Genomic DNA, 55,584 nt, shown 5'->3' with positions numbered 1-55,584 from the left:
GACAGGGTCGTGTCGGCGGCGTCGACCTTCTCGACGACGGAGGCGGGCACCGGCTGTACGGTCGGGTCGGTCGGACCCTTGATGAAGGGCGCGGTCATACTCGGCTCCGGGTGATGGTGACGGTCACGTCGTCGAAGGGGACGGTGATCGGGGCGTCCGGCTTGTGGACGCAGACCTCGACCTCCTGCACTCCCTCGTGCTTCAGACAGGCCCGGGCGATGCGCTCGGCGAGCGTCTCGATGAGGTCGACGGGCTCGCCCTCGACGACGGCCACGACCTCCTCCGCCACGATGCCGTAGTGCACGGTCTTCGCCAGGTCGTCGTCGGCCGCGGCCGGTCGGGTGTCCAGGCCGAGGACGAGGTCCACGATGAAGGTCTGGCCCTCTGCGCGTTCCTCGGGGAACACACCGTGGTGCCCGCGGGCCTTCAGGCCGCGCAGCGCGACACGATCCACGCGAATCACTCCTGCAATCGTCGGTCAGGGCCGGTGGGTGCCATGTGCGGTCGGCACACCGGCCTCGGTCGAATCTACCTGCGCGCACGGGCGGGCCCGGGCCACGGGGTGGGGGGCTGCGGCCGGGCCCGGCAGGATTCATCCGGCGTTTCCCCTGGGGAACCCGTCGGTGCGCAGGTCGGTAGCCGCCCCTACCCGGACGTAGGTGATTCCAACCACTTCCTGGCGCGTACCCACTCAGGCGGGGGTGTCGTCCTGCTCGTCCTCGTCTGTTTCCGCCAGGACGGGGGAAGCGTGGTGCGACCAGATCTTCCACCCCTGGGGCGTGCGCCGGAACACGTTGGTGGCGACCACGAGCTGTCCGACGAGCGGGCCGAGCTCCTCGCCGGCGCCCTCGGGCGCGGGGCCGCCGCTGAGGATGTTCTCGGTGCAGTTGACCAGGGCGGTGTCGCCGGTGACGGAGACGTGCACGTCGGTGAGGAAGAACTGGATGTAGTCGGTGTTCGCCATGATCAGCGCGTACGACCTGAGGACCTCGCCGCGGCCGGTGAGCACGGGCCAGCCGGGGTGCACGCAGGAGACCACGCCGGTGTCGGCCGGGTCGTGGTACGTCTCGTCGACGCCCAGGTCGGAAGGGGTCAGCCAGAGCGACGCCAGTTCCTCGAAGTCGCCCTGCTCCAGTGCCTCGTAGAAGGCGGTGTTGGCGGCCTCGACCTGTTCGACGTCGGTGTGCGGGGCGCTCACCGGGCTCCTTCTGCGCCGGTGCGTGCTCCTTCGATGGCGCGGGCGACCCGTACGGCGTCCGCGGTGGCGCGCACCTCGTGGACGCGGACCGCCCATGCGCCGGCGTGCGCCGCGAGCGCGGAGACGGCCGCGGTGGCCGCGTCGCGTTCGCGTGCGGGCGGCGGGGGGCCGTCGGGGCCGGCGAGGACCCGGCCGAGGAAGCGTTTGCGGGAGGCGGCGACGAGCAGCGGGTGGCCGAGGGCCAGGACCCGGTCGAGGCCCGCGAGGAGGGCGAGGTCGTGCTCGGCGTCCTTGGAGAAGCCGAGGCCGGGGTCGACGATGACGCGGTCGGGGGCGATGCCGCCGGCCAGGACGGCCTCCACGCGCGCGTGCAGTTCGTCGACGACCTCGGTGACGACGTCGGCGTACTCGCCCCGGACGTTGCCGCCCTGGAGGAAGCCGCGCCAGTGCATGACGACGAAGGGGGCTCCGGCGTCGGCTACGGCCGGGATCATGCGGGGGTCGGCGAGGCCGCCGCTGACGTCGTTGACGAGGGCGGCACCGGACGCGAGGGCCCGTTCGGCGACGGAGGCGCGCATGGTGTCGACGGAGACCGTGACGCCCTCGGAGGCCAGGCCGCGGACGACGGGGATGACACGCCGCAGTTCCTCGTCCTCGTCGACCCGGGTGGCGCCGGGGCGGGTGGACTCGCCGCCGACGTCGACCAGGTCCGCGCCCTCGGTGACCAGGTCGAGGCCGCGTTTGACGGCGGCCGTGGTGTCGAAGAAGCGGCCGCCGTCGGAGAAGGAGTCGGGGGTGACGTTCACGACTCCCATGACCGCGCAGCGGTCCCGTTCCGGTAGGCCCGCCACGCGCCCGCGTCCGCTCTGGTTGCTCATATGTTCAGCGTAGGCCCCGGCGGGGGCCGTCCGGCGCTGCGGCCCGGGCGACGGTCCCGGGCGGGGCGGCCTCACGCCGCACGGACGTCCCGTTCCGTCGGGGTGCCGTGGGCGCACGGGCGGGGGGTGGCCAGGCGCCGGCGGCGCAGGAAGCGCGGCAGGGGCAGGGCGAGGTTGACGAAGCCCTCGGCCTGCATGGCGGCGAACCCGATCCGGGGCAGGTCGGCGGAGGCCCGGTAGACGACGAAGCGCGGTTCCCAGCGCGGCTGGAACTTGGCGTTGAACTTGTACAGGGACTCGATCTGGAACCAGCGGGAGAGGAAGACCAGCAGTCCGCGCCAGGCGCGCAGCACCGGGCCGGCGCCGATCTTCTCGCCGCGTGCGAGGGCCGCGCGGAACATGGCGAAGTTGAGGGACACGCGCGCGACGCCCAGCTTGGGGGCGGCCTGGAGGGCGGCCACGATGAGCAGTTCGTTCATGCCGGGGTCGGCGGAGCGGTCGCGGCGCATGAGGTCCAGGGAGACGCCGTCGAGGCCCCACGGCACGAAGTGCAGGATCGCCTTCAGATCGCCGTAGGGGCCCGGGTGGTCGTCCTGCTTGTGGGCGGTGGCGATGAGGCAGTCGCCGTCGGCGGGGTCGCCGACCCGGCCCAGCGCCATGGAGAAGCCGCGTTCGGTGTCGGTGCCGCGCCAGTCGTCGGCGGCGCGGCGGATGCGCTCCAGTTCGGCCTCGCCGAGGTCACGGACACGTCGTACCCGGGTTTCGTAACCGGCGCGCTCGATGCGCTTGACCATCTGGCGCACGTTGCGCATCGCGCGGCCGGCGAGAGAGAAATCCGCGACGTCCACCACCGCCTCGTCGCCCAGTTCGAGGGCGTCGAGCCCGGTCTCGCGGGTCCACACCTCGCCGCCGGTCTCGGAGCAGCCCATGACGGCGGGGGTCCAGGAGTGGGCCCTGGCCTCGTCCATGAACCGTTCGATGGCGCCGGGCCAGGCCTCGACGTCGCCGATCGGGTCGCCGCTGGCGAGCATCACGCCGGAGACGACGCGGTAGGTGACCGCCGCCTTGCCGCTCGGGGAGAAGACGACGGCCTTGTCGCGGCGCAGCGCGAAGTGGCCCAGGGAGTCGCGGCGCCCGTGCTTGTCCAGCAGGGCGCGCAGCAGGGCCTCGTCCTCCTCGGTGAGCCGTGCGGCCGGGTGCTCGGGGCGGAAGGCCAGGTAGATGGTGGTGACGGCGGTGAGCAGGCCGAGGGCGCCGAGTGAGAAGGCGACGGTCCAGGAGGTGTCGCCCCGGTAGTCGACCGGGCCTTCGAAGCCGAACAGGCCGTAGATGACGTGGGTGATGCGGTCGGCGAGGCTGGGGTCGCCGACGATGCGCCCGCTGTGGACGCTGACGACGAGCAGTCCGAGCGCGAGCGAACCGGCGCTCATGAGCACGAAGTTGGCGAGGGCCTTCCAGCGGCTGCGCGGGTCGGGCAGGGCGTTGAACTGGTCGCGGTGGCGCAGCAGGGGCGCCAGCAGTACCAGGGAGATCAGCACGCCCACGAGCGAGTGCCGGTAGGTGAACTGGGCGACGGCACCGGCGGGCAGGAGCGCCACCGCGGCCCGCCAGGCCCGGCGCTTGCCGCGCTTGAGGCCGTGGGCGAGCAGCAGCAACAGCACGCCGGTGCTGAGGGACAGGGCGGCCGCGAACGGGCCGAGCGCGCCGGGCAGGACCTCGGCGATGGCGTGCATCCTGCTGTGCCGGAAGCGGGGGAAGACGCCCGCGGCGATGTCCAGGACGCCCACCAGGGCGCAGGCTCTGCCGACGAGGACGGGGACGGCCTCGGGGCGTGGCCCGCTCAGTATCCGGCTCAGCCGGCCCGGACGGGCCGCACCGCTGCTGCGACGCGGAACCTCGCCCGACATTTCCTCATCTGTCCTGACAGACATCGCATCCCGTAGTTCTGCGAGAGACCTTGGATCCGGTGCCGATTCGGGCATCCGGCGACATTGCGCCCTCTAGGACGGTGTCTCGGGGGGAGAGGTTCACTCCCCACGTCAAAGCCGTTTCAAAGGCCGAGGAAAGTCCGGGACAAGCCCTTGCGAAGGTGTGAGGGGGACGGGTCCGGACGGAGAGCGCGGACAGGTGACCGACCCATGGGTCTGACGAGCGACGAAGTGCTGGGGCTGGCCGTGCTGTCCGCCGTGCTGCTGTTCACCGGCACGGTCTGGCTGTGGCCACGGCTGGCCCGGCGCAGCCTGCGTGCCGTGAGCGGGCGGGTCGCCCTGCTGCTGGGCACCCAGGTGGCGCTGTTCGCCGCGGTGGGACTGGCCGCCAACCAGTCCTTCGGGTTCTACGCGAGCTGGGCGGACCTGTTCGGGCAGGAGAAGGACCAGGGCGTGGTCGTCGACCACCCGTCCGGCGGGGGCCCGTTGGAGGTGGTCGGCTCGCGCCGGGTGCCGGGGGCGGGCGGTGCGCTGCCGCAGTCCGGCGGCCGGGTCCAGCGGGTCGACATCGTGGGCCGTACGACGCACATCGCCACGCCCGCGTACGTCTATCTGCCGCCGGAGTACTTCCAGCCGCGGTACCGCACCCACAGGTTTCCCACCGCCGTCGTGCTGACGGGTTATCCCGGCACCGCGTCGGCGCTGGTGGAGAAGCTGCACTATCCGCGTACGGCTCTGGAACTGGCCCGGGCGGGCCGGGCGAGGCCGATGATCCTCGTGATGCTGCGGCCCACGGTGGCGCCGCCCCGGGACACGGAGTGCGTCGACATCCCGGGCGGTCCGCAGACCGAGTCGTTCTTCGCGAAGGATCTCCCCGACGCGTTGCGCACGCACTACAGGGTGGCCGAAAAGCCGGGCGGTCTGGGCATCATCGGCAACTCCACGGGGGGTTACTGCGCGTTGAAGATCGCCCTGCACCATCCCGGTGTGTACGCCGCCGGGGCCGGCCTGTCGGCTTACTACAAGGCGCCGATCGATGCCACGACAGGTGATCTCTTCCAGGGTGACAAGGCACTGCGCAATCGCGCGGACCTGCAGTGGTACCTCGCGCACGAGCCCGCTCCCGATACGTCGCTGCTGGTCAGCAGCAGCAAACAGGGAGAGACCAACTACAAGGACACGCTGAGGTTCATCGAGCGGGTGGAGGGCACCGGGCGGACGCGGATCTCCTCGATCATCCTCGAAAGCGGCGGGCACAACTTCAACACCTGGCGGCGGGAGATTCCGGCGGCGCTGGAGTGGATGAGCGAGCGGCTGATCGGGCCCTGAGAATGATCTTGGGAATTGGGTGAGCGATCGATTCCGGTTGTTCCCGAGTTCTGAAGTGGTGTGAACGTTTCGGTGTGGCTTTGTTTTTGCGGGGTGGGTCACCATGATTCGCCTACGCGCGGTAAGTTTCTGGCCATGCCACGTGGACGTCACCGCCATTCCCCGCCCCTGCACAGGATGCTGCCCCCGTCGGCGATCGCAGGCGTCTCCCTCGTCTGCGCCCTGGGGCCCTGGGTGTTCACGGAGCCGATGGTGCTCCGCGGTCTGGCCGCGGCCGCCGCGGCGACGGCGGTCATCGGCGCGGTCGTGCTGCGCCGTTGGGACACCCAGGCGGGCAAGCGCGTCGCCGACCTCACGCGCGCGCGTGCGAGCGACGAGTGGCGCTTCGAGGAACGCGTGGCCGAACTGGAGGCCGACCTCGAGGAGTCGCGCGAGCTGCGCGGGAAGCTGGAGCAGCGGCTGCGCGCCAAGCGCACGGAACTGGCCGGACTGCGCAACGAGCACGCCGCGCTGCTGCGCCGGTACGCCACGGCGGAGGCCGAACGCGCGAGCGTCCTGGAGGATCGCCGGGTCCTCGAGATAGAGGCGACGGCTCCGGTCCGGGCCGCGCTGCCGGCGGGGGCGTCGGACGCGGAGGAGACTTCGCCGGAGCCGGACGAGGTGCCTGCGGCTCTCGCCGCCGAGGAGCAGCCCGCGGTTCCCGCCGTGTTCTCGCCGGAGGGCTCCCGGCTGTTCCTGCGGGCCGCGGCCGCCCTCGCCCGGTTCGACGGTGAGACGGTTCCGGACCCGGACGGCGGCGGCGACGGCGACGGTGACGGCGTGCCGAAGGACGAGGACGAGGACAAGGACAAGGACGAGGACACGGAGGCCGCGCAGGAGCAGGCGGAGCAGCGGGAGCAGGCGCAGGAGGACGAGGCGCAGGAGCGGCCCGAGGCGGCCGACGGCCACGAGCGCGCGGCGGCCGAACCGGTCGTTCCGGCGGCTGGAACCTCCGTTCCGGTGGCCGGCGAGACCGAGACGGGGCAACTCCCGGAGTCCGCACGGCCCGAGCAGTCGGTCCCGGCCGAACCGCCCGTCAGCCCCGAGCGGTCCGCCCGGGCCGAGCAGCCCGCGGGCCGGCTCTCCGGGCACTACACCGTGCCGACCGCCGTGGCCGTGCCGCCGCAGTCGCCGGTGCGGCGTCCGCCGGCCGGGGGCGGGTTCGACTTCTTCGGTACGAAGGCCGGTACGTCCAGGGCGGCCCTGGAGGCCGTGCAGAACGAGGACCTCGCCGATGTCGTCGGCCAGGAGGCGCTCGCCCTGCACAAGGCCGAGAGCGAGGCCCGCTACAAGCCGGCCGACGAGGAGTCGCGCGGCATCGGCCAGGTCATCGACCTGACGGCACACGACGAGACGGAGCAGATCGACGTACAGGGACTGCGCAGCGCGGTGTCCTGAGGCCTGTGATGTGACGAAGGGCCCCTCGGCTACGGCCGGGGGGCCCTCGGCTGTTCGACCGTCATGCCATCCAGCGGTCCGGCCGCGCGTCCCTGCGCCCCGTACGGGACCGCTCCGCCTGTGCCGCCAGCAGCTCGCGCGCCTCACCGGCCTCCCGCAGCCGGGCCCGCACCGTCTTGTTCGCGCCTGTGTCCACACAGACGTCCGCGACGCCCCGGGCCCGCTCCCACGGCCCCTGTGTCATCCGCACGCTCTGCACCTTGGCGTGCGGCACCAGCGCCAGGCTCCGCCGCAGCAGCCCGGACCGGGACGCGAACACCGCGTCCGTGACGGCGAGTCCGTACCCGCGCCACCACAGCGGCACGCACCAGCGGGCGCCGCGCGGCGCCGGTGACAGGGCCGTGGGCCCCGGCACGCTCACCCCCGGCAGCACCCGCGCGACGACGTCCTCGGCGATCTCGCGCGGAGCGACCGGCACCAGCACGGAGTTGGACGAGCCCGCCACGTCCAGCTCCACGCGCACCCAGCCGCGCCGCCGCCACAGCAGTGGTTCCACGATCCGCACGGTCTGCACGCGCCCCGGCGGCACCGTCTCGTGGGCCCGGTCCAGCAGCCCGTGGTCGATGCGCAGCCCGTCGGGCGACTCGCCCACCGTCCAGTCGTACTCGGCGACGAACCGCCCCACGCTGCTCGCACCCGCCGCGCCCAGCAGCGGCAGGGCGACCGCGAGGACCGTCCACAGGCTGTGGGTGACCAGCCACAGCACCGGCGGGACGACGAGCGCCGCGGCCAGTGACATCCAGGTCGCGCCCGTCAGCACCAGCGACAGCGCGAGCACGCCCGGCGGCACCCGCAGCAGCTGCCGGGACGGGGCCTCGCCGACCTCGTGCGCGGTCTCGGGTGCGAAACCGGCCGCCCGGGCGAGCAGTTCGGCCCGCAGCGTCCGCGCCTCGTCCGCGCCGAGGAAGGCCAGCTCGTCCTTCTTGTCGGTGCCTATGACGTCGAGTTTGAGCTTGGCGACGCCCGCGACCCGGGCCAGCAGCGGCTGGGTGACGTCGATGGCCTGGATCCGCTCCAGCCGGATGTGCGCGGTGCGCCGGAAGACGAGCCCGGTGCGGATGCGCAGTTCGGTCCCGGTCACCGCGAAGTGCGTGAACCACCAGGAGCAGAAACCGTAGAGGGCGGCGGCCGGGACGAGCACGGCGAGGCCGATCAGCAGGGTGGTCGTGGTCAGCCGGGTCAGATGGCGCTGCGCCCCGTCGGGGTCGTGCACGGCCCAGCCGATGAGCACGGCGACCGGCGCCCACGCGCGGCGCAGCGGTGTCACGGGGTGCAACCGCCGCTCGGTCACCTCGGCGGCGGCTCCCGAGGCCTCGGCGGCTCCTGAGGCCTCGGCGGCCCCGGGCGCCGTCACAGTCCCGCCGACCGGGCTTCGCCCAGCTCGGTGAGCCGGTCGCGCAGCCGTTCCGCCTCGGCCGGGTCAAGGCCGGGGATGGTCGCGTCGGTGGCCGCGGCGGCCGTGTGCAGCTGCACGCTGGCCAGCCCGAAGTGCCGTTCGACGGGCCCGGACGTGACCTCGACCAGCTGCATCCGCCCGTACGGCACGACCGTCTCCTCGCGCCACAGCACGCCCCGGCTGATCAGCAGGTCGTCGGCCCGCTCGGCGTACCGCCAGGAACGCCAGTTGCGCTCGACCATCACCCAGCCCCAGGCCAGCAGCGCCAGCGGCGGCAGCGCGAAGGCGGCCCAGGCGGGCCCGGCCAGCAGCCCCGGCAGCAGCCCGGCCGCCAGGGTGATCAGCCCGAGCCACACCACCAGCAGCAGCCGGCGCATCCTCAGCAGGCCGGGCGGCAGCGCGATCCACACCGGCTCGCCCCCGGCCGCCTCGACCGTGCCCTGTGTCCCGTCCGGCCCCACCTCGTGCGGACTCCCCGTATCCATGGGGCCAGCGTACGTAGGAGAGACTGTGTTCATGACTCCTACGACGGAGACCATGGTCGGAATCGGCGGCGCCGCGGAGAGCACCGACATGGTGCTCAACATCGGGCCGCAGCACCCCTCCACCCATGGCGTGCTGCGGCTGAAGCTCGTCCTGGACGGCGAGCGCATCAGGCACGCGGAGCCGGTGATCGGCTACATGCACCGCGGCGCGGAGAAGCTGTTCGAGGCGCGCGACTACCGCCAGATCATCATGCTCGCCAACCGGCACGACTGGCTGTCGGCGTTCTCCAACGAGCTGGGCGTGGTCCTCGCCGTGGAGCGGATGCTCGGCATGGAGGTGCCCGAGCGCGCGGTGTGGCTGCGCACGCTGCTCGCCGAGCTGAACCGGGTGCTCAACCACCTGATGTTCCTCGGCTCGTACCCGCTGGAGCTCGGCGGGATCACCCCGATCTTCTACGCCTTCCGGGAGCGCGAGGAGCTCCAGCACGTCATGGAGGAGATCTCCGGCGGGCGGATGCACTACATGTTCAACCGCGTGGGCGGCCTCAAGGGGGACCTGCCGGCCGGGTGGACCACGCGCGCACGCACCGCCGTCGCCGACGTGCGCTCCCGCATGGACCGCTTCGACGACCTGGTCCTCGGCAACGAGATCTTCCGCGGCCGCACGAGGGACGTCGGCGTCCTCACCCCGGAGGCCGTGCACGCGTACGGGGTCAGCGGGCCGATCGGGCGGGCCTCGGGCGTCGACTTCGACCTGCGCCGGGACGAGCCGTACCTCGCCTACGGCGACCTCCAGGACACGCTGAAGGTGGTCACCCGGCAGGAGGGCGACTGTCTCGCCCGCTTCGAGTGCCTCCTGGAGCAGACGCACAACGCGCTGGACCTGGCCGACGCCTGCCTCGACCGGCTGGCCGAGCTGCCGCCCGGGCCGGTCAACCAGCGGCTCCCGAAGGTCCTGAAGGCACCCGAGGGGCACACGTACGCCTGGACCGAGAACCCGCTCGGCATCAACGGCTACTACCTGGTCAGCAAGGGCGAGAAGACCCCGTACCGGCTGAAGCTGCGCTCGGCGTCGTACAACAACATCCAGGTGCTGACGGAGCTGCTGCCGGGGACGCTGGTCGCGGACATGGTGGCGATCCTGGGGTCGATGTTCTTCGTGGTCGGGGACATCGACAAGTAGGGGCTCACTCGGGAAAAGCAGGGGCTCACCTGGGGAACGGGTCCGCGATCCCGGCCGGCTGCACCAGCCAGCCGAAGTCGCCGAGACCGCCCGCCGCGGTGAGCTCGGCGGCCTCTCCGGCGCTCGCCAGGGCGCGTACGTATGCGGCGGGGTCGGTGGAGGCCAGCGCGAGCCGGGGGCGTGCGCCGGTCACGTCCAGGGCGTGCAGTGCCTCGCGCTGGGGGAGCACGCGTCCGCCGGGCAGGGCGCACGCGTCCAGGGCGACATGGGCCGTGATGTCGCAGGAGCCGTCCGGGACGGGTGTGGTCTCGCGTCCTTCCCGGAACCCGGTGAGCGTGCCGAACGGCGGGCGGGTGTCCACCGTGTGCGCGTAGTCCACGGCCACGGCGAGCCCCCGCTGAAGCGTCGTGACCGCCGCCGCCCACGCCTCGTCCCGGGGCAGACCGATCTCGGCGCGCAGCCCCTCCTCGCCGGGCAGCGGCCACCACCGCTCCAGCCACCGCGCCGACGCCCCGCCCACCGGCTCCCCGAGCCGCTCGGTCCCGTCCTCCCGGACCAAGACCAGCCGCGCGACGCCCGCGGCGTCCACCTCCACGACCTCCACCGGCACGTTGTCCAGCCACTCGTTGGCGAACAGCAGCCCGGTCGTCCCCTCCGGGGGCGCGGCCAGCCACTCGATCCGGTGATCGAGCCCCGCAGGCCGCTCGGCGATCTCGACGGCGTACGCGCGCGTACGTGCCGCCACGTCGGCGGGGAGAGCGGCGAGCACCCCGCTCGTCAGCTCGCCCCGCCCGGCCGCCATGTCGACGAAGTCCAGCACCGCGGGCCGCCCCAGCGCCTCGTCGACCCGGCACAGCAGCCGGGCCACGGCCCCCGCGAACAGCGGCGACGTGTGCACGGACGTCCGGAAATGCCCGGCCGGTCCCTCCGTGCGCCGGTAGAAGCCCCCCGGCGCGTACAGAGCGTCGTGCGCCGCCGCACGCCACCCACGCCACTCATGCCACTCGTGCCGCTCGTCCCTCGTCCCTGCCGTCACCGGGCCAGGCTATGTGGACAGAACGAACGCAACTCCACCTTGCGGAGTATGCGCGCCGGGTGCGGATCGGCCCTCCGGTTGACCCCTGCACCTATCGCGCTTCCCTACGCTGGGTTACGTGCAGCGCCTCTATGACTTCCTCCGCAGGCACCCGACGTGGGTCGACGGCACCTGGGCCGTCGTTCTCCTCGGGATTTCGGTGCTGGGCGGGGCGGCGGCCGAGCGGGTCGGCCCCTGGTCCGTGGTCCTTCCGATCACGGTGGCGCTGAGCCTGGTGGTCGCGTTGCGCCGCCGGATGCCGGAGAAGATGCTGCTGCTCGCGGCGGCGGTCGGTGTGGCGCAGCTGGTCACCGACGTGGCGATCCTGCCCGCCGACTTCGCCATGCTGGTGATCGTCTACACCGTCGCGGGGGAAGGGGCCCGCTGGGCCTCCCGCTTCGCGCTGGTCGCCGGCCTGTGCGCGGCCCCTCTGGCGCAGCTGCGCTGGTCGAACGAGCAGACGGGGGTCGCGGGCGACATCGCCCTGGCGGTCCTGCAGACCGTCCCCTTCGCCCTCGCCTGGGTGCTCGGCGACTCCATCCGCACCCGCCGCGCCTACTTCGCGCAGCTGGAGGAGAGGGCCGCCCGCCTGGAGAAGGAGCGCGAGGCACAGTCCAAGGTCGCCGTCGCCGCCGAACGGGCCCGGATCGCGCGCGAGTTGCACGACGTCGTCGCGCACAACGTCTCGGTGATGGTGGTCCAGGCCGACGGTGCCGCCTACGTCCTGGACGCCGCGCCCGACCAGGCGAAGAAGGCCCTGGAGACCATCTCCTCCACCGGCCGCCAGGCCCTCGCCGAGATGCGCCGCCTGCTCGGCGTGCTGCGCACCGGGGAGCACCAGGAGGCCGGCGAGTACGTACCGCAGCCCGACGTCCAGCAGATCGAGGACCTCGTCGAGCAGTGCCGCGGACACGGACTGCCCGTCGACTTCAAGATCGAGGGCACGCCCCGCCCGCTGCCCAGCGGCGTCGAGCTCACCGCCTACCGCATCGTGCAGGAGGCGCTCACCAACACCCGCAAGCACGGCGGGCCCAACGCGGGCGCGAGTGTGCGGCTGGTCTACTTCGACGACGGCCTCGGCCTGCTCGTCGAGGACGACGGCAAGGGCGCGCCGCACGAGCTGTACGAGGAGGGCGGGTTCGACGGGCAGGGCCACGGCCTGATCGGCATGCGCGAGCGGGTCGGTATGGTCGGCGGCACCCTGGACGCGGGCCCGCGCCCGGGCGGAGGATTCCGCATCAGTGCCCTGCTGCCGCTCAAACCTGCGCACTGACGCCGCCGCACGCCCCTCGCCGACACCTGTAACGACCTGTAACGACCTGAATCGACCCCTGTGGACGACCCCGACATGGAAGAGGCCCGATGACGATCCGCGTGATGCTCGTCGACGACCAGGTGCTGCTGCGCACCGGGTTCCGGATGGTGCTCGCCGCCCAGCCGGACATGGAGGTCGTGGCGGAGGCGGGGGACGGTGTCGAGGCCCTCCAGGAACTGCGGACGACCGAGGTCGACGTGGTGCTGATGGACGTCCGCATGCCGAAGCTCGACGGGGTGGAGACGACCCGCCGGATCTGCGCGGACACCGACCCGCCGAAGGTGCTCATCCTGACCACCTTCGACCTGGACGAGTACGCCTTCTCCGGGCTGAAGGCGGGTGCCTCCGGCTTCATGCTCAAGGACGTCCCGCCGGCCGAGCTCCTGACCGCGATCAGGGCCGTGCACAGCGGGGACGCGGTCGTCGCGCCCTCCACCACCCGGCGGCTGCTGGACCGCTTCGCACCGATGCTGCCGGGCACCCAGCAGCCCCAGCACAAGGAGCTGGAGCGGCTCACCGACCGTGAGCGCGAGGTCATGGTGCTGGTCGCGCAGGGCCTGTCCAACGGCGAGATCGCGGCGCGGCTGGTGCTGTCGGAGGCGACCGTGAAGACGCACGTGGGCCGCATCCTGACCAAGCTCGGGCTCAGGGACCGGGTGCAGGTCGTGGTGCTGGCGTACGAGACGGGGCTGGTGCGGGCCGGGGGGCACGGCTGACCTGTCCGGCCGGGCCCGCTGTGCTGACCCGGACGCGCCGACGCGACTGCGCTGACCCGGACTCGCCGAGCCGTCGGCGTGGGCCGGCGTGGGTGGCTGGCCCTTGGCCGCTGACCCGTCGGCGCGGGCCGGTTACCTGAGAATCCCTTCCAGGAACTCGCTGCCGAGCCGGGCCACCACCGTCACGTCCAGCTGGTGCAGCACGTAGCGGCCGCGGCGGCGCGTGGTGATCAGGCCCGCCTTCTTCAGCACGGCGAGATGCCGGGATATCTCCGGCGCCGTCATGCCGAGCACCTGCGCCAGCTCGCTGGTGGTGTGCGCGCTGCGGGCCAGATGGCGGCACATGCGCATCCGCACCTGATGGGACAGCGCGGTCATCCGCAGGGCCAGCTGTTCGAGCGCCTGCGGTGCGGCGAGCTCCGGGGAGCCCACCGGGTAGTGCAGCACCGGCTGCCAGCCGTACCGGTGCAGGACCATCAGATGCGGCCAGCCGAGACTCGTCGGGACGAGCAGCAGGCCGCCGTCGCCCGTGGAAGTACGGCCGTCGCCCAGCTTGTCGACCGTGATCCGGGTGCCCGCCGCGTCGAGCGTGATCGCCGGCGACACTGCGGCCAGCCCCTCGGCCAGGCCCTTGCGTCGCAGCAGGTCCGTCTTGTGCCGGGCGTCCGCCGCGAGCTGGTGGCGCAGCCGGGACCAGGCCTCCGCGAAGAACGCCTCCTCGCAGTCCCGCAGGAACTGCCGCAGCCAGGCCCGGATTCTGGGCGGGTCCGCCAGCAGCCGCTCACCGAAGCGCAGTTGCCGCGGTCCGCGCGCGGCGGCCAGCTCCAGTGCCCGGCGGCGCGTCTCCGGGTCGGACAGCGTCGTCGATCCGGAGTCGCCGTAGCAGGTGCCACAGGTGAACTCCAGTGCCGAGTCCACGAACTGCTCGTCGGACAGCTTGTCGAGCTGGTCCAGCTCCTCGGCGAGGGTCGCGCCCGGGAGCGTGCGCCGGTCCGGCAGGCCCGCCCAGGGCAGGAACAGGTCCGAGAACGTCGTCCGCCACAGGAAGTCCGCCTCGCACATCCGGTCGGCCAGATGCGGGTCGAGCCGTGCCGTCACCCCCGTCACCCAGCCCTGCAGGCCCGGGTGGTGCGCCGGTTCGGACAGCGCGTGCAGGGCCATGCCGAGCTCGGCCAGGGGCGACGGCACGACGGCGACCGCCTCGGGCCGCAGCCCCTCGATGTCGATGTGCACGCTCATGCCCTCATGGTGCACCCGGCCACCGACAACGCCCCCGCCGATTGACGGGCCTCGTCAATCGACGCGACGCCGTTCCCGGTTCGGACGCACGGTGGGGCCACCGGGGCATCCGCGGAGCCTTCGGACCTCCATCACCCCGTCCCGCAGAGGCGATTCACCATGAGCATCACGCAGCAGTACCTCCTCGACACCCATCGCGCCCGGTCCCTCGGCGAGCCCGCCCCGCCCGCGCCGGGCACCCACGACTGGCAGGTCGTGCGGGAATGGCGCGACGAACGGCACTTCCGGGCGGTCCTCGCGGGCCAACCGGTCCGCCGCCGGTTCCGGGACGCCCTGAGCCGGTGGCGGCGGCGCCCTACCTGACCCGCTCCGGCAGCCGGGCCACGAACTCCGCCACCGCCGCCTTCACGTCCTCGGCGCTCCACTGCAGCCCATCGGCCCGCACATGCACCTCCGTCAGGGCCAGCCCGGGACCGCCCGGGTCTCAGCCATTGCCGAACAGGGCGACCCCCGTCTCCTCGGCCATGCGGACCGCCGCCTCCCCGAGGACGTCCGGCTCGTACGGCAGCCACACCTGGAAGTCGTGGGTGTGCGGCACCTCCGGGTGCACGCGCGCCCACGGCACCCCGGTCGAAGCGAACCCCTCGCGCATCGCGGCGGCCACCACGCGCGCGTGGGCCACGTACTCCGGCAGCCGGGGCAGCTGCCGCTCCAGCCCGATCAGCACCGACAGCACCGTGGGGAACTGCTGGAAGACCATCCCGCCGTACCGGTGCCGCCAGGTCTTCGCCTCCTCGACGAGCTCCCTCGGGCCCGCGACCGCCGCGCCGCCGAAGGCCTCGAGAGACTTGTAGAACGACACGTAGACGCTGTCGGCCAGGCCCGCGATCTCCTGCAGCGGGCGGCCGAAGTGGACGGTGGACTCCCACAGGCGGGCCCCGTCGAAGTGCACCACCGCGTCCCGTTCCCGCGCGGCCTCGACGACCGCGGTGAGTTCCTCCCAGGAGGGCAGCACGAAACCGGCGTCCCTGAGGGGCAGTTCGAGCATCAGGGCCCCGAAGGGCTCCTCGAAGTCGCGCACCTCGGCGGCGGTCGGCGGCCGCGGCTCGCTCGTCAGCCGCACCGGGCGCAGCCGGCCGACCTCGCTGAACGCGTTCCGCTCGTGCACCTCGGGATGGCTGAGCGCGTGCAGGGCGACGGTCGGGTTCCCGGTGCGGCCCGCCCAGCAGCGCAGGGCGACCTGCTGGGCCATCGTGCCGGTCGGGAAGAACGCGGCGGCCTCGGTGCCGAGCAGCCCGGCGACCTTCGTCTCCAGCGCCTCGACGACACCGTCGCCGTACACGTCGGACAACTGGTCGAGGTCGTGCACGGCCGCCGCCTCCTCCAGCAGCGCCAGGCGTTCCCGGAGGGTCTGGTGGAAGCCGAAGCGCGCGAACACGCGCCGGGCCCTGTGATGGGCGGCCATCCGCCGCTCGCGCAGCCGTGCGACCCGTTCCTCGTCCGTCACCCGTTCGCCGCGTTCCGCCGTATCGGTCATGCCCCGGATCCTGCCCCGCGCGCGGGCGGCGGGGCATCCGCATTTCCTGACGCCCCGACGGGAATGCCGCACGGGCATGCACAGCCTGTGGACGGCCGAACGCCCCTCGAACCGATCGCGTTAACATGACGAGAAATCGTCCGGTACCCGGAGCGGACTGGAACGGGAAGGCCGCCGTCGAGTGAACACAACCCCACAGCCAGACCCCAGGGACCGCCCCGCGCGGCTCACCGTCGGCGTCGTCGGCGCCGGCCGTGTGGGGCCCGCGCTCGCGGCGTCCCTGCAGCTCGCCGGGCACCGCCCGGTCGCCGTCTCCGCCGTCTCGGACGCCTCCCGGCGCCGCGCCGCGCACCTGCTGCCCGACGTGCCGGTGATGCCGCCCGCCGAGGTCCTGAAGCGGGCCGACCTGGTGCTGCTGACCGTCCCCGACGACGCCCTGCCCGACCTCGTCACCGGCCTCGCGGACACCGGATCCGTCCGGCCGGGGCAGCTCCTCGTGCACACGTCCGGGCGGTACGGGGCGCGGGTCCTCGACCCGGCCCTGCGCGCGGGCGCGCTGCCGCTCGCCCTGCACCCCGCGATGACCTTCACGGGTACGCCCGTGGATGTCCAGCGGCTGGCCGGATGCTCCTTCGGCGTCACCGCCCCGGAGGAGCTGCGCCTGGCCGCCGAGGCCCTGGTCATCGAGATGGGCGGCGAGCCGGAGTGGATCGCCGAGGAGAACCGGCCGCTCTACCACGCGGCGCTCGCCCTGGGCGCCAACCACCTGGTCACGCTGGTCGCCCAGTCCATGGAGCTGCTGAGCGCGGCCGGCGTCACGGCCCCCGACCGGATGCTCGGCCCGCTGCTCGGCGCGGCCCTGGACAACGCCCTGCGCTCCGGCGACGCGGCCCTCACCGGCCCGGTCGCGCGCGGCGACGCGGGCACGGTCGCCGCGCACGTCACGGAGCTGCGCCGGCACGCCCCCCAGACCGTCGCCGGGTACCTGGCGATGGCCCGTGCGACCGCCGACCGGGCCCTGGCCCACGGCCTGCTGAAGCCGGAACTGGCCGAGGACCTCCTCGGGGTACTCGCCGACGGGACCGACGGGACCGACGGCACCGAAGGGGACGCCCGATGACCACCACCCTGCTCAGCACGGCCGGCGACCTGCACGCACGCGCGCGTGCGGGCCGCCGCGCCGTGGTGATGACCATGGGCGCGCTGCACGAGGGCCACGCGACACTGATCCGCACCGCGCGCACCATCGCCGGGCCGGACGGCGAGGTCGTGGTCACCGTCTTCGTCAACCCGCTCCAGTTCGGCCAGGGCGAGGACCTCGACCGCTACCCGCGCACCCTGGACGCCGACGTCGAGCTCGCCGGCCGGTCGGGCGCGGACGTCGTGTTCGCCCCGGCAGTGGACGAGGTCTACCCGGGCGGCGAGCCCCAGGTCCGCATCACCGCGGGCCCCATGGGCGAGCGCTTGGAGGGCTCCTCCCGCCCCGGCCACTTCGACGGCATGCTCACCGTCGTCGCCAAGCTGCTGCACCTCACCCGCCCCGACGTCGCCCTGTACGGGCAGAAGGACGCCCAGCAGCTCGCGCTGATCCGCCGCATGGTGCGGGACCTGAACTTCGGCGTGGAGATCGTCGGCGTGCCCACCGTCCGCGAGGAGGACGGCCTGGCCCTGTCCAGCCGCAACCGCTACCTGTCGGCCGCCGAGCGACGCACCGCCCTCGCTCTGTCCGGGGCCCTGTTCGCGGGCCAGGACCGGCATGCCGCACAGGAGGCGCTGCGGGCCCGGGCCCGCGAGGTGCCCGCCACGCGCGCGCGTGCCGAGGCGCTCAGCGCCATAGGGGAGTCCCGCGCCGCCGCCGACGCGCACGCCGTGGCGACGGCCGTCCCGGGCGGCCCGGCGGCCGTCCGCGCGGCCGCCCGCCAGGTACTCGACGAGGCCGCGCGCCTCGACCCGCCGCTCGCGCTGGACTACCTCGCCCTGGTCGACCCGTCCGACTTCACGGAGATCGAGGACGACTTCACCGGCGACGCGATCCTCGCCGTCGCCGCCCGGGTCGGGGCGACCCGGCTGATCGACAACGTCCCGCTCACCTTCACCAGCTTCGGAGCCGCCTCGTGACCACCACAGGCATACGACTGCACGCGCCCGCCCCCGGGTGGTCCATCACCGCGGACGTGGTCGTCGTCGGCTCCGGGGTCGCCGGACTGACCGCCGCCCTGCGCTGTGAGGCCGCGGGCCTGCGCACGGTCGTCGTCACCAAGGCCCGCCTCGACGACGGCTCCACCCGCTGGGCCCAGGGCGGCATCGCCGCGGCGCTCGGCGAGGGCGACACCCCCGAGCAGCACCTCGACGACACGCTGGTCGCGGGCGCGGGCCTCTGCGACGCGGACGCGGTCCGGCTCCTGGTCACCGAGGGCCCCGACGCCGTACGCCGCCTCATCGAGACCGGCGCCCGGTTCGACGAGTCCTTGGAGGGCGGCCTCGAACTGACCCGCGAGGGCGGCCACCACCGCCGCCGCATCGCGCACGCCGGGGGTGACGCCACCGGCGCCGAGATCTCCCGTGCCCTGGTCGAGGCCGTCCGCGCGCGGGGCATGCGCACCGTCGAGAACGCGCTCGTCCTGGACCTCCTCACGGACGCCGAGGGCCGCACCGCCGGTGTGACCCTGCACGTCATGGGGGAGGGCGCGCACGACGGCGTCGGGGCCGTCCACGCCCCCGCGGTGGTCCTGGCGACCGGCGGCATGGGCCAGGTCTTCTCCGCGACCACCAACCCGTCGGTATCGACGGGCGACGGCGTGGCGCTCGCGCTGCGGGCGGGCGCGGAGGTCAGCGACCTGGAGTTCGTCCAGTTCCACCCGACCGTGCTGTTCCTGGGCCCGGACGCGGAGGGCCAGCAGCCCCTGGTCTCCGAGGCCGTGCGGGGCGAGGGCGCCCACCTGATCGACGCCGACGGCGTGCGCTTCATGGTCGGGCAGCACGAACTCGCCGAACTCGCCCCCCGGGACATCGTCGCCAAGGGCATCACGCGCCGCATGCTGGAGCAGGACGCCGAGCACATGTACCTCGACGCCCGGCACTTCGGCGCCGAGATGTGGGAGCACCGCTTCCCGACGATCCTGGCCGCCTGCCGCGCCCACGGCATCGACCCGGTCACCGCCCCCATCCCGGTCGCCCCGGCCGCCCACTACGCCTCCGGCGGCGTCCGCACGGACTCCCACGGCCGTACGACCGTCCCGGGCCTCTACGCGTGCGGCGAGGTCGCCTGCACCGGCGTGCACGGAGCCAACCGCCTGGCGTCCAACTCCCTGCTCGAAGGCCTGGTCTACGCCGAGCGGATCGCGGCCGACATCGCGGCGAACGGCCTGCACGCGCGCGTGCCCCACCCGGTCCCGCACCCGGAGATCCCCGAGCACCCCCTGCAGACCCCTCAGGCCCGCTTCGCCATCCAGCGGATCATGACGGGCGGGGCGGGCGTGCTGCGCTCGGCCGGCTCCCTCGCCAAGGCCGCCGACCAGCTCCAGCGGCTGCACACCGACGCCCGGGAGGCACTCGCCGAGAACGGCAGGACGGCCGAGGCCGGCGTCGACACCTGGGAGGCCACCAACCTGCTGTGCGTGGCCCGCGTCCTGGTCGCCGCCGCCCTGCTGCGCGAGGAGACCCGGGGCTGCCACTGGCGCGAGGACCGCCCCGAGCGCGACGACACCGCCTGGCGGCGCCACATCGTCGTGACCCTGAATCCGGACCGCACGCTGGCCGTGCACACCACGGACACCACAGACTTCCCCCCGACCCTCCCGACCCAGGCCCCCCAGGAGCAGTGACCGACGTGAGCACCCCCGACCTTCCCCTCGCCTCCTCCGGAGGCTGCGGAGACGGCTGCGCCTGCGGCGCGGACGACGAGGCATACCTGGAGTGCGGCCTGGACCCCGCACTCGCCCAGCTCCTGGCCGACGCCGGTCTCGACCCCGTCGAGGTCGAGGACATCGCCAACGTGGCCCTCCAGGAGGACCTGGCCCACGGCGTGGACGTGACGACGGTGGCGACCATCCCCGAGGACGCGGTGGCCACGGCCGACTTCACCGCACGCGAGGCGGGCACGGTGGCCGGCCTGCGCGTCGCCGAGGCGGTCATCTCGGTGATCTGCGAGGAGGAGCTGGAGATCGAGCGCCACGCCGAGGACGGCGACCGCGTCGAAGCCGGCCAGAAGCTCCTCTCCGTCACCACCCGCACCCGCGACCTCCTCACGGCCGAGCGCAGCGCCCTGAACATCCTGTGCCGCCTGTCGGGCATCGCGACGGCCACGCGCGCGTGGGCGGACGTCCTCGACGGGACCAGGGCGAAGGTCCGCGACACCCGCAAGACGACCCCCGGCCTGCGCAGCCTCGAAAAGTACGCGGTCCGCTGCGGCGGCGGCGTCAACCACCGCATGTCCCTCTCCGACGCGGCCCTCGTCAAGGACAACCACGTGGTCGCCGCGGGCGGTGTCGCCCAGGCCTTCCAGGCGGTACGCGAACGCTTCCCCGACGTCCCCATCGAGGTCGAGGTCGACACCCTGGACCAGCTCCGCGAGGTTCTGGAGACCGGCGCCGACCTGATCCTGCTGGACAACTTCACGCCCGCCGAGTGCGCGGAGGCCGTCGCGATCGTCCGGGGCCGAGCCGCCCTGGAGGCCTCCGGCCGCCTCACGCTCCACAACGCCAAGGCGTACGCGGACACCGGCGTCGACTACCTCGCCGTCGGAGCCCTCACCCACTCCTCGCCGATCCTGGACATCGGCCTGGACCTGCGGCCGGCGGAGTAGGGGCGGTACGGGCCATGCTGCTGACGATCGACGTAGGAAACACCCACACCGTCCTCGGCCTGTTCGACGGCGACGAGATCGTCGAACACTGGCGCATCTCCACGGACGCGCGCCGCACCGCCGACGAACTGGCGGTCCTCCTCCAGGGCCTGATGGGCATGCACCCGCTCCTCGGCGACGAGCTGGGCGACGGCATCGACGGCATCGCCATCTGCGCCACCGTCCCCTCGGTCCTGCACGAGCTCCGCGAGGTGACCCGCCGCTACTACGGCGACGTGCCCGCCATCCTCGTCGAGCCGGGCGTCAAGACGGGCGTGCCGATCCTCATGGACAACCCCAAGGAGGTCGGCGCCGACCGCATCATCAACGCCGTCGCGGCGGTCGAGCTCTACGGCGGTCCCGCCATCGTCGTCGACTTCGGCACGGCGACGACGTTCGACGCCGTCAGCGCGCGCGGCGAGTACGTCGGCGGGGTCATCTCGCCCGGCATCGAGATCTCCGTCGAGGCCCTCGGCGTCCGCGGCGCCCAGCTCCGCAAGATCGAGGTGGCCCGCCCCCGCAGCGTCATCGGCAAGAACACGGTCGAGGCGATGCAGTCGGGCGTCATCTACGGCTTCGCGGGCCAGGTCGACGGCGTGGTCAACCGCATGGCCCGCGAGCTGTCGGAGGACCCCGACGACGTCACGGTCATCGCGACGGGCGGTCTCGCGCCGATGGTGCTGGGCGAGTCGTCGGTGATCGACGAGCACGAACCGTGGCTGACGCTGATCGGGCTGCGGCTGGTGTACGAGCGCAACGTGTCGCGCATGTGAGTCGCCGCTCGGCGGTGCTGCTGGGGCGGTGGGTCCGCAGCCCGGCGGAGCGGGGTGCCTCCCCCAAGCTCTCGACTCCGCTCGAGCAGGGGGGACCCCCACGCCCACCCGTGCCGCCCCAGGCGGCACGCATGCCCGCAGGCTGAGCGGGAGACGCACCCGCACCCGCCGTCGGACGCAAGGGGCCGTGTCGGGGGGTGTCCGCCCGCAGCGGTTGGCGCGTCAACGAACAGTCAGTCGGCGTGAAACCCCATCGCGCCGTTCCGAGGACGGACACCCCCCGGCGCGGCCCCGACCCACCACCGGCGTCAGGCGCAGGCGCGCACCCCGCCCGGCGCTCCGCGCACCCGCCGCTACGCGCACCCCGCCCACCCGAGTGGTCCCCCACGCCACACGCGCCCCCTATGTGAGATTTGTCTGATTAGCGCGTATCGTCGCCGCATGCCCACGCCATACGGATCCCGCGGCGGCATGGCGTTCGGCGCGGAGGAGCTGCGTGTGCTCCGCCGCGCTCTCGCCCTTGCCCTCCATCCCACCCCCGCCTCGGCCGACGACGTCCAGGACTGTCTCCGTCTCGCAGAGTCGCTCGACGAGGCGCTGCGGGAGGGGGCCAGGCTGCGTGCCTTCCTCGTGGCCGACCTGGGCCGGTACCGCGCCGCCCTCCCCGGCACCGCCGCCGGCTACCTCGCACTCCTGGGCGAGGCCCTGGATGCCGGGTACCGCCCCCTCCCCGACGACCTCGCCGCCCTGCGCGCCCTGCGCGGCAATCCCGCCGCGGCGGCCCTCCTGGACCGCTGCGCGGCCGCCCCCGTCGCCGCCCCTGCCCCAGCGGCCGCCGTTCCCGGCTGCCGCTCCCGCTCCCGCCTCCTGGCCATCCCCGGCGGCCGCCGCGCCCCCGCCGGGAACGCCGCCGAGGACGGCCCGGAGAAGCAGCCCGAGAAGAAGCCCACACGCAAGCCGGCGCCCCCCAAGCCCGCCCCGGCCCCCGCCCCCGGCACCCCGAAGCCCTCCCGCCCGATCCCCACCCCGGGCGAGGTCTTCCCACGCCGCAAGCCGGCTCCGCCACCCCCCGCGAACCCCCAGCAGCTCGCCGCGGGCTGACGTGGCTACCCTGGAGCCATGGACTACGTCTCCGCGCTGCTGCCCCCGGCCGTCATGGCCGTCTTCTTCATCGGCGTGATCCGGGTGATCGTGAAGACCCAGGGCGGCGCCAACAAGGCCAAGGAGGACGCGGCCGTGGACGCCGCCCTCGCGCGTGTGGAGGGCGCCCGCCAGTCCGGCGCGGCGCCTTCGAAGACCGACGCCTGACCCACCCCCTTCCGAGGGCGTACGACTCGGCGGACCGCACCCCGCGGCGCCCGCACTTCCGAGCCGTACGCCCTTTTTGTTCACGTTCGCCGGTGAAGTGCACGTCCGCCACGCCATTACCGGGATCTCCCACTATTGTTCTGAGCTGTGCCTCGCCCATTGGGAGAACTCGAAGACGCGGTCATGTCGCGGGTGTGGAAGTGGAACCGCCCGGTGACCGTTCGAGAAGTCCTGGAAGATCTTCAGAAGGAGCGGTCCATCGCGTACACCACCGTGATGACCGTTTTGGACAATCTCCATCAGAAGGGCTGGGTGCGCCGCGAGGCGGAAGGCCGTGCCTATCGATATGAGGCGGTCTCCACCCGCGCCGCCTACGCAGCCGCCCTGATGAACGACGCCTGGTCGCAGAGCGACAACCCCGCCGCCGCTCTCGTCGCCTTCTTCGGCATGATGAGCGAGGAACAACGGCAGTCTCTCAGTGATGCCGTACGGATCGTGCAGGGCCCGGAAACCCAGGAACCGACCGAACCGTCGGAATCCGCGGAACGTGCCGAACGGCCGGAACGCGGGGAAGGCCCCGAGGAGAACCCCGCCTCCGCTCAGGACCGCGGCGGGCGATAGCGTCCCGCCATGTCCGCGAAGAGCCCCGAAGCCACCGCAAAAGCCATCACCGTCCGGCGGGCCCGCACCAGCGATGTCCCGGCCGTGCGCGGCCTCCTTGACGCCTACGTGCGCGGCCGCATCCTGCTCGACAAAGCGACGGTGACGCTTTACGAGGACATCCAGGAGTTCTGGGTCGCGGAACGGGACGACAACGCCGAGGTCGTCGGCTGCGGCGCGCTGCACGTGATGTGGGAAGACCTCGCGGAAGTCCGCACTCTCGCGGTGAAGCCCGGCCTGAAGGGCGCGGGCGTCGGGCACCGGGTGCTGGAGAAGTTGCTGCAGACCGCCCGCTGGCTCGGTGTTCGCCGCGTTTTCTGTCTGACCTTCGAAGTCGACTTCTTCACCAAGCACGGCTTCGTGGAGATCGGCGAGACACCCGTCGACACGGATGTCTACGCGGAGCTGCTGCGTTCCTATGACGAGGGCGTCGCGGAGTTCCTGGGACTCGAACGAGTGAAACCGAACACCTTGGGCAACAGCCGGATGCTTCTGCATCTGTGATCGTCGGGCGCTAGTCGGTCGCAAGAGGGCCAGGCAGGTTCGTCAAGGCATATTCCGCGGGGCCGCCCTGCCCCGGTGCCCTATGTCCGAAACGCGCACGTTTCCGGACCGAGCCCGGGCTGCCGGTCTCTGCCGGGGGTTTGTGTTTTTCCGGCAAAAGCGGTTTGCTTTCCGAGGTACTGCAGTACTGCATATAACAGGGGACGGCGATACGGCGGACGCCGGCACACCCCGGCCCTGAAGATATCGATGAAAGGAAATCCGGTGGCACAGAAGGTTCAGGTCCTTCTTGTCGACGACCTCGACGGTGGCGAGGCGGACGAGACCGTGACGTTCGCGCTGGACGGCAAGACGTACGAGATCGATCTCACCACCTCCAATGCGGACAAGCTCCGTGGCCTTCTCGAGCCTTACGTGAAGGGCGGCCGTCGCACCGGAGGCCGTGCTTCGAGCGGGCGCGGAAAGGCGCGTGCGGCTTCGAGCGGCAGCCAGGACACCGCGGCGATCCGCGCCTGGGCGAAGGAGAACGGCTACGAGGTCAACGACCGCGGCCGTGTTCCCGCGACCATCCGCGAGGCTTACGAGAAGGCCAACGGCTGAACAGCGGCACTACCGACCCTGCGCACACACGGCCGGCGGCTGGGCGCACACGCGCCGCAGCCGGATCCGGTGGCACTGCGTGGCCACCGCGTTCACCAGCCGCACGAGATCAGGGGCGTCCCCAGCGCCCCCCAGCGCCGACAGCGTCGGCAGCGAGGCCTCGACCTCGCATCCCGGCTCGGGGGGCCGCAGCCACACGGCGGCCCCCTGGGAACCGACCCGGCCCGGCGGAAGCGGCCGGCCGACGGGAGAACCGGAACCAGAGGGCGGTGACCCGTCCCTGAACGGTGTGTCCGCGCCGCAGGCCGAGACAGCACCCGCCGGTACGGCGCCCGACTCGCACGGGAGCAGCGCCGCCCCCTCCCCGTGAAACACCGGGGGTGACGGCGCCGCCATGAGGCCGCCCGCACCGATCGCCGCCAGATCCAGCGGCAGGCGTCCCCAGTCCAGCCACTCCAGCAGCCCGGGAAGTTCCTCGGCGCTGCCCGCGGCAACCAGGATCAGCATCCGGTCGCCTCGGAGGGCGACGGGAGAGCCCGGCGCCCGGCGGCGCAGCGCCGCGTGCCCCGCCTGTGCCGGCACGTCCAGGACGTCGTAGCGCACCCCCACCACCAGTCGCAGGGGATCGCCGGGCACCGTCGGCCAGCCCAGTTCGTTCTCGTACCACCGCCGGACCTGACCGCTCGGGGGACGGCTCGGACCCGGGCCGCTCGCGGCCGGGCCGGCCGGGTCGAGTGGCCGGCGGGGTAGCGGGAGGGCCGGGGACACGGACGCGATCACGGGATGAGGGGCGCCGAACATGCCAAGTGCAACAGCCGGAAAGCCGTGCGGGTTACGCTGGGTGGCGCCACGGACGCACAGAGTGGCGAATCGGGGGCGCGAAAGGGGTGCGGGGAGGCGCAAGGTTGTTCGCCCGTAGCGGAGGGAACAGGGGCGCTCGGCATGGACTTCCGGTCGCCGCGGGTAAGACATCCCTAGTGGGAGGGGGCGACACGCAGAAAAGGGCGTCTCACGTTCGCCATCGGCGTACTGGCGAGTGGGGTATCTGCCTGGCCTGCGGGAACATCGTCTCGCACCATCGGGTTGGAGCAGATGTCGGCGTTCGGGGTCAGGAGGCCAAGGACGGTGTCGGCAGTTGGAATGAGCGGTCCCCGCTTGCGGGACTAAGCTGCGGAAGGACAGGGAGGGGAAGTTCCCCCCACTGCCTGACCGCTCTGAGGAGCGATTAACGATGTTCGAGAGGTTCACCGACCGCGCGCGGCGGGTTGTCGTCCTGGCTCAGGAAGAAGCCCGGATGCTCAACCACAACTACATCGGCACTGAGCACATCCTCCTGGGCCTGATCCACGAGGGTGAAGGTGTCGCCGCCAAGGCCCTTGAGAGCCTCGGGATTTCGCTCGAGGCGGTCCGCCAGCAGGTGGAGGAGATCATCGGCCAGGGCCAGCAGGCCCCGTCCGGCCACATCCCCTTCACCCCCCGTGCCAAGAAGGTCCTGGAGCTGTCGCTCCGCGAGGCCCTTCAGCTGGGCCACAACTACATCGGCACGGAGCACATCCTGCTCGGCCTGATCCGCGAGGGCGAGGGCGTCGCCGCCCAGGTCCTCGTCAAGCTGGGCGCAGATCTGAACCGCGTGCGGCAGCAGGTGATCCAGCTGCTCTCCGGTTACCAGGGCAAGGAGACCGCCGCCGCCGGTGGTCCTGCCGAGGGCACCCCCTCCACGTCCCTGGTCCTCGACCAGTTCGGCCGGAACCTCACCCAGGCCGCTCGTGAGTCCAAGCTCGACCCGGTCATCGGGCGCGAGAAGGAGATCGAGCGGGTCATGCAGGTGCTGTCCCGCCGTACGAAGAACAACCCGGTGCTGATCGGTGAGCCCGGCGTCGGCAAGACCGCCGTCGTCGAGGGCCTCGCCCAGGCCATCGTCAAGGGCGAGGTGCCCGAGACCCTCAAGGACAAGCACCTCTACACCCTGGACCTCGGCGCCCTGGTCGCAGGCTCCCGCTACCGCGGTGACTTCGAGGAGCGCCTGAAGAAGGTGCTCAAGGAGATCCGCACCCGCGGCGACATCATCCTGTTCATCGACGAGCTGCACACGCTGGTCGGTGCGGGTGCCGCCGAGGGCGCCATCGACGCCGCTTCCATCCTGAAGCCGATGCTGGCCCGCGGTGAGCTGCAGACCATCGGCGCCACCACGCTGGACGAGTACCGCAAGCACCTGGAGAAGGACGCGGCCCTGGAGCGCCGCTTCCAGCCCATCCAGGTCGCGGAGCCGTCCCTGCCGCACACGATCGAGATCCTCAAGGGTCTCCGTGACCGGTACGAGGCCCACCACCGCGTCTCCATCACGGACGAGGCGCTGGTCCAGGCCGCCACCCTGGCCGACCGGTACATCTCGGACCGCTTCCTGCCGGACAAGGCGATCGACCTGATCGACGAGGCCGGTTCCCGGATGCGCATCCGCCGGATGACCGCGCCGCCGGACCTGCGCGAGTTCGACGAGAAGATCGCCGGTGTCCGCCGCGACAAGGAGTCCGCGATCGACTCGCAGGACTTCGAGAAGGCCGCCTCCCTGCGCGACAAGGAGAAGCAGCTCCTGGCCGCCAAGGCCAAGCGGGAGAAGGAGTGGAAGGCCGGCGACATGGACGTCGTCGCCGAGGTCGACGGCGAGCTGATCGCCGAGGTCCTCGCGACCGCCACCGGCATCCCGGTCTTCAAGCTGACCGAGGAGGAGTCCTCGCGTCTGCTGCGCATGGAGGAGGAGCTCCACAAGCGGGTCATCGGCCAGAACGACGCCGTCAAGGCGCTGTCGAAGGCGATCCGCCGTACGCGTGCCGGTCTGAAGGACCCCAAGCGCCCCGGTGGCTCGTTCATCTTCGCTGGCCCGTCCGGTGTCGGTAAGACCGAGCTGTCCAAGGCGCTCGCCGAGTTCCTCTTCGGCGACGAGGACGCGCTGATCTCCCTCGACATGTCGGAGTTCAGCGAGAAGCACACGGTCTCGCGTCTCTTCGGTTCGCCCCCCGGCTACGTGGGCTACGAGGAGGGCGGCCAGCTGACGGAGAAGGTCCGCCGCAAGCCGTTCTCGGTCGTCCTGTTCGACGAGGTCGAGAAGGCCCACCCGGACATCTTCAACTCGCTGCTGCAGATCCTGGAGGACGGTCGCCTGACCGACTCCCAGGGCCGGGTCGTGGACTTCAAGAACACGGTCATCATCATGACGACCAACCTCGGCACCCGGGACATCTCCAAGGGCTTCAACCTGGGCTTCGCGGCTCAGGGCGACACGAAGTCCAACTACGAGCGCATGAAGAACAAGGTCTCGGACGAGCTCAAGCAGCACTTCCGGCCCGAGTTCCTCAACCGCGTCGACGACGTGGTCGTCTTCCCGCAGCTCAGCCAGGACGACATCCTCAAGATCGTCGACCTGATGATCGACAAGGTGGACGAGCGCCTGAAGGACCGGGACATGGGCATCGAGCTCTCCCAGTCCGCCAAGGAGCTGCTGTCCAAGAAGGGCTACGACCCGGTGCTGGGTGCGCGTCCGCTGCGTCGCACCATCCAGCGCGAGATCGAGGACTCGCTGTCGGAGAAGATCCTCTTCGGCGAGCTGCGCCCCGGTCACATCGTGGTCGTCGACACGGAGGGCGAGGGCGAGACCAAGACCTTCACCTTCCGCGGCGAGGAGAAGGCGGCTCTCCCGGACGTCCCGCCGATCGAGCAGGCGGCCGGTGGCACGGGTCCGAACCTGAGCAAGGACGCCTGAGCGTAACGACCCACTGAGAGGGGCCGGTGCTGAACAGCACCGGCCCCTCTCGCGTGCCTGCGGCGATCCGAACGACAGGCCCTAGGAGAGCTGCCCGTCGTAGTCCGGCAGTTTGAACGTCCTCTCGGCGTGGCCGCCCGACAGGTCGGTGGCGCTGTTGCCGATGTTCGCGATGATCGTGTAGCCCTTCTTCTCGACGTCGATGCGCTGGGCCGTCTTGTAGTCGGCGACGTTCTTGAAGAGGTCGATGAAGTTGCGGACATAGAGTCCGGAGACCTGGTAGCCGGTCTGCTTCAGGTTGTACTGGGTGAACGAGGCGATGATGTCCGGCCGGGCGGTCACGAAGAACAGGGCGACGCCGCGCTCCTGTGCGTATCTGGCGGCCTCCAGGACCGGTTTGTTGGCCGGTTGCGGATAGGCGAAGCCGAAGTCCGTCTCCAGCGTGGTGTTGTCGATGTCGAAGACGATCGCCTGCTTCTCGCCCGGCTTCGTGGCCGCGATCCGCTGCTTCAGATAGGGCAGCGCCTGGTCCATCACGGCCTGGCAGTCCTTCTGCCAGGTGCCGTAGTCGACGTCCGCGGCCGTGGCCGTGGCGGTGGTCGTGGAGGCCCGGGCGGCGGTCGTGGCGTCGGCCGGTGCGGCCATCGCCACGAGGGCCGCCGCCGAGACGGCGGTCACTGATGCGCGGCGCAACCAGGGGCGTCGGGTCTGCATGTCGTGGGGGTCCTCTCACGTCCGTGACGCTGCAACATGTCGTGTGCATGCTTGTGCTCGAGGGTGGCGTGAGGGGAACCGTAGGGTTACCGGACGGTAGGCGCCTAGAGGCCTGCGCCACATTTTCGGAATGGCCGAAGAGGGCCCCCGGTGACATGGCGCACAGGCGATATGTCCGTTACTACCTGGATTAGTGGATAACGGACCGGGAGGAAAGGGATTCTTCCCCCGCGGTGAGGGCGGAAGTGCTAGCTAGTGCCCTGATTTGTCCCTAATGACTGCAGTGTCAAGAGACGTAGAACACTGAACCAAATTACTAACTAGCGTCGTAGATCACGCTTTTGGGAGTTTGTCGGACTTCGGGTTACCAAGGGATGGCCACACGGCGAGCGGTTGTCCGCCGGGTGGTTTTCTCCGTCCCCTTCCATACGAGGTTTCGATGTCCCAGCGCGTCACGTCCCGTTCTTCCCGTACGTCCCAGCTCCGCACCCGTGCGACCGTGCTGGCCGCCGGCCTTGGTGTCTCGGTCGCACTGGGAGCCGGGGTCGCGTCCGCCGCCGACACCACGGCCGCGTCCGGGGCCGCCACTGCCGTCCAGGCTCAGGCCGCCGCCCAGGCCAAGGTCGCCAAGGCCGAGGCCGCGAAGGCTGAGAAGGCCGCCAAGGCCGCCGCCGCCAAGAAGGCGGCCGAGAAGAAGGCCGCGGCCAAGAAGGCCAAGCCGTCCTGGGTCGACCCGGTGAAGAAGTACACGCTCTCCGCGAGCTTCGCCCAGAACGGCGGCATGTGGGCGCACAAGCACAGCGGCCAGGACTTCGCCGTGCCGAGCGGTACCCAGGTCGTCGCCACCCACGGCGGAACCGTGGTCAAGGCCGGCGGCAACGGCGCCGGTGACGGCCCCGCGTACGGCAACGCCGTCGTCATCAAGCACGGCAACGGCACGTACTCCCAGTACGCCCACCTGTCGAAGGTCGAGGTGCGCGTCGGCCAGATCGTGAAGACCGGCCAGGAGATAGCCAAGTCCGGCAACACCGGCAACTCCAGCGGCCCGCACCTGCACTTCGAGATCCGTACGACCCCGAACTACGGCTCGGCGGTCGACCCGGTGAAGTTCCTGCGCGCCAAGGGCGTGACGGTCTGACCTGCCTGACGGGTGAGGGCCTAGGAGCCCCCGGCTCCCCGGTGGGCCTGGGTCACCAGGTCCGTGGCGACCTCGAGGACGGCTTTGTTCTTCTCCTCGGGGTCGTCTCCCATGTCCTGGAGCAGGAACATGCCGGCGTGCAGCGTGAAGATCGCGCTGGCGCAGCGGACCTGGTCCACCAGGTCCGCGTCCGGGTCGACGATGATGTCGCGCAGACGCTGGATGCGCGCCTTGAAGGACTCGCCGATCCGCAGGTCCCGTACCGTCGCCTGGTTCTCGTGCATGAAACGGAACAGCGGCGCCGCCTCGGCGAGCGTGTCGGCGTAGCGACGGATGATCTCCTGCTTGGTCGCCAGGGTGTGGGGCTGCTGCCGGCCCCACTCGATCAGGTCCTCGATCGGCTGGGTGAGGTCCTCGAAGATGCTGACGAGGATCTCTTCCTTCGTCTTGAAGTGGTAGTAGAGCGCCGCCTTGGTGACCTCCAGGCGCTCCGCGATCTCGCGCAGGGAGGTCTTCTCGTAGCCGTGCTCGGCGAAGAGTTCGAGGGCCACGTCCTGGATGCGCCGGCGGGTGTTCCCGCGGCGCCGCTGCCTGGTGCCGTCCATGGTGCCGCCCATCCTCCTACGCCGTCCGCTTTCCATAAAACTTACTTGACGCCCGGCTAGTTCCGCGGCTAGCTTCCGAGTGTAGTCACTAGCCGGTCGGCAAGTAAGTAGCGGTAGCTGGGGGAGTGGGAAGCGATGGCGGACAAGACGGACACACCGGCGGCAGATGCCGCCGAGGAGAAGCAGCCCAAGAGCGTACGGGTCGTGCTGCTCGCGCTGATGATCGCGATGATGCTCGCGATGCTCGACAACATGATCATCGGCACCGCGATGCCGACGATCGTCGGTGAGCTGGGCGGGCTCGAACACCTCTCCTGGGTCGTCACCGCCTACACCCTCGCGACCGCGGCCTCCACCCCGCTGTGGGGCAAGCTCGGCGACATGTACGGACGCAAGGGCACGTTCCTGTCGTCCATCGTGATCTTCCTGATCGGCTCCGCGCTCAGCGGCATGGCCCAGAACATGGGCGAGCTGATCGGCTTCCGCGCGGTGCAGGGCCTCGGCGCCGGCGGTCTGATGGTCGGCGTCATGGCGATCATCGGTGACCTGATCCCGCCCCGGGAGCGCGGCAAGTACCAGGGCATGATGGCCGGTGTCATGGCGCTCGCGATGATCGGCGGCCCGCTGGTCGGCGGCACGATCACCGACAACTGGGGCTGGCGCTGGGCCTTCTACATCAACCTGCCGCTCGGCGTGGTCGCGCTGATCGCCGTCAGTGCCGTGCTGCACCTGCCGAGGAAGCGCTCCAAGGCGCGGATCGACTATCTGGGCGCCGCGCTGCTGACCGTCGGCATCACCGCGATCGTGCTCGTGACGACGTGGGGCGGCACCGAGTACGCGTGGAGCTCCGCGCGGATCATGGAGCTGATCGGCATCGGGGTGGCCGCGCTGGTCGGGTTCGTGTTCTGGCAGACCAGGGCCGCGGAGCCGGTGGTGCCGCTGCACATCTTCCGCAGCCTGAACTTCACCCTGATGTCGGTCATCGGTTTCATCACCGGGTTCGTGATGTTCGGTGCCACGCTGTTCCTGCCGCTGTACCAGCAGTCCGTGCAGGGTGCTTCCGCGACCAACTCCGGGCTGCTGCTCCTGCCGATGCTCGGCGCGATGCTGGTGACCTCGATGGTCGCCGGGCGGGTGACCACGAACACCGGCAGGTACAAGGTCTTCCCGGTCCTCGGCAGCGCGCTGATGATCGTCGGGCTGTACCTGCTGTCCACGATGGACACCGGCACCTCCCGTCTGACGTCCGGCATCTTCATGGCCGTGGTCGGGCTCGGCATGGGCTGCCTGATGCAGATCACCATGCTGGTCGCGCAGAACAGCGTCGAGATGAAGGACATGGGCGTCGCGTCCTCCTCCACCACGCTCTTCCGCACCCTCGGCTCCTCCTTCGGCGTCGCGATCATGGGTGCGCTGTTCAACAACCGCGTCCAGGACGTCATGAGCGAGCGGGCCGGTGCGCTGGGCTCCAAGGTGACCGAGCAGTCGGCGCAGCTCGACTGGAAGAGTCTGCAGAAGCTGCCGGTGCCGGTCCGGGAGGCGTACCAGCACGCGGTGTCCGCCGGCACGCACTCGGCGTTCCTGCTCGGGGCCGTGGTGGCGGTTCTCGCCCTCGTGGCGGCCGTGTTCGTGAAGGAGGTGCCGCTGAAGGGAGCGGGCCCCAAGGAGGACGGCAAGCCGGACACTCCGGCGGCGCAGCCGCCCATGGTCGAGGCCGTCTGACCACACCGTACGAGGCCCCCGGGAGCGTCCGCCCCGGGGGCCTTCGGCATGCCCGGCCACGAGCCGGGAGCCGTTGTCGGACCCCCGTGTCACCATCGGTCGCATGGACAAGACGCGCCAGGTCCGGCTGGCCAAGGACGCGATGGACCGGGACTGGGCCGATCCCGGGCTCGACCTGGACACCGTCGCCGCCCACGCCGGGTACTCGCGCTACCACTTCATCCGCGCCTTCAAGGAGGCGTACGGCGAGACCCCCGGCCAGTACCTCACGCACCGCCGGATAGAACGCGCCGAGGACCTGCTGCGCACGGCGAACCTGTCGGTGACGGAGATCTGCCACCTGGTCGGCTTCAGCAGCGTCGGCACCTTCTCGGCGCGCTTCAAGACGTGGACGGGTCTCACCCCCAGCGAGTACCGGACCAAGCACGTGGGCCGGGGAGCCGCCCTCATACCCGGCTGCTACGCCATGCTCTGGGCCGGCGGCTTCCGCTCGGCACCCGGCGCCGGCAAGCAGCGCGATTCCGGAGAGGCGAAGCCACGCCATTCCGGAGAGGCGAAGCAGCGCAATTCCGGAGAAGCGGGCTGACACCCCCGCTGCCTACGGTGGCAGGGCAGGCACAACCGGCCGCAGCGTCAGAGCAGGAGCACGCCATGATCAAGGGTCTCGCCATCTCGACCGTCTGGGTCCTCGACCAGGACCGGGCCAAGGAGTTCTACACGGAGAAACTGGGCCTGGAGGTCCGTACGGACATGACCATGGGCGAGGGCGGCATGCGCTGGCTCACGGTCGGCTCGCCGAACCAGCCCGACGTCGAGCTGACGCTGATGGTCCCCGGCGGGCCCGCCATGGACCCCGAGTCCGCCGAGATGCTCCGCAAGCTGGTCACGAAGGGCGCGCTCGGTGCGGGCGTCCTGACCACCGACGACATCCACGGCGACTACAAGAAGCTCAAGGACAAGGGCGTGGAGTTCCTCCAGGAGCCGCAGGAGCGCCCGTACGGCACGGAGGCGCTGTTCCGCGACGACTCCGGCAACTGGTTCTCGTTCACCCAGCCCCGCGAGGGCGGCCTCGACATGGACCAGGACTGGTCCTGCTGACCCGGTCGACGCGGCCGGTCCCGAAGGCCGGAAGGCCTACGAGCCCGGCAGCATCGGATAGCTCCCGGTGTTCGTCGGCGCGTGCTCCGGCAGCCACAGCACGGCGACCGCGCCCTCGGCCGGCAGATGCTCCGGTGTCCCGGGGGTGCGGACGTTGCGGAAGGTCAGCCGGGCGCCCATCACCCGGGCCTGCCCGGCCGCGATGGTCAGACCGAGCCCGTGGCCCTTCCCGGCCCGGTCCTTGCTGCCGGTGCGGAAGCGGCTCGGCCCCTCGGCGAGCAGGTCCTCGGGAAAGCCCGGGCCGTGGTCGCGCACCCGGATGACCCGGCCCTCGACGCTGACCTCGATGGGCGGCTTGCCGTGCCGGGCCGCGTTGGCCAGGAGGTTGAACAGGACGCGCTCCAGACGGCGCGGGTCGGTGGTGACCTCCGACTCGTGCACGATGCGCACCTCGATGGCCCGGTCCTTGGCCGCCACCCGCCGGGCCACGAACTCGCCCAGCATGATGTCCTGCAGCTCCGCCCGCTCGGAGGCCCCGTCCAGCCGGGCCACCTCCAGCACGTCCTCGACCAGCGTGCGCATGGCCTTCGCCCGGTCCAGCACCAGCTCGGTGGGGCGCCCGGGCGGCAGCAGTTCCGCGGCGGTCAGCAGCCCGGTCACCGGGGTGCGCAGCTCGTGCGCGATGTCGGCGGTGACCCGCCGCTCGGCCTCGATGCGCTGCCGCAGCGCGTCCGCCATGGCGTCCACCGCACTCGCCAGGTCGTCGGTCTCGTCCCGTACGACGCCGCCCATGGCGTCCCGCACGCGCACATCGGTCCCGCCGCCCGCGAGCTGGCCCGCCGCGATGGCCGCCTTGCGCAGCCGCCGTGAGAGGTGCCCGCCGATGAGCACCCCGAGCGCGCTGCCGCCGAGGACGACCGCGATGGACCCGATGAGCAGGGCCTGGTCGAGGTCCTGGAGGATGTCCGAGCTGCGGTCGGTGAAGCCCGAGTGCAGCGACATCACCTGCCCGTTCTTCAGCGGCACGGCGGCCCATATGTCGGGCACGTCACCCGGCCGGTCCGCCACATAAGTGGCCCGCTGACCCGCCTCGACCCGCTCCCGCAGCGCCTGTGGCAGATCCGGGTCGTTGATCTTGGTGTTGGGGAAGTTCATCCGCCCGGACAGCTCGAAGTTGCGCTGGGCGATCATGATCCGCTCGTCGGCCAGGTCGCGCGCGTTGTCCAGCATCGAGACCCGGGCGGCGTTGTGCACGACTAGGCTCAGCGCGATCGCCACCAGCGCGCCCACCAGGGCGATGGCCGCGCTCAGCTTCCATCTGAGGCCCGTACGGATGCCCGCACGCTCCAAGCCCGCGGCGACCAGGCGCCGGAAGTGCCCCCTCATATCCCTGCCCCTGCTCAGGCCTTCAACTTGTAGCCGAAGCCGCGGACCGTCTCGATCCGGTCCTGGCCGATCTTCTGCCGCAGCCGCTGTACATGCACGTCGACGACGCGGGTGTCCCCGCCCCAGCCGTAGTCCCACACCCGCTCCAGCAGCTTGTCGCGGGAGAGCACCGTGCCCGGCGCGGAGGAGAACTCCAGCAGCAGCCGCATCTCGGTCGGCGTCAGCGCCACCGGCTGCCCGGCGCGGCGCACCTCCATGCCCTCGGTGTCGACCTCCAGGTCCCCGAAGGCCAGGACCCCGCCGCTCGCCGGGGCGGCCGGCTCCTCACCCCGGCCGCCGCCCGCGTGGCCGAAGCGGCGCAGCACCGCGCGGATCCGGGCGACCAGGACGGCACCGTCGAACGGCTTGGTCACGTAGTCGTCGGCGCCCGCCTCCAGGCCCAGCACGACGTCGATGGAGTCGGCCCGCGCCGACAGCATGATCACCGGCACGGTCGACTCGTCCCGGATCCGGCGGCACAGGCTGACACCGTCGAGGCCGGGGACCATGACGTCCAGCAGCGCGATGTCGGGGCGGTCCGCCCGGAACGCCTCCAGGCCCGAGAGCCCGTCGGGCATGGCGGTGACCACGAAGCCGTCCCGTTCCAGGGCGAGCTGCGTGGCCTCGCGGATGACGTCGTCGTCCTCGACGAACAGGACGTGGGTCTGGTCTGCCATCCCGGTGCTCTCTGTCCTCTGTGGTTCGTGGGGGTGCGTTCCACATTAGGGACGCGCGTTCGGTTGTTGAGGATGCGTTCTACTGCTGGGACGCATGGTCCGCGTGATGCGTTCACCGAGGGATCGTTCCGAGTGGCCCGATCGGTTCACACGGCCCTCCGCCCGCGTCAGCTCGCCGGCACCGGCGTCGCGCTGTCGCCGGCGACCTTCCCGTAGTCGTTGTGCGTGCGGTACTTCTCGGCGAAGTGGCCGGAGGTCCATCTGTACGTGATCACGTTCTCCCCGGAGGGACTCGACACCGGGTCACCCTTGTCGTACACCTGCTTGGTCACCACGAGGTCGCCGCGGTCGATCTCCGCATAGACCGGCGGCTCCTCCGACGTGAACACGTTCTCGTACGAGCCGTCCTGCTCGCGGTACACGTAACTGCCGACGCCCACCGCGTCACCGCAGGTCAGCACGTTGACGACGACGTCGTCCGCGGAGCCTCCGGTGAGATTGCCGTAGGAGACGTCGACCGGGTACTCGTTCGCCACGCACGGCTTCAGCTCGCGCTTCACCTCGGGCGCGACCTTCGGGTCGTCCTTGACGAGCTTGACCGCGTTCACGGTGTCGGGCGACTTCGACGGTGCGGTGGACGGCGTCGCGGCGGCGCCCGCCACCGAGTCGGCGTGCGCCGGGCCCTCGTCACGGGCGCCGGTGCCGCCGGCACCGCACCCGGACACCAAAAGGGCGAGGGCGGTGGGCACGGCCAGGGCCGCACTCACCGCCTGGATACTGCCCCGGGTCCGCGCAGGACCCTCGCCGGTCAGGCCGCGCACCGCTCCCGCTCCTCACGCTCCAGCGCGCGTGCGTCCAGGTCGCGGGACTCCAGCTCCTCGCGGAGCCGGGCGAGCGCCCGGTGCAGCGTGCTCTTGACCGTTCCGGCCGACATGCCGAGGGCGGCGGCCGTCTCCTCCGTGGACATCTGCTCCCAGTGTCGCAGCACCACGACACTGCGCTGCTTCGGGGCGAGGACCTTCAGGATGTCCATGAGCAGGGCGCGGTCCGCGTGCTGCTCGGTGGCGTCGTCGACCGAGGCGTCCGGCAGCTGCTCGGTCGGGACCTCCTCCAGCTTCCGCGCCCGCCACCACTCCGTGCGGGTGTTGATCATCACCCGGCGCAGGTAGGCGTCGGCCAGCCGCTTGTCCTCGATGGTCTCCCACCGGCCGTACGTCCGTACCAGCGCCGTCTGCAGCAGATCCTGCGCGTCCGTCGGGTCCGGGACCAGGCGGCGGGCACTGCGCAGCAGCGCGTCCTGCCGGGTGCGGACGTACTCCTCGAACTCGAGCACCTCGCCCTGCGCCATGGTGAACCGCCTCCCGTTTCCCCGTTTCGGGCCGGCTCCCCGCCGCCCGTGCACTGCCTGTGGTCTTCAGTCGTCCCGTGTCTTCCGGGAACGCATCTGAAGGTACGGAGGCGTTGTCACGGCGCTGTCCGAAGCAGCCTGCGGCCAGCGCTCGGCTGTCCGTCGGTTGTGTAACGGAAACCCGAACGGGGTAGGGAGGTGGGGGCGTTGAGGCGGATTAGGGGTGATTTGTCCACCCGGTCTCTGTTACGGACGCCGATCCGCGGCTGTGACCTGCCTGTACGTCAGGTCAGCGGCAGCCGGTACGAACCGCCCGCCAGCGGCTCCACCAGACCGTCGGCGACGAGACCGTCGAGGGCCCGGGCCCGCTGCACCGGCTCGTGCCACACCCGGTCCAGAGCGGCCTGCGGAACGGGCCCGTGCGCCTCCCGCAGCACGGCGAGCAGCCGCCCGCGCACCTGCCGGTCGGTGCCCGCGTAGGTCTGGCCCTTGCGCGGCGGCCCGTCGTGCTCCGGCTTGCCCGCCAGCCGCCACGCGCACTGCGCGGCGATCGGGCAGCGGTGACACGACTCGCTCTTCGCCGTGCACACCAGCGCGCCCAGCTCCATGGAGGCGGCGGCCCAGCGGGCGGCGGTCGGCTCGTCCTCGGGCAGCAGCGCGCGGGCCAGCCTGCGCTCGGCGGCGGTGGTGGCGTTCGGCGGGTACTGCACGCCGGTGACCGCGCGGGCGAGGACCCGGCGCACGTTGGTGTCCAGCACCGGGTGCCGCTGCCCGTAGGCGAAGGAGGCGACGGCGGCGGCCGTGTACTCGCCGATGCCGGGCAGCGCCAGCAGCTGCGCGTGGTCGGCCGGTACGTCACCGCCGTGCCGCTCCGTTATGGCGACGGCGGCGCCGTGCAGGCGCAGCGCGCGGCGGGGGTACCCGAGCCGTCCCCAGGCGCGGACGGCCTCGCCGGGCGCCTCCTTGGCCAGGTCGGCCGGGCGCGGCCAGCGCTGCAGCCACTGCTCGTAGACGGGCAGAACACGGCTCACCGGGGTCTGCTGCAGCATGAACTCGCTGACCATCACCCCCCACGCCCCGGCCTCGGGACGCCGCCACGGCAGGTCACGGGCGTGTTCGCCGAACCAGTCGATGACGGGGGAGTGCAGGTTCTCTCCGGTGACCGGGCCGGAGGGGGTGTCGGAGGGGGCGGAGGGGGAGGCGGCGGTGGGGTGCGGGGGTTTCGTGGGAGCAGTCATGGCCTCTCGATGGTGCCACGCAGAGGCCCCTGTTCGGGCATACCGCCACCCCTGAAGAGGACAGCCGCCTGACGATCGGCAGCAGTGCGGGCGGGCCGGGCGCTTGTAGCGTCAGGCGCATGGAACGTCCTGGCCCGGCCTCGCTCGCCCGTGGCGCCCTCCTCTGGGCCGCCTTCGCCGTCCCGGCGCTCACGGCTGACCGGGTCGGGCTGAACGAGCCGCGGCCGGGCTGGCAGCAGGCGGTCGGTGTGGTGGTGCTGGCCGCGGCCGCCGCTGCGTCCCGGCGGCTGCCTCTGGTGGCCTTCGGGCTGGTCGCAGCCCTGAGTCTCACCGCCGCCCCGGCCCTGTTCACCGTCTCCTACGGCCCCGCCCTCGGCATGTGCGCCCTGCTGCTCGGGCTGCGGGCGGGCCGGGCACGCCAGGCCCTGGTGTGCTTCGCGGCCGTCGGCTGCGCGGGCGCCGCGCGAAGCGCGCTCGTCGGGGTCGACCCGCCCCCCGAGTGCCTCGTCATGGCCGGCACGCTGCTCTTCGGCTGCGTCTTCCCCTGGCTCGGCGGGCGCTACTGGCGGCTGAGCCGTGAGCTGGCCGAGGCGGGGTGGCTGCGTGCCGCCCGGCTGGAGGACGAGGCCCGCTTCGCCGAGGAGCGCGCCCGGCTGCGCGAACGGGCCCGGATCGCCCAGGACATGCACGATTCCCTCGGCCACGAACTGAGCCTCATCGCCCTGCGCGCGGGTGCCCTCCAGGTCTCCCACGGCCTCGGCGACGAACACCGGGCCGCGGCGGCCGACCTGCGCGCGGCCGCCGCCGACGCCACCGACCGGCTGCACCGCATCATCGGCGTTCTGCGCGAGGACGACGACGAGCCGGTACCGCTGGCGCCGGCCGGCGAGACCCTGGAGCAACTCGTCGCCCGCGCCGCCGAGTCGGGCCTCCCCGTGCGCTGGGAGCACGCCGGACGGCCCGCGGACCCCGGCGACGTCGCCGAGCGGCTGCTGCACCGCGTGGCCCGGGAGGCACTGACCAACGCGGCACGGCACGCGCCGGGCGCTCCCGTGGTCGTGGCGGTCACCGGGCGCGCCGCGGGCACCGTCGTCACGATCACCAGCGGCCGGGCGACACAGGACGGTTGCCCGCCTTCCGGAGGCGGAACGGGCCTGCTCGGGCTGCGGGCCGCGGTGACCTCGGTCGGCGGGGAGTTCGAGGCGGGCCGTCACGGTGAGGGCTTCCGGGTGCGGGCGTACGTCCCGCGGCAGCGCACCGACGTCACGCCTGCGCGCCCCGCCCGTGAGCCGTTCACCCAGGTCCGCCGCCGGGTCGCCATCGGCCTCGGCACCGCGGCCGGCGTGGGCGCCGTGCTCGTCGGCGCCGCCTTCGGCTGGTACGCGTACGCCGAGACGCACTCGGTGCTCGAACCGGCCGCGTACGCCGAACTTCGCCTGGGTGCCCCCACCGCCGAGGTCGAGCGCGTGCTGCCCGATCGTGATGTGAACGACCCACCCGACGACCGGGCTCCCGTTCCGCCCCGGGGAGCCGAGTGCCGCTACTACCGCGCGAGCGGCGAACTGTTCGTCTCCGTCGACCACTTCAGACTGTGCTTCGAGGCCGGGCGGCTGATCGCCAAGGACGTGGTCCCCGGGGTCGGCCTGTCCGGCGAAGGCCGGGAAGAGTACGAGGAGTTCGCACGGTGAGCACAGGGGACACGAGCAGGGCACCGATCCGGGTGCTGCTGGCCGACGACGAGGCGATGGTCCGGGCCGGGGTGCGCGCCATCCTGGACAGTGGCGGAGGGACGGAGGTCGTCGCCGAGGCGGGCGACGGGCGCGAGGCGGTCGAGCAGGCCCGCGCGCACCGCCCGGACGTCGCCCTGCTGGACATCCGCATGCCCCGTCTGGACGGCCTCGGGGCGGCGGAGGAGATCGTGCGGTCGGTGCCCGGCACGGCCGTCGCGATGCTCACCACCTTCTCCGAGGGCGCCTACGTGACCCGCGCCCTCGGCGGTGGCGCCACCGGCTTCCTGCTGAAGTCCGGGGACCCGTACGAACTCGTCGCGGGTGTGCGGGCGGTGGCCGCGGGCGCCGCGTTCCTCTCGCCCAAGGTGGCCCGGTACGTCATCGACGAGGGTCTCGGCGGCGGGCGCCTCACCCGCGAGGCCGGGGCACGCGCGCGGGTGGCGGTCCTGAGCCCCCGTGAGCGCGAGGTGCTCGGTCTGGTCGGCGCAGGCCTGTCCAACCCGGAGATCGCCGCCCGGCTGCACCTGGTCGAGGGCACGGTGAAGGCCTACGTCAGCGCGGTCCTGGACCGGCTGGACGTGCGCAACCGGGTGCAGGCGGCGATCGTGGCGTACGAGGCGGGGCTGGTGGAGCCGTAAGCGACCGGGGGCTCGCGGTGCCCGTCGGTGAAGGACGCAAGACCGGCCGTCGGTGCGGGCGCGCACCGCTCGACGACACGCGCACGGCCGGGGCTCAGCGACGCGCGCATGGCCATGGCTCAACGGCGCGCGTGCGGGAGCGGCTGAGCAGCGCGCGTGCGTCCTGGCCCGGCTGTGCGCCGTGCGTCCCGGCTCACCGGCGCGCGGCCGTCTCGTACGACGCGACGAGCGCCGGGCCCGGTCCCAGCACCCACCGCACCGCCGGTGTCGACGAGGCGCGCAGTGCTCCGGTCAGCCGGGTCATCGGCTCGGCGCCCAGCCGTACGGCGACGAGGGCGACGAGTGTGCCGAGGCCGAGGCCCGCCATGACGTCGTGCGGATAGTGCACGCCGACGAAGACCCTGGAGAGGGCCATGAGAAGGGCGAGCGGGGCGGTCAGCCACAGCAGCGCACGCCGGACCAGTGCCAGGGTCACTGCCGACGCGCCCGCGATCGTGGCGTGGTTGGACGGGAAGGACCAGTCGCCGTGCGGGGGGCATTCGGCCAGCGACACGGCCGCATCGGCCACCGCCCGGCACGGACGTTCCTCCGTGACAAAGGACTTGAGGACCTCACTGCACACATACGCCACAGCAGTGGCCAGAGGCGCAAGGACCGCTGTCGCGAAGGCGCGGGGGCAGTCGCGGCGAGCGCGCCACCAGCCGGCGGCGAACAGCGCGACGAAGACGAGCAGTCCGGCCTCCGTCCATGTCCTGACCCCGTGTTGTACCCACGACGGGGTGGTGTGGGCGAAGTCGGTGATGTCGCGGTAGAGCGTCGTGTCCTGGAAGGCCATGGTCACGGACGGTAGGCGAAGGGGCCGTTCCGTCACACCCGGCGATCGTCATGCCGCACACATGACGAAAGACGGGGTGGGAACGTGACTTCCGGAATGATGATCCGGAAAAGTTGTCGCTCCGAGCGGCGGGTGGGACGGGCTAACGTGCCGATCTCTCGTAAGGTTTGCGCCGTGGGATCTCTGCGCAATCCGGTCGGGCCGCTTCCCTCCTCCATCTACTGGCGTCGGAGGGTCGTACTGGTGTCTGTGGTCGCCGTGTTGGCGCTGCTGACCACCTGGATCGTGATGATGGGCGGCGGCGGCAAGGACCGTGACAACGGCGCCAACGGCAAGAATCCCGCGCCTTCCATCACGCCCGGGCCGTCGAGTTCGGGTCCGGCCATCAGCCAAGCACCCGGCGGACGCGACGAATCGGGCGGCGGCGGTTCCGGCGGCTCGTCGTCCGGCTCGGGCGACGGCTCCGGTGACGGCTCCGGGAACGGGTCCGGAGACGGTTCCGGCTCCGGCGACGGTTCCGGATCCGGCGACGGTTCCGGCTCCGGCGGCTCCGAGGGGGCGGGCGGTGACGGCGGCTCGGGGAGCGGCGCCACCGCGGGCGGCGTCGGCGCGGGCGACACCCTGCCGGCCGGTTCCACCCTCCCCAACTGCACCGCGGGCGCGGTGAAGTTCAGCCTGCGCAGCCGGCACAACACCTACGACCCCGAGCAGACGCCCACCTTCCTGCTGACCGCACGGAACGTCTCCGGCAGCGACTGCAAGATCGATCTCGGGCCGAAGAACGCGGTGTTCACCATCGCCCCGGCGAGCAGCGACGACGACTACTGGTCCTCCGAGGACTGCCCCAAGGCCGCCGCGCACCAGCTGTACCGGGTCGCCGCCGGCAGCGGCATCACCTACACCGTGAAGTGGGACCGCAAGCCGAGCGCTCCCGAGTGCGCCACGCCTCCCGCGGGCTCCGCCGGGGCGGGCACGTACCTGGTGGAAGCCAAGGCTCCGGGCTTTGCGAAGGTGCAGACGTCGTTCGTGCTCTCGGCCGACTAAGCCCCGGCGCCGAAACCGGCGAAGAGGCCCGGCAGAAGAGACGGTGGCGGTACGTCCGAGGGCGGTACCCCTTGCCGGGTACCGCCCTCAGCCAGTGCGGCAGGGTGCCCTGCGCGCTAGACGTACCGCTCCAGGATCGACGACTCCGCCAGGCGCGACAGGCCCTCGCGGACGCTGCGCGCCCGGGCCTCGCCCACGCCGTCCACCGTCTGCAGGTCGTCCACGCTCGCGGCGAGCAGCTTCTGCAGCCCGCCGAAGTGCTCGACCAGGCGGTCGATGATCGCGCCGGGGAGCCGGGGCACCTTGGCCAGCAGGCGGAAGCCGCGCGGGGAGACCGCCGAGTCCAGCGTCTCGGGTGCGCCGGTGTAGCCCAACGCCCGGGCCACCGTGGACAGTTCGAGAAGCTCGGCGTGGCTGAGGGCGTCGAGTTCGGCGAGGGCCTCGTCGACCGTGCGGGAACGCTTGGCGGTGGGTTCGGGGACGTAGTCCCGCACGACCAGTTCACGCTCGGGCTCCACGCCCGCGATCAACTCGTCGAGCTGGAGGGCCAGCAGCCGGCCGTCCGTGCCCAGCTCCACCACGTACTCGGCGATCTCGGTGGCGATGCGGCGGACCATCTCCAGACGCTGGGCGACCGCCGAGACGTCCCGGACGGTCACCAGGTCCTCGATCTCCAGCGCCGACAGCGTGCCCGCGACCTCGTCGAGGCGGAGCTTGTAGCGCTCCAGGGTCGCGAGGGCCTGGTTGGCGCGGGACAGGATCGCAGCCGAGTCCTCCAGGACGCGGCGCTGGCCGTCGACGTACAGGGCGATCAGCCGCATCGACTGGGAGACGGAGACCACCGGGAAGCCGACCTGCTTGCTGACGCGGTCCGCGGTGCGGTGCCGGGTGCCCGTCTCCTCCGTCGGGATCGTCGGGTCCGGGACCAGCTGCACGCCGGCGCGCAGGATCTTCGACAGGTCCGAGGACAGCACGATGCCGCCGTCCAGCTTGCACAGCTCGCGCAGACGGGTCGCGGTGAACTCGACGTCCAGGACGAAACCGCCGCTGCACAGCGCCTCGACCGTCTTGTCGGAGCCGAGCACGATGAGCCCGCCGGTGTTGCCGCGGAGTACCCGCTCCAGGCCGTCACGCAGGGCGGTGCCGGGTGCCACGGCGCTCAGGGAGGCGCGCATCAGGCCATCGGTACCGGCACTCCCGCCGGACTTTCCGGGAGCCGATGCCCGGTCGTTGGCTGCCACTGCACTCCTCCGGTCGCAGGTTCTGGGCGCCCCCGTGTCGCGCGCTCGGTTCGCACGGACGGGCGAGACCAGGGCAAAGTCTACCGGCGACCCTCCTCGTCCTGTGGGGCCTCTCGGCGACGGGAGCGGGGAAGGACCCGCAGGGCGTCCCCTATGTCCGCGACTTCCAGGACCTTCATGCCCGGCGGGACCTTGCCCGGATCGGCCGGTACCAGGGCATGTGTGAAGCCCAGACGGTGGGCTTCCGCCAGTCTGCGCTGCACGCCAGTGACCCGTCTCACCTCGCCCGCGAGGCCCACTTCGCCGATCGCGACGAGGTTCTTCGGGAGAGGTGTGTCACTCGCGGCGCTCGCCAGGGCGAGGGCGACGGCCAGGTCGGCGGCCGGCTCCGAGAGCTTCACACCGCCCACCGTCGCGGAGTAGATGTCCCTTTTGCCCAAGGCGCTGATCTGCCCGCGCTGTTCCAGCACCGCGAGCATCATCGAGACGCGGGAGGTCTCCAGACCCGAGGTGGTGCGGCGCGGGGAGGGGATCTGCGAGTCGACCGTGAGCGCCTGGACCTCGGCGACCAGCGGGCGGCGGCCCTCCAGGGTGACCGTCAGGCAGGTGCCCGGGACCGGTTCGGCCCGGCGGGTCAGGAAGAGCCCGCTCGGGTCGGCGAGGCCCGTGATGCCCTCGTCGTGCAGCTCGAAGCAGCCGACCTCGTCGGTGGTGCCGTAGCGGTTCTTGACGCCGCGCACCAGGCGCAGGCGGGCGTGCCGGTCGCCCTCGAAGCTCAGGACGACGTCCACCAGGTGCTCCAGCAGGCGCGGGCCCGCGATCGCGCCGTCCTTGGTGACATGGCCCACCAGCAGCGTGGACATGCCGCGTTCCTTCGAGGCCCGGATGAGGGCGCCCGCGACCTCCCGCACCTGGGCCATGCCACCGGGGGCGCCGTCGATCTCGGGGGAGGCCACCGTCTGCACCGAGTCCATGATCAGCAGCGACGGCTTCACCGCGTCCAAATGGCCCAGCACGGCCGCCAGATCCGTCTCGGCCGCCAGGTACAGGTGGTCGTCGATGGCGCCGATGCGGTCGGCCCGCAGCCGGACCTGGCTCGCCGACTCCTCGCCCGTGACGTACAGCGTGCGGTGCTCGTCGCTCGCGGACTTGGCCGCCACGTCGAGCAGCAGCGTGGACTTGCCGACCCCCGGCTCGCCCGCGACCAGCACCACCGCGCCGGGCACCAGCCCGCCGCCGAGCACGCGGTCCAGCTCGGGCACGCCGGTGGGGCGGGCGGTCGCCTGCCGTCCGTCCACCTGGCCGATGGGCAGGGCGGAGGTGGTGACCCGGCCCGGTGCCGTCGTACGCACCGCGGGCGCGCCGTACTCCTCGACCGTCCCCCAGGCCTGGCACTCGGGGCAGCGGCCGAGCCACTTCGCCGTCTGCCAGCCGCACTCCGTGCAGCGGTAGGACGGGCGGTCCTTGGTGGTCTTCGTACGGGCAGCCATGGACGGAACCGTAGCCGCAGGCACTGACATCGCGGGGGCCGGCCGACGGCGGCCACCTGCGCGCCAGGGGTTCGCCACCCCGCGCCAGCGGCGGAACAACCGGTTCATGTCCCCGATTGAGGGATCGTTTCACCCGTACGGATTAAATGTGCTCAAGCCGCCGGAAGGTGCCACTCCCGGCCCCCTACGGTCGCCGAATGATGAGCAGTACTCCGGAGATCTCGACCCGCTCGACCCGCACGGCCGGCGCACATCGGGCGCACCGGGAAGCGCGCGACCACGGGGCGGCGCGCACGCTGGCGCAGCGGCCGCCCGCGCGCTATGAGCCGTACCTGGACGGCCTGTTCACCTACTGCCTGTCGGTGCTGTGCGACCACGAGGCCGCGACCGCCGCCCTGGGCGACGTCCTCGCACTCGCCGAACGCCGCGGCCGGCAGGCCCCCGAGGCACCCGCGGACCGCAGGGCCTGGCTGTACGCGCTGGCCCGCTGGGCGTGCCTGCGCAAGCTGGCCGAGGCCAAGCAGAAACGTCTGAGCAGCCACGCGGCGGGCCGCACCGACCGGCGGCGCGCCGACCGGCCGACCGCCCCGGCCCCCTCCGAGGAGGTCCAGGAGCAGCGCCGCCGCGAACTGGCCCTGCTGGCCTGGCCGGAGGCCGCCGGCACCACCCCGGAGCAGCGCGAGGCACTCGAACTGGCCGTGCGCCACCACCTGGCCGCCCACGAGGTCGCCGCCGTCCTCGGCATGGACCTGGCCGCCGCCCGCGATCTGATCGCCTCCGCCGCGTGCGAGGTGGAACGCACGCGTGCGGCCCTCGCCGTGGTCGAGACCGGGGCGTGTCCGAGCGTCGCGCACCTCGTCGGAGACGACCGGCTCGTGCTCGGCACGGCCCTGCGCCGCGAACTCGTCAGGCACGTCGACGACTGCCCACGCTGCCGCCGCACCGCCGAGCGCGCCATCCCCGGCCGCTGGCCCGGCACCAGCGTCACGCCCGCCGAACTGCCCGTCCTGCCCGCGCCCCGCGCGGCCGTGCACGTCGCCATGGCCCACCACCCGCGCGCGCGGAACGCCGCTCCCCGCTTCGACCGGCGGGGCTTCCCGATGGATCCCAAGGACCACGCCGCCCGAAGGGACCGCCTTCGCGCGCGTGCCATCACCACGACCGTCGTCGCCACCGTCGTGGCCGCCCCCGTGCTGGCCCTGTGGGCCGCCTACCGGGGCACCCCGGTAGGCGAGGGCCAGGACGGCCGCTCGGCCTCCGCGCGCGAGGCGGACGACCCGTTCGGCCTGGACGGCGAGATGGCGGGCGGCGGCTACGAGAACACGGGTAACGCGAGCACGCGCCCCGGCCCCCGCTTCGACAAGGACGGCAAGGCCGACGTCTCCGTCGAGGTCATCGGCGTCGCCGGCGCGGGACGGGAGAGCGCCCTGGAGGTCACGGCCGACAACAGCGGCGACACCACCCTGATCACCCTGACCGCGAGCGGCCCGGCCCCGGTCCGCTGGTCCGCGTCCACGGGAGCCCCCTGGCTCTACCTCAGCCAGTCCTCGGGAACGCTCCGGCCCGGCGAGTCGTTGACGATCAAGGTGTACGTCGACCACCTGCGGGAGCCCGCCGGCCCCTGGCACGCGCAGGTGGCGGTGGCACCGATGGGCGCCGTCGTCCACATCGAGGGGTACGGCACCGCGCCCACCCCCTCCGGCCCGGACCCCCGCCCCAGCGACCCGGGCGACCCGGACCCGACCCACCCCGACCCGACGCCCACGACCTCCGCCCCGGACCCCGACCCGACGCCGACCACCCCGCCTCCGTCGGCCGACCCGGACCCCACACCCACACCGACGGACCCGGATCCGACCGACCCGGCGGACTCGACGCCACCGCCCTCGGACAGCGGCGACCCCGGCCCGGTCACGTCGTAGCCGGCCCCTCAGGCCCCAGGGGGCGCCGGATGCGCGGGATCCGCGGGATCCGCGGGATGCGGTGCCAGCAGCGGCAGCTGCGAGGCCAGCCGCTCCTCGCACAGCTCGACCAGCCGGTCGTAGCCGGCCTTGCCCATCAGCTCGATCAGCTCCGGCCGGTAGGAGACGTAGACGGGATCGCCCGCGCCGTGCGCCGAGGTCGCCGAGGTGCACCACCAGTGCAGGTCGTGGCCGCCCGGGCCCCAGCCGCGCCGGTCGTACTCACCGATCGACACCTGCAGCACACGCGTGTCGTCGGGCCGGTCGATCCACTCGTACGTCCGCCGCACCGGCAGCTGCCAGCACACGTCCGGCTTGGTCTCCAGCGGCTCGCGGCCCTCCTTCAGGGCGAGGATGTGCAGCGAGCAGCCCATGCCGCCCTCGAAGCCCGGCCGGTTCTGGAAGATGCACGAGCCCTGGAAGGGCCGCGTCTGCCGCTCGCCGTCCTCGTCCTCGGAGACCCAGCCGCCCTGAGTGCCCTCGGCGTGGTGCTGCCAGATGTCCGGCGTGAGCCTGGCCACATGCTCGGCGACGCGCTTCTCGTCGTCCTCGTCGGAGAAGTGGGCACCCAACGTGCAGCACCCGTCGTCCGCGCGGCCCGCCTGGATGCCCTGGCAGCCGCTGCCGAAGATGCAGTTCCAGCGAGAGGTCAGCCATGTCAGATCGCAGCGGAAGACCTGCTCGTCGTCCGCCGGATCAGGAAACTCCACCCACGCGCGAGCGAAGTCGAGGCCCTTCTCGTCGGATTCCACGACAGCAGGTGATTTGTCGCGCTTCGCCTTTTTCGTCTTTGGCACGAGTCCAGGGTACGGGCCGCGGTACGGGCCTTGTACCCCCGCCGAGGACGGCGGACGGCCCACAGGGCGCTAGCGTTCCGTACATGAGACTCGGTGTCCTCGACGTGGGATCGAACACGGTGCATCTGCTCGTGGTGGACGCGCACCCCGGCGCGTGCCCGCTGCCCGCGCACTCGCACAAGGCGGAACTGCGCCTCGCCCAGCTCCTCGACGGCGACGGCGCGATCGGCCCCCACGGCGTCGACCGGCTGGTGTCGGTGATCAAGGAGGCGCTCCAGGCCGCCGAGGACAAGGGTGTCGAGGAGGTCCTCCCCTTCGCGACCTCCGCCGTACGGGAGGCCCGGAACGCCGACGACGTCCTCGAACGCGTCCGCACCGAGACCGGCGTCGAGCTCCAGGTCCTCACCGGCTCCGAGGAGGCCCGCCTCACCTTCCTCGCCGCCCGCCGCTGGTTCGGCTGGTCGGCCGGGAAGCTGCTGGTCCTGGACATCGGCGGCGGCTCCCTGGAGGTCGCCTACGGCATCGACGAGGAGCCCGACGCGGCCGCCTCGCTGCCGCTGGGCGCCGGCCGTCTCACCGCCGGCTGGCTGCCCGGTGACCCGCCCGACCCGGAGGACGTCCGCGCCCTGCGCCGCCATGTCCGCACCGAGATCGCCCGCACGGTCGGCGAGTTCAGCCGCTTCGGCACCCCCGACCACGTCGTCGCCACCTCCAAGACCTTCAAGCAGCTGGCCCGCATCGCCGGCGCGGCCCGCTCCGCCGAGGGCCTCTACGTCCAGCGCGAGCTCAAGCGGGAGTCCCTGGAGGGCTGGGTCCCGCGGCTGGCCGCCATGACGGAGCGGGAGCGCGCCGAGCTGCCGGGCGTCTCGGAGGGCAGGGCCGGCCAGCTCCTGGCGGGCGCCCTGGTGGCCGAGGCCGCGCTGGATCTCTTCGGCGTGGAGCGCGTGGAGATATGCCCCTGGGCGCTGCGGGAGGGCGTGATCCTGCGTCGCCTGGATCACATGGAGTCCGTGTAGGGGGCCGAACGCTATGGCAAACACCACAACGGCCAAGAGGCCCCCCACCCCACCCCGACCACACCCCGTAATCTGTCCTGCATGGCAGAGCCAGCCGTGAAGATCCCGGACGCGAAGGTCGCCCTGTCGACGGCCTCGGTCTACCCGGAGTCGACGGCCACGGCCTTCGAGATCGCCGCGCGCCTCGGCTACGACGGAGTCGAGGTCATGGTCTGGACCGACCCGGTCAGCCAGGACATCGAGGCCCTGCGCAGACTCAGCGACTACCACCAGATCCCGGTCCTGGCCGTGCACGCCCCCTGCCTGCTCATCACGCAGCGCGTCTGGTCCACCGATCCGTGGACCAAGCTCCAGCGGGCCCGCGCGGCGGCCGAGAAGCTCGACGCCAGCACGGTCGTCGTCCACCCCCCGTTCCGCTGGCAGCGCCAGTACGCCCGGGACTTCGTCGCCGGCATCTGGCGCATGGCGAACGAGACGGACGTACGGTTCGCCGTCGAGAACATGTACCCCTGGCGCTACCGCGACCGCGAGATGCTCGCGTACGCCCCCGACTGGGACGTCACGAAGGACGACTACCGGCACTTCACCATCGACCTCAGCCACACCGCGACGGCCCGCTCCGACGCCCTCGACATGGTCGACCGCATGGGGGACCGGCTCGGCCACGTCCACCTCGCCGACGGCCGGGGCTCGGCCAAGGACGAGCACCTGGTGCCCGGCCGCGGCACCCAGCCCTGCGCCGAGGTGCTGGAGCGGCTCGCCCTGACCGGCTTCGACGGGCACGTCGTCATCGAGGTCAACACCCGCCGCGCGATGTCGAGCGCGGAGCGCGAGGCCGACCTGGCGGAGGCCCTGGCCTTCACCCGCCTGCACCTGGCCTCGGCGGTGAAGGTGCCGCGGCGATGACCGGCCGCCCCCCGGCCGGCAGCGCGTCCGGCACCACCGCCCGCCGCCGCGGCCGCCCCCCGCGCACGGAGTCGGCGGACACCCGCGACCGCATCCTGACCGCCGCCCGCGACGAGTTCTCCGAGCGCGGCTACGAGAAGACGTCCGTGCGCGGCATCGCCAAGTCCGCCGGGGTCGACTCGGCGCTCGTGCACCACTACTTCGGGACGAAGGAGCAGGTCTTCGAGGCGGCGATCACCCAGTCCTTCGGACCGGCCCTGCAGGCGCCGAAGGCCATCGAGGAAGGCCCGCTCGACGGGGTGGGGGAGCGCCTGGCCCGCTTCTTCTTCGGCGTCTGGGAGAACCCGGCGACCCGCGCGCCGCTGCTCGCCGTCGTCCGCTCCGCCCTCACCAACGACACCGCGGCCGCCGTCTTCCGGCGGATCATCGCCACGCAGGTGCTGCGCCGCATCGCCGTGCGGCTGGAGCTGCCGGACGCCGAGCTGCGGGCCGAGCTCGCCGCCGCCCAGCTCGTGGGCACCGCGATCCTGCGGTACGTCCTCAGGATCGAGCCGCTGGCCTCGGCGGACCCGGAGCAGGTCATCGCGCGGCTGGCCCCGGTCGTACAGGGACATCTGACCGATCCGTAAGGCGTGCGGGTGCCGTCGTCCGAGACGCGCATCCCGCATTCCGGACACTCTGTCCCGCCCACTGGATGACCGGCGTACGCTCGGTAGCAGTCAGAAATCTCCGAACTCTCTGACGCCGTCTCTGAAGGAGCGAGCGACGATGCCCGAGCTGAGGTCCCGCACAGTCACCCACGGCCGCAACATGGCGGGCGCCCGCGCCCTTATGCGCGCCTCCGGTGTACCGGGTGCGGACATCGGCCGCAAGCCGATCATCGCGGTCGCCAACAGCTTCACCGAGTTCGTGCCGGGGCACACGCACCTGGCGCCGGTCGGCCGGATCGTCAGCGAGGCGGTCGTCGCGGCCGGCGGCATCCCGCGCGAGTTCAACACCATCGCCGTCGACGACGGCATCGCCATGGGCCACGGCGGCATGCTCTACTCCCTGCCCTCCCGCGACCTGATCGCGGACAGCGTGGAGTACATGGTCGAGGCGCACTGCGCCGACGCCCTGATCTGCATCTCCAACTGCGACAAGATCACCCCGGGCATGCTGAACGCCGCCCTGCGGCTGAACATCCCGACGGTCTTCGTCTCCGGCGGCCCCATGGAGTCCGGCCGCGCCACGCTCGTCGACGGCACGGTCCGCACCCTCGACCTGGTCGACGCGATCTCCGACGCCGTGAACGACAAGATCTCGGACGAGGACATCCTCCGCATCGAGGAGAACGCCTGTCCGACCTGCGGCTCCTGTTCCGGCATGTTCACCGCCAACTCGATGAACTGCCTGACCGAGGCCATCGGCCTGTCCCTCCCGGGCAACGGCTCGGTCCTCGCCACGCACACGGCCCGCAAGGCGCTGTACGAGGACGCCGCCCGTACGGTCATGGACATCACCCGCCGCTACTACGAGCAGGACGACGAGACGGTCCTGCCCCGCAGCGTGGCGTCCTTCGCGGCCTTCGAGAACGCCATGGCGCTCGATATCGCCATGGGCGGCTCCACCAACACGATCCTGCACCTGCTGGCCGCCGCCCAGGAGGCGGGCGTCCCCTTCGGCCTCGACGAGATCAACGCGGTCTCGCGCCGCGTGCCCTGCCTGGCCAAGGTCGCCCCGAACGTCGCGAAGGACCGCACGTACTACATGGAGGACGTGCACCGCGCCGGCGGCATCCCCGCCCTGCTGGGCGAGCTGCACCGCGCGGGCCTGCTCAACGAGGACGTCCACTCCGTGCACAGCCCGACCCTCGCCGACTGGCTGAAGACCTGGGACGTGCGCGGCGGCTCCCCCTCCGCCGAGGCGGTCGAGCTGTGGCACGCGGCCCCCGGCTGCGTCCGCTCCGCCGAGGCCTTCTCCCAGTCCGAGCGCTGGGAGGCGCTGGACGAGGACGCCGAGGGCGGCTGCATCCGTTCCGCCGAGCACGCCTACTCCAAGGACGGCGGACTCGCGGTCCTCAAGGGCAACCTTGCGGTCGACGGCTGTGTCGTGAAGACGGCCGGCGTCGACGAGTCCATCTGGACCTTCGAGGGCCCGGCGGTCGTCTGCGAGTCGCAGGAGGAGGCCGTCCAGAAGATCCTCACCCAGCAGGTCAAGGACGGCGACGTCGTCGTCATCCGCTACGAGGGCCCCAAGGGCGGCCCCGGCATGCAGGAGATGCTCTACCCGACCTCGTACCTCAAGGGCCGCGGCCTGGGCAAGACCTGCGCGCTCGTCACGGACGGCCGCTTCTCCGGCGGCACCTCCGGCCTCTCCATCGGCCACGCCTCGCCCGAGGCGGCCGCGGGCGGCACCATCGCCCTGGTCGAGGACGGCGACCGGATCCGCATCGACATCCCGAACCGCTCCATCGAACTGCTGGTGGACGACGCCGAGCTGGCCCGCCGCGACCAGGCGCTGAACGGCGTGTACGCCCCGAAGAACCGCGACCGCAAGGTCTCGGCGGCGCTGCGCGCCTACGCGGCGATGGCGACCAGCGCGGACAAGGGCGCCGTGCGGGACGTGTCGAAGCTGGGCTGATCCCTTCTCGCGCCGAGGGCCGTCTCCCGCTGCGGGGGGGCCCTCACCCGCGTCACCAGGTGGCGGGATCGCCCGCGGGAACGGAGAAGACGGTGCCGTCGGGCGCGGCGGCGTAGAGGCGCCCGTCGGCAAGTACGGGGGCGGGCACGACGTCGGCGATCCGGTCCGAATGGGTACCGAGCCGCGGGGGCGTCTGCCCGAGCACCCTGCCCTCGCGTGCGTCCACGCCGAGCAGCCGCCCGTCGGGAGCGGAGAAGTAGACGTACCGGCCATCGGCCACCGGCGCGGAACCCCGGGTCACCGCGGTCTCCAGGCTCCACATGTGCTTCCGCGCCTCCATGTCGACGGCCACCAGTGATCCGCCGTCCCCCGTGAGGTACACGAGGTTGCCGCGCACCATGGCCTGGGGCTGTTCGAGTGCTACGGGCAGCTTCACCTGCCGAGAGGCGCCGTCGTCCGGCGTGTAGCGCACCAAGGCCTTCGCCGATCCGTACACCGCGTCGACAGAGACGAAGAGGACCGATCCGTCGACGACGCCGACAGGCCGCAGCGACCCCTCGAGCCGTACGTCCCATCGCACCTCGCCCGTGTCCGGGGCGACCGCGGTGACACGGGTACTCGACCCGTCGTCCGACGTGCTCGTGCCGTAGGCCAGCGGGTCTCCGGCGAAGGAGGCGAAGTACGGTGCCTGATGACCCTGGATCCGATGGTTCCACTTCGTCCGTCCCGAAGCGCTGTCCACGCCGGTGACCGTGCCGTCCACGCCGGTGACCAGGAGCACGTCCCCCGCGTGGGCCAGGCCGCTGTACGACGGCACCGTCTGCTGCCAGCGCGTGCTGCCCGAGCCGGGCTCGAAGGCCTCCAGCCGCGCCCCCCGATCCAGCGCGGGCTGCACGAGGCCACCGGACACGACGGGCCGTCCGCCCTGCGTCGTGGCGACGGTGCGCCGCCACAAAGGACGCCCGTCGGACGGGTCGAGTGCGAAGACGCGACCCGTCTGCGCGCAGACCAACGTCCCTTCGCCGTACGAGCACTGCGGCGTCCCCCTCTCGGGCGCCGACGTCGTTTCCCAGGGGGTGAACCCCGCCGCCGTGGTGCGCGGCTCGCTGCCGCCCGCCGGTGTCGGGTCGTCACCGCCGAGGAGGTGCACCGACGTCAACGCGGCGACCGTGGCCAGGCCCAGGAGGCCGGCCCCGGCCAGAGGCCACCAGCCCGGGTGTTTCCAGAACCGTCGTTCATGCTCAGTCACCCGCGGCTGCGGCCTCGGCTCGGGCTTCGGCATGTCCCCGGTCCGCTGCGCCGGTATGAACGCCTGCGTGTCGTACGAGGCCGCCACCGACCTCAGTTCCCGCATCAACTCGTCCGGTGTCGGCCGTTCCTCGGGCTCCTTGGCAAGACACCGCAGTACGAGCGGCGCGAGACTCTCCGGCACGCCGGTCAGATCCGGCTCGTCATGGACGACCTGGTAGGCGACGACATACGGGCTGTCCGAATCGAACGGCCCCCGTCCCGTGGCCGCGTGCACCATCACCGACCCGAGCGCGAAGACGTCGGCGGCGGGCCCCACCTCCCGGGGTCTTCGGAACTGCTCCGGCGCCATGAAGGGCGGAGTGCCGATCAACTTGCCCGTCTCGGTCCGCAGTTCGCTGTCCTTCGGCCGGGAGATGCCGAAGTCGATGACCTTGGGCCCGTCCTCGGCGAGGAGTACGTTGCTCGGTTTGAGATCCCGGTGCACCACACCGACCCGGTGGATGTCGCGCAGCGCCTCGGCCAGTCCGGCCATCAGGCGGCGCAACTCGGCGGGGCTCATGGCGCCGTTCCGCTTCACATGCTCGGACAGCGTCGGGCCGGGAATGAACAGCGTTGCCATCCAGGGCCGTTCGGCCTCCGGGTCGGCGTCGACGACGGGCGCGGTGAAGGCACCGCTGACCTGCCGTGCGGCCGCCACCTCCTGCCTGAACCGTCCCCTGAACTCGGGATCCCTGGCGAATGCGGCATGAACGACCTTCACCGCGAGCTTCATCCCGGACGTGCTCCGGGCGAGATGCACGATGCCCATCCCCCCGGAGCCCAGAGTCGACTCCAGCCTGTAGTGACCGGCGTATTCAGGGAGATCCGCTTCCGTGCCCGCCCCGGTACTGCCTCGTGGCGCCATGGAACCACCCCCGTGATCTTCGTCCGCGCGCGCGACGCACGGAGCCTAGTCGATGACTCGTTCGGGACAGAGGCGGCTTGCTAGTCTCCACACGCGAATTGCGCACGTGTGTTGCATGGCGTGACGCGGGGGAATCAACGGTGCTCCATGGCGGTCATGGGGCCCAACGGGGGGAGTTCTCATGTCTGTCGATCGTGTCGAAGAGACAACGAGCGGCCAGGTGACCGAAGCGGTCGGTACCGAGGTCACCACCACGGCTCTGCGCTACTACTCGGTCGCGCCCGGTGCCCGTCTCAACGTCCGCAGTGGCCCCGGCACCAACTACACCGTGGTCAGGATCCTGCCCGAGGGGGCGAAGGTCCCGATCCACTGCCAGTCGCCGGGCACCCGGGTGACAGGCCCCTACGGCACGACCAGCGTCTGGGACAACATCGACAACGGTCAGTACGTCTCGGACGCCTATGTGAACACCGGCAGCGACGGCTACATCCGTCCGCGCTGCTCCTGATCCGACCACGACTTTGGGACCACTCATGTCTTCCGTGAGACGCAGATCCATGATGCTCGCCGGGCTCACCGGAGCCCTCCTCATGGTGGGCGCCGCCACCTCCGAGGCCGCGCCGCTGCCTTCCTACCCGGTCGCGCCCGGCGTCAGCCTCGCCGTGCGCTCCGGCCCCAGCACCTCCTACGGCATCATCCGCTACCTTCCCGTGGGTGCCAGGGTGACGATCTTCTGTCAGAGGCCCGGCGAAACGATCACCGGTACGTACGGCACCACGAATATCTGGGACAACATCGACGACGGTGAGTACGTCTCGGACGCCTACGTGAAGACGGGCAGCGACGGCTACATCCGTCCGCGCTGCGCCTAGGTGTATTGATCACGAGCGTTGTTGACACCGGCCGGGCTTGATCATGGCGAAGACCTCCGGTGTGGTGGAGGTGTCGAGTCTTCACCGCACG

At 72.0% G+C, this 55,584-nt stretch carries 53 protein-coding genes and 1 pseudogene (1 of these 54 only partly in view); 31 read left to right on the top strand and 23 right to left on the bottom strand.

The window, feature by feature from the left end:
• The 5 genes from folK to ABT116_RS04275 form a co-directional block, all read right to left on the bottom strand.
• Nucleotides 1-98, bottom strand: the beginning of a protein-coding gene (gene folK, locus ABT116_RS04295) for a 2-amino-4-hydroxy-6-hydroxymethyldihydropteridine diphosphokinase (RefSeq protein WP_351627566.1). 514 nt of this gene lie to the left of the window's left edge; 98 of the gene's 612 nt are visible here — the first part of the coding sequence; it begins with the start codon at nucleotides 96-98; the stop codon falls past the left edge of the window.
• Complete coding sequence (folB, locus tag ABT116_RS04290) at nucleotides 95-454, bottom strand: dihydroneopterin aldolase (RefSeq protein WP_351627564.1); 360 nt, start codon at nucleotides 452-454, stop codon at nucleotides 95-97. The genes folK and folB overlap by 4 nt, the downstream gene beginning before the upstream one ends.
• 237 nt (nucleotides 455-691) lie before the next feature.
• On the bottom strand, nucleotides 692-1,198 hold the full coding sequence (locus ABT116_RS04285; protein WP_351627562.1) for a nuclear transport factor 2 family protein: 507 nt from the start codon (nucleotides 1,196-1,198) through the stop codon (nucleotides 692-694).
• Entirely contained in the window at nucleotides 1,195-2,076 is an 882-nt protein-coding gene (gene folP, locus ABT116_RS04280) for a dihydropteroate synthase (RefSeq protein WP_351627560.1), read from the bottom strand. The genes ABT116_RS04285 and folP overlap by 4 nt, the downstream gene beginning before the upstream one ends.
• A 71-nt stretch (nucleotides 2,077-2,147) precedes the next feature.
• Entirely contained in the window at nucleotides 2,148-3,983 is a 1,836-nt protein-coding gene (locus ABT116_RS04275; RefSeq protein WP_351627557.1) for a phosphatidylglycerol lysyltransferase domain-containing protein, read from the bottom strand.
• A 231-nt stretch (nucleotides 3,984-4,214) separates the two neighbouring features.
• On the opposite strand from ABT116_RS04275, the gene ABT116_RS04270 reads away from it, so the two are divergent.
• Nucleotides 4,215-5,333, top strand: coding sequence for an alpha/beta hydrolase (locus tag ABT116_RS04270; RefSeq protein ID WP_351627554.1), 1,119 nt, complete (start codon nucleotides 4,215-4,217; stop codon nucleotides 5,331-5,333).
• A 135-nt stretch (nucleotides 5,334-5,468) separates the two neighbouring features.
• A complete protein-coding gene (locus tag ABT116_RS04265) occupies nucleotides 5,469-6,770 on the top strand; it encodes a hypothetical protein (RefSeq protein WP_351627551.1) in 1,302 nt (433 codons plus the stop codon).
• A 61-nt stretch (nucleotides 6,771-6,831) separates the two neighbouring features.
• Here ABT116_RS04265 and ABT116_RS04260 read toward each other — a convergent pair whose 3' ends face one another.
• Nucleotides 6,832-8,184, bottom strand: coding sequence for a PH domain-containing protein (locus ABT116_RS04260; RefSeq protein WP_502983815.1), 1,353 nt, complete (start codon nucleotides 8,182-8,184; stop codon nucleotides 6,832-6,834).
• Nucleotides 8,181-8,711, bottom strand: coding sequence for a PH domain-containing protein (locus ABT116_RS04255; protein WP_351627549.1), 531 nt, complete (start codon nucleotides 8,709-8,711; stop codon nucleotides 8,181-8,183). Before ABT116_RS04255 ends, ABT116_RS04260 begins: the two co-directional genes overlap by 4 nt.
• Before the next feature lie 31 nt (nucleotides 8,712-8,742).
• Here ABT116_RS04255 and ABT116_RS04250 point away from each other — a divergent pair, with 31 nt between their 5' ends.
• Nucleotides 8,743-9,894: an NADH-quinone oxidoreductase subunit D gene (locus ABT116_RS04250; RefSeq protein WP_351627547.1), complete on the top strand. Its 1,152-nt coding sequence runs from the start codon at nucleotides 8,743-8,745 to the stop codon at nucleotides 9,892-9,894.
• A 25-nt stretch (nucleotides 9,895-9,919) separates the two neighbouring features.
• Here the strand turns inward: ABT116_RS04250 and ABT116_RS04245 are convergent, their stop codons facing one another.
• Nucleotides 9,920-10,930 (bottom strand): SAM-dependent methyltransferase, encoded by a 1,011-nt coding sequence (locus ABT116_RS04245; protein ID WP_351627546.1) that lies wholly within the window; start codon nucleotides 10,928-10,930, stop codon nucleotides 9,920-9,922.
• 118 nt (nucleotides 10,931-11,048) lie between these two features.
• Here ABT116_RS04245 and ABT116_RS04240 point away from each other — a divergent pair, with 118 nt between their 5' ends.
• Both ABT116_RS04240 and ABT116_RS04235 read left to right on the top strand, forming a co-directional pair.
• Entirely contained in the window at nucleotides 11,049-12,242 is a 1,194-nt protein-coding gene (locus ABT116_RS04240; protein WP_351627541.1) for a sensor histidine kinase, read from the top strand.
• Nucleotides 12,243-12,331: 89 nt separating this feature from the next.
• Complete coding sequence (locus ABT116_RS04235) at nucleotides 12,332-13,000, top strand: response regulator (RefSeq protein ID WP_351627538.1); 669 nt, start codon at nucleotides 12,332-12,334, stop codon at nucleotides 12,998-13,000.
• Nucleotides 13,001-13,132: 132 nt separating this feature from the next.
• Here the strand turns inward: ABT116_RS04235 and ABT116_RS04230 are convergent, their stop codons facing one another.
• Nucleotides 13,133-14,239: a DUF5937 family protein gene (locus tag ABT116_RS04230; RefSeq protein ID WP_351627536.1), complete on the bottom strand. Its 1,107-nt coding sequence runs from the start codon at nucleotides 14,237-14,239 to the stop codon at nucleotides 13,133-13,135.
• A 159-nt stretch (nucleotides 14,240-14,398) separates the two neighbouring features.
• On the opposite strand from ABT116_RS04230, the gene ABT116_RS04225 reads away from it, so the two are divergent.
• Nucleotides 14,399-14,602 carry a hypothetical protein gene (locus ABT116_RS04225; RefSeq protein WP_351627533.1) on the top strand — a complete coding sequence of 68 codons (204 nt, stop codon included), beginning with the start codon at nucleotides 14,399-14,401 and terminating at the stop codon, nucleotides 14,600-14,602.
• Here the strand turns inward: ABT116_RS04225 and ABT116_RS04220 are convergent.
• A pseudogene (locus ABT116_RS04220) lies at nucleotides 14,595-15,776 on the bottom strand (threonine aldolase family protein). The gene ABT116_RS04225 and the pseudogene ABT116_RS04220 sit on opposite strands and share 8 nt — an antisense overlap.
• 181 nt (nucleotides 15,777-15,957) lie before the next feature.
• Here ABT116_RS04220 and ABT116_RS04215 point away from each other — a divergent pair.
• From ABT116_RS04215 to ABT116_RS04170, 10 genes are all read left to right on the top strand, one after another.
• Nucleotides 15,958-16,896: a Rossmann-like and DUF2520 domain-containing protein gene (locus tag ABT116_RS04215; protein WP_351627530.1), complete on the top strand. Its 939-nt coding sequence runs from the start codon at nucleotides 15,958-15,960 to the stop codon at nucleotides 16,894-16,896.
• A complete protein-coding gene (gene panC / locus ABT116_RS04210) occupies nucleotides 16,893-17,894 on the top strand; it encodes a pantoate--beta-alanine ligase (RefSeq protein WP_351627527.1) in 1,002 nt (333 codons plus the stop codon). Before ABT116_RS04215 ends, panC begins: the two co-directional genes overlap by 4 nt.
• Nucleotides 17,891-19,600, top strand: coding sequence for an L-aspartate oxidase (locus ABT116_RS04205; protein WP_351627524.1), 1,710 nt, complete (start codon nucleotides 17,891-17,893; stop codon nucleotides 19,598-19,600). Before panC ends, ABT116_RS04205 begins: the two co-directional genes overlap by 4 nt.
• A 5-nt stretch (nucleotides 19,601-19,605) precedes the next feature.
• Nucleotides 19,606-20,580, top strand: coding sequence for a carboxylating nicotinate-nucleotide diphosphorylase (gene nadC / locus ABT116_RS04200; RefSeq protein WP_351627522.1), 975 nt, complete (start codon nucleotides 19,606-19,608; stop codon nucleotides 20,578-20,580).
• Nucleotides 20,581-20,594: 14 nt separating this feature from the next.
• Entirely contained in the window at nucleotides 20,595-21,392 is a 798-nt protein-coding gene (locus tag ABT116_RS04195; protein ID WP_031110806.1) for a type III pantothenate kinase, read from the top strand.
• A gap of 441 nt (nucleotides 21,393-21,833) precedes the next feature.
• Entirely contained in the window at nucleotides 21,834-22,493 is a 660-nt protein-coding gene (locus ABT116_RS04190) for a hypothetical protein (protein WP_351627518.1), read from the top strand.
• An 18-nt stretch (nucleotides 22,494-22,511) separates the two neighbouring features.
• Nucleotides 22,512-22,700, top strand: coding sequence for a hypothetical protein (locus ABT116_RS04185; RefSeq protein ID WP_104783427.1), 189 nt, complete (start codon nucleotides 22,512-22,514; stop codon nucleotides 22,698-22,700).
• 183 nt (nucleotides 22,701-22,883) lie between these two features.
• Entirely contained in the window at nucleotides 22,884-23,321 is a 438-nt protein-coding gene (locus ABT116_RS04180; protein WP_502983817.1) for a BlaI/MecI/CopY family transcriptional regulator, read from the top strand.
• Between the two features lie 9 nt (nucleotides 23,322-23,330).
• Complete coding sequence (locus tag ABT116_RS04175; RefSeq protein ID WP_031111859.1) at nucleotides 23,331-23,864, top strand: amino-acid N-acetyltransferase; 534 nt, start codon at nucleotides 23,331-23,333, stop codon at nucleotides 23,862-23,864.
• A gap of 264 nt (nucleotides 23,865-24,128) precedes the next feature.
• Nucleotides 24,129-24,464, top strand: a complete 336-nt coding sequence (locus ABT116_RS04170; protein ID WP_351627511.1) for a histone-like nucleoid-structuring protein Lsr2 — start codon at nucleotides 24,129-24,131, stop codon at nucleotides 24,462-24,464.
• 9 nt (nucleotides 24,465-24,473) lie between these two features.
• On the opposite strand, the gene ABT116_RS04165 is transcribed toward ABT116_RS04170, so the two are convergent.
• Entirely contained in the window at nucleotides 24,474-25,265 is a 792-nt protein-coding gene (locus tag ABT116_RS04165) for an SCO3374 family protein (protein ID WP_502983814.1), read from the bottom strand.
• Between the two features lie 430 nt (nucleotides 25,266-25,695).
• On the opposite strand from ABT116_RS04165, the gene ABT116_RS04160 reads away from it, so the two are divergent.
• Nucleotides 25,696-28,221 carry an ATP-dependent Clp protease ATP-binding subunit gene (locus ABT116_RS04160; protein WP_351627505.1) on the top strand — a complete coding sequence of 842 codons (2,526 nt, stop codon included), beginning with the start codon at nucleotides 25,696-25,698 and terminating at the stop codon, nucleotides 28,219-28,221.
• 81 nt (nucleotides 28,222-28,302) lie between these two features.
• Here ABT116_RS04160 and ABT116_RS04155 read toward each other — a convergent pair whose 3' ends face one another.
• Nucleotides 28,303-28,935: an HAD family acid phosphatase gene (locus tag ABT116_RS04155; protein ID WP_351627502.1), complete on the bottom strand. Its 633-nt coding sequence runs from the start codon at nucleotides 28,933-28,935 to the stop codon at nucleotides 28,303-28,305.
• A 439-nt stretch (nucleotides 28,936-29,374) separates the two neighbouring features.
• Here ABT116_RS04155 and ABT116_RS04150 point away from each other — a divergent pair, with 439 nt between their 5' ends.
• Entirely contained in the window at nucleotides 29,375-30,073 is a 699-nt protein-coding gene (locus ABT116_RS04150; protein ID WP_351627499.1) for a M23 family metallopeptidase, read from the top strand.
• Nucleotides 30,074-30,093: 20 nt separating this feature from the next.
• Here the strand turns inward: ABT116_RS04150 and ABT116_RS04145 are convergent, their stop codons facing one another.
• Nucleotides 30,094-30,690, bottom strand: a complete 597-nt coding sequence (locus ABT116_RS04145) for a TetR/AcrR family transcriptional regulator (RefSeq protein ID WP_351627496.1) — start codon at nucleotides 30,688-30,690, stop codon at nucleotides 30,094-30,096.
• Nucleotides 30,691-30,813: 123 nt separating this feature from the next.
• Between ABT116_RS04145 and ABT116_RS04140 the strand changes: the two genes are divergently transcribed.
• The 3 genes from ABT116_RS04140 (at nucleotide 30,814) to ABT116_RS04130 (ending at nucleotide 33,498) form a co-directional block, all read left to right on the top strand.
• Nucleotides 30,814-32,400 carry an MDR family MFS transporter gene (locus ABT116_RS04140; protein WP_351627493.1) on the top strand — a complete coding sequence of 529 codons (1,587 nt, stop codon included), beginning with the start codon at nucleotides 30,814-30,816 and terminating at the stop codon, nucleotides 32,398-32,400.
• Between the two features lie 103 nt (nucleotides 32,401-32,503).
• Nucleotides 32,504-32,986 (top strand): helix-turn-helix transcriptional regulator, encoded by a 483-nt coding sequence (locus tag ABT116_RS04135; protein ID WP_351627490.1) that lies wholly within the window; start codon nucleotides 32,504-32,506, stop codon nucleotides 32,984-32,986.
• Between the two features lie 65 nt (nucleotides 32,987-33,051).
• Entirely contained in the window at nucleotides 33,052-33,498 is a 447-nt protein-coding gene (locus ABT116_RS04130; RefSeq protein ID WP_053673914.1) for a VOC family protein, read from the top strand.
• A 36-nt stretch (nucleotides 33,499-33,534) separates the two neighbouring features.
• On the opposite strand, the gene cseC is transcribed toward ABT116_RS04130, so the two are convergent.
• From cseC to ABT116_RS04105, 5 genes are all read right to left on the bottom strand, one after another.
• On the bottom strand, nucleotides 33,535-34,884 hold the full coding sequence (gene cseC / locus ABT116_RS04125; RefSeq protein ID WP_351627486.1) for a two-component system sensor histidine kinase CseC: 1,350 nt from the start codon (nucleotides 34,882-34,884) through the stop codon (nucleotides 33,535-33,537).
• Between the two features lie 14 nt (nucleotides 34,885-34,898).
• A complete protein-coding gene (cseB, locus tag ABT116_RS04120; RefSeq protein WP_107460307.1) occupies nucleotides 34,899-35,600 on the bottom strand; it encodes a two-component system response regulator CseB in 702 nt (233 codons plus the stop codon).
• A gap of 167 nt (nucleotides 35,601-35,767) precedes the next feature.
• A complete protein-coding gene (locus tag ABT116_RS04115) occupies nucleotides 35,768-36,421 on the bottom strand; it encodes a hypothetical protein (protein ID WP_351627482.1) in 654 nt (217 codons plus the stop codon).
• Nucleotides 36,409-36,948, bottom strand: coding sequence for a SigE family RNA polymerase sigma factor (locus ABT116_RS04110; RefSeq protein ID WP_030251439.1), 540 nt, complete (start codon nucleotides 36,946-36,948; stop codon nucleotides 36,409-36,411). The genes ABT116_RS04115 and ABT116_RS04110 overlap by 13 nt, the downstream gene beginning before the upstream one ends.
• Before the next feature lie 284 nt (nucleotides 36,949-37,232).
• Entirely contained in the window at nucleotides 37,233-38,186 is a 954-nt protein-coding gene (locus ABT116_RS04105) for an HhH-GPD family protein (RefSeq protein ID WP_351627479.1), read from the bottom strand.
• A gap of 119 nt (nucleotides 38,187-38,305) precedes the next feature.
• Between ABT116_RS04105 and ABT116_RS04100 the strand changes: the two genes are divergently transcribed.
• Both ABT116_RS04100 and ABT116_RS04095 read left to right on the top strand, forming a co-directional pair.
• Nucleotides 38,306-39,874: a sensor histidine kinase gene (locus ABT116_RS04100; RefSeq protein ID WP_351627476.1), complete on the top strand. Its 1,569-nt coding sequence runs from the start codon at nucleotides 38,306-38,308 to the stop codon at nucleotides 39,872-39,874.
• A 56-nt stretch (nucleotides 39,875-39,930) separates the two neighbouring features.
• Complete coding sequence (locus tag ABT116_RS04095) at nucleotides 39,931-40,554, top strand: response regulator (protein ID WP_351627577.1); 624 nt, start codon at nucleotides 39,931-39,933, stop codon at nucleotides 40,552-40,554.
• A gap of 193 nt (nucleotides 40,555-40,747) precedes the next feature.
• Here the strand turns inward: ABT116_RS04095 and ABT116_RS04090 are convergent, their stop codons facing one another.
• Entirely contained in the window at nucleotides 40,748-41,389 is a 642-nt protein-coding gene (locus ABT116_RS04090; RefSeq protein ID WP_351627473.1) for a phosphatase PAP2 family protein, read from the bottom strand.
• 174 nt (nucleotides 41,390-41,563) lie between these two features.
• Between ABT116_RS04090 and ABT116_RS04085 the strand changes: the two genes are divergently transcribed.
• The gene (locus ABT116_RS04085) at nucleotides 41,564-42,433 is read left to right on the top strand and encodes a hypothetical protein (RefSeq protein WP_351627470.1); all 870 of its coding nucleotides are present in this window, start codon (nucleotides 41,564-41,566) and stop codon (nucleotides 42,431-42,433) included.
• A 116-nt stretch (nucleotides 42,434-42,549) separates the two neighbouring features.
• On the opposite strand, the gene disA is transcribed toward ABT116_RS04085, so the two are convergent.
• Entirely contained in the window at nucleotides 42,550-43,674 is a 1,125-nt protein-coding gene (gene disA, locus ABT116_RS04080) for a DNA integrity scanning diadenylate cyclase DisA (RefSeq protein ID WP_104783374.1), read from the bottom strand.
• 80 nt (nucleotides 43,675-43,754) lie between these two features.
• Complete coding sequence (gene radA, locus ABT116_RS04075; RefSeq protein ID WP_351627466.1) at nucleotides 43,755-45,164, bottom strand: DNA repair protein RadA; 1,410 nt, start codon at nucleotides 45,162-45,164, stop codon at nucleotides 43,755-43,757.
• A 197-nt stretch (nucleotides 45,165-45,361) separates the two neighbouring features.
• Here radA and ABT116_RS04070 point away from each other — a divergent pair, with 197 nt between their 5' ends.
• Nucleotides 45,362-47,086, top strand: a complete 1,725-nt coding sequence (locus ABT116_RS04070; RefSeq protein WP_351627463.1) for a BACON domain-containing protein — start codon at nucleotides 45,362-45,364, stop codon at nucleotides 47,084-47,086.
• 8 nt (nucleotides 47,087-47,094) lie between these two features.
• Here ABT116_RS04070 and ABT116_RS04065 read toward each other — a convergent pair whose 3' ends face one another.
• Nucleotides 47,095-47,922: a DUF3109 family protein gene (locus ABT116_RS04065; RefSeq protein ID WP_351627457.1), complete on the bottom strand. Its 828-nt coding sequence runs from the start codon at nucleotides 47,920-47,922 to the stop codon at nucleotides 47,095-47,097.
• Between the two features lie 83 nt (nucleotides 47,923-48,005).
• Here ABT116_RS04065 and ABT116_RS04060 point away from each other — a divergent pair, with 83 nt between their 5' ends.
• From ABT116_RS04060 to ilvD, 4 genes are all read left to right on the top strand, one after another.
• Complete coding sequence (locus ABT116_RS04060) at nucleotides 48,006-48,938, top strand: Ppx/GppA family phosphatase (RefSeq protein ID WP_351627454.1); 933 nt, start codon at nucleotides 48,006-48,008, stop codon at nucleotides 48,936-48,938.
• A gap of 81 nt (nucleotides 48,939-49,019) precedes the next feature.
• Entirely contained in the window at nucleotides 49,020-49,844 is an 825-nt protein-coding gene (locus ABT116_RS04055; protein ID WP_351627451.1) for a sugar phosphate isomerase/epimerase family protein, read from the top strand.
• Nucleotides 49,841-50,473, top strand: coding sequence for a TetR/AcrR family transcriptional regulator (locus ABT116_RS04050; RefSeq protein WP_351627449.1), 633 nt, complete (start codon nucleotides 49,841-49,843; stop codon nucleotides 50,471-50,473). Before ABT116_RS04055 ends, ABT116_RS04050 begins: the two co-directional genes overlap by 4 nt.
• Nucleotides 50,474-50,612: 139 nt before the next feature.
• Nucleotides 50,613-52,466, top strand: coding sequence for a dihydroxy-acid dehydratase (gene ilvD, locus ABT116_RS04045; RefSeq protein ID WP_351627446.1), 1,854 nt, complete (start codon nucleotides 50,613-50,615; stop codon nucleotides 52,464-52,466).
• A 52-nt stretch (nucleotides 52,467-52,518) separates the two neighbouring features.
• Here ilvD and ABT116_RS04040 read toward each other — a convergent pair whose 3' ends face one another.
• Nucleotides 52,519-54,621, bottom strand: a complete 2,103-nt coding sequence (locus ABT116_RS04040; RefSeq protein ID WP_351627444.1) for a serine/threonine-protein kinase — start codon at nucleotides 54,619-54,621, stop codon at nucleotides 52,519-52,521.
• A gap of 181 nt (nucleotides 54,622-54,802) precedes the next feature.
• Here ABT116_RS04040 and ABT116_RS04035 point away from each other — a divergent pair, with 181 nt between their 5' ends.
• The gene (locus tag ABT116_RS04035; RefSeq protein ID WP_351627441.1) at nucleotides 54,803-55,129 is read left to right on the top strand and encodes an SH3 domain-containing protein; all 327 of its coding nucleotides are present in this window, start codon (nucleotides 54,803-54,805) and stop codon (nucleotides 55,127-55,129) included.
• An 82-nt stretch (nucleotides 55,130-55,211) separates the two neighbouring features.
• Nucleotides 55,212-55,493 carry an SH3 domain-containing protein gene (locus ABT116_RS04030; protein WP_502983816.1) on the top strand — a complete coding sequence of 94 codons (282 nt, stop codon included), beginning with the start codon at nucleotides 55,212-55,214 and terminating at the stop codon, nucleotides 55,491-55,493.
• The last annotated feature ends 91 nt before the right edge of the window (nucleotides 55,494-55,584 follow it).

Origin of the sequence: Streptomyces sp. NPDC002130 (genome assembly GCF_040296465.1) — a bacterium.
In the GTDB taxonomy this organism is placed as follows: Bacteria; Actinomycetota; Actinomycetes; order Streptomycetales; family Streptomycetaceae; genus Streptomyces.
Note: the sequence above shows the minus strand (reverse complement) of the source record. Positions and strands in the feature narration are given on the sequence as shown.

What these genes read in the sequence shown, in the direction of transcription:
- folP (WP_351627560.1), bottom strand. Translation starts at nt 2,076, where the DNA reads ATGAGCAACCAGAGCGGACGCGGGCGCGTGGCGGGCCTACCGGAACGG.
- ABT116_RS04275 (WP_351627557.1), bottom strand. Translation starts at nt 3,983, where the DNA reads ATGTCGGGCGAGGTTCCGCGTCGCAGCAGCGGTGCGGCCCGTCCGGGC.
- ABT116_RS04270 (WP_351627554.1), top strand. Translation starts at nt 4,215, where the DNA reads ATGGGTCTGACGAGCGACGAAGTGCTGGGGCTGGCCGTGCTGTCCGCC.
- ABT116_RS04265 (WP_351627551.1), top strand. Translation starts at nt 5,469, where the DNA reads ATGCCACGTGGACGTCACCGCCATTCCCCGCCCCTGCACAGGATGCTG.
- ABT116_RS04255 (WP_351627549.1), bottom strand. Translation starts at nt 8,711, where the DNA reads ATGGATACGGGGAGTCCGCACGAGGTGGGGCCGGACGGGACACAGGGC.
- ABT116_RS04250 (WP_351627547.1), top strand. Translation starts at nt 8,743, where the DNA reads ATGACTCCTACGACGGAGACCATGGTCGGAATCGGCGGCGCCGCGGAG.
- ABT116_RS04235 (WP_351627538.1), top strand. Translation starts at nt 12,332, where the DNA reads ATGACGATCCGCGTGATGCTCGTCGACGACCAGGTGCTGCTGCGCACC.
- ABT116_RS04230 (WP_351627536.1), bottom strand. Translation starts at nt 14,239, where the DNA reads ATGAGCGTGCACATCGACATCGAGGGGCTGCGGCCCGAGGCGGTCGCC.
- ABT116_RS04225 (WP_351627533.1), top strand. Translation starts at nt 14,399, where the DNA reads ATGAGCATCACGCAGCAGTACCTCCTCGACACCCATCGCGCCCGGTCC.
- panC (WP_351627527.1), top strand. Translation starts at nt 16,893, where the DNA reads ATGACCACCACCCTGCTCAGCACGGCCGGCGACCTGCACGCACGCGCG.
- ABT116_RS04195 (WP_031110806.1), top strand. Translation starts at nt 20,595, where the DNA reads ATGCTGCTGACGATCGACGTAGGAAACACCCACACCGTCCTCGGCCTG.
- ABT116_RS04190 (WP_351627518.1), top strand. Translation starts at nt 21,834, where the DNA reads ATGCCCACGCCATACGGATCCCGCGGCGGCATGGCGTTCGGCGCGGAG.
- ABT116_RS04185 (WP_104783427.1), top strand. Translation starts at nt 22,512, where the DNA reads ATGGACTACGTCTCCGCGCTGCTGCCCCCGGCCGTCATGGCCGTCTTC.
- ABT116_RS04180 (WP_502983817.1), top strand. Translation starts at nt 22,884, where the DNA reads ATGTCGCGGGTGTGGAAGTGGAACCGCCCGGTGACCGTTCGAGAAGTC.
- ABT116_RS04175 (WP_031111859.1), top strand. Translation starts at nt 23,331, where the DNA reads ATGTCCGCGAAGAGCCCCGAAGCCACCGCAAAAGCCATCACCGTCCGG.
- ABT116_RS04165 (WP_502983814.1), bottom strand. Translation starts at nt 25,265, where the DNA reads ATGTTCGGCGCCCCTCATCCCGTGATCGCGTCCGTGTCCCCGGCCCTC.
- ABT116_RS04160 (WP_351627505.1), top strand. Translation starts at nt 25,696, where the DNA reads ATGTTCGAGAGGTTCACCGACCGCGCGCGGCGGGTTGTCGTCCTGGCT.
- ABT116_RS04155 (WP_351627502.1), bottom strand. Translation starts at nt 28,935, where the DNA reads ATGCAGACCCGACGCCCCTGGTTGCGCCGCGCATCAGTGACCGCCGTC.
- ABT116_RS04150 (WP_351627499.1), top strand. Translation starts at nt 29,375, where the DNA reads ATGTCCCAGCGCGTCACGTCCCGTTCTTCCCGTACGTCCCAGCTCCGC.
- ABT116_RS04145 (WP_351627496.1), bottom strand. Translation starts at nt 30,690, where the DNA reads ATGGGCGGCACCATGGACGGCACCAGGCAGCGGCGCCGCGGGAACACC.
- ABT116_RS04140 (WP_351627493.1), top strand. Translation starts at nt 30,814, where the DNA reads ATGGCGGACAAGACGGACACACCGGCGGCAGATGCCGCCGAGGAGAAG.
- ABT116_RS04135 (WP_351627490.1), top strand. Translation starts at nt 32,504, where the DNA reads ATGGACAAGACGCGCCAGGTCCGGCTGGCCAAGGACGCGATGGACCGG.
- ABT116_RS04130 (WP_053673914.1), top strand. Translation starts at nt 33,052, where the DNA reads ATGATCAAGGGTCTCGCCATCTCGACCGTCTGGGTCCTCGACCAGGAC.
- cseC (WP_351627486.1), bottom strand. Translation starts at nt 34,884, where the DNA reads ATGAGGGGGCACTTCCGGCGCCTGGTCGCCGCGGGCTTGGAGCGTGCG.
- cseB (WP_107460307.1), bottom strand. Translation starts at nt 35,600, where the DNA reads ATGGCAGACCAGACCCACGTCCTGTTCGTCGAGGACGACGACGTCATC.
- ABT116_RS04110 (WP_030251439.1), bottom strand. Translation starts at nt 36,948, where the DNA reads ATGGCGCAGGGCGAGGTGCTCGAGTTCGAGGAGTACGTCCGCACCCGG.
- ABT116_RS04105 (WP_351627479.1), bottom strand. Translation starts at nt 38,186, where the DNA reads ATGACTGCTCCCACGAAACCCCCGCACCCCACCGCCGCCTCCCCCTCC.
- ABT116_RS04100 (WP_351627476.1), top strand. Translation starts at nt 38,306, where the DNA reads ATGGAACGTCCTGGCCCGGCCTCGCTCGCCCGTGGCGCCCTCCTCTGG.
- ABT116_RS04095 (WP_351627577.1), top strand. Translation starts at nt 39,931, where the DNA reads ATGGTCCGGGCCGGGGTGCGCGCCATCCTGGACAGTGGCGGAGGGACG.
- ABT116_RS04090 (WP_351627473.1), bottom strand. Translation starts at nt 41,389, where the DNA reads ATGGCCTTCCAGGACACGACGCTCTACCGCGACATCACCGACTTCGCC.
- radA (WP_351627466.1), bottom strand. Translation starts at nt 45,164, where the DNA reads ATGGCTGCCCGTACGAAGACCACCAAGGACCGCCCGTCCTACCGCTGC.
- ABT116_RS04070 (WP_351627463.1), top strand. Translation starts at nt 45,362, where the DNA reads ATGATGAGCAGTACTCCGGAGATCTCGACCCGCTCGACCCGCACGGCC.
- ABT116_RS04060 (WP_351627454.1), top strand. Translation starts at nt 48,006, where the DNA reads ATGAGACTCGGTGTCCTCGACGTGGGATCGAACACGGTGCATCTGCTC.
- ABT116_RS04055 (WP_351627451.1), top strand. Translation starts at nt 49,020, where the DNA reads ATGGCAGAGCCAGCCGTGAAGATCCCGGACGCGAAGGTCGCCCTGTCG.
- ABT116_RS04050 (WP_351627449.1), top strand. Translation starts at nt 49,841, where the DNA reads ATGACCGGCCGCCCCCCGGCCGGCAGCGCGTCCGGCACCACCGCCCGC.
- ilvD (WP_351627446.1), top strand. Translation starts at nt 50,613, where the DNA reads ATGCCCGAGCTGAGGTCCCGCACAGTCACCCACGGCCGCAACATGGCG.
- ABT116_RS04040 (WP_351627444.1), bottom strand. Translation starts at nt 54,621, where the DNA reads ATGGCGCCACGAGGCAGTACCGGGGCGGGCACGGAAGCGGATCTCCCT.
- ABT116_RS04035 (WP_351627441.1), top strand. Translation starts at nt 54,803, where the DNA reads ATGTCTGTCGATCGTGTCGAAGAGACAACGAGCGGCCAGGTGACCGAA.
- ABT116_RS04030 (WP_502983816.1), top strand. Translation starts at nt 55,212, where the DNA reads ATGGTGGGCGCCGCCACCTCCGAGGCCGCGCCGCTGCCTTCCTACCCG.